Here is a 57,531-nt window from a genome sequence, read left to right on the forward strand (position 1 = left end):
GCTCTCCAGAATTGAAGTGGCTAAACGCGAAGACATGGCGGTGGTTGCATGAATGTTCGTCGGGGCAGTGGTGCTCTTGATTCGCCGGGTCCAGGCCGCGTTGCTCGGCGCCAGGGGCTGGACGTCCGAAGAGCCCTGATAGTTTCGGTTCCTGAACGGAAAAGCCCGCGCCTCACGAGGGAGGGCGCGGGCTGATCGGAGCATCACCCGACCGGCAGCAAATCTTGAGAGGGACCAAGACCATGCTGCACGCCCCGAACTTCCGGCTTGAATCTATGTTCCAGCGAAGGGTCGAGAAAAAGCGGCGAAAGCAGGACCTTGGTTCCGTCTACCGACCCAACGGCAGTTTCGACGCTGAGACAAGTTCGTCCTCGTCAGTGATACCGGCCGAATAATTTGCAAGAATCCGGGACGCGAGAGCCTCACGTAGATGTTCGGAGTCGCCCTCCCTCTTGAGCCGGTCAAACACACGGCCCAGCGTAGCCACTTCGGATGCACTGAAGACGCCAGCTTCTTTAGCTTTTCGATAAATCGGCATACCACCTCTCGGGCTAAAACATTCTGCGCAACTAAATACGATTCAGGACATCTCGGACAACCAAAAAGCCCAGGCGCCTTTCGGCACGGCGGGCGAGACGCCTTAGTCGTTCACCGAGCGGCGATTATAATCTGAACAGACCCGCCTACCGCTTTGCAGCTAGCGACTTTGCTTCCCGGAGCAGAGATGCCCAATGGAACCCGAGGAAGGAGATAAGCTCTCGGGCCTGTTCTTCGGTGATGCCGGTCTCTTTGACCAAGCGTCGAACGACGATTTCAGGGTTGTTCGGCGCTCTATCCTGTTCGTCAGCCATAGGAGAAACTCCTTACGCTATAACTTCGCTATCTGGCGCTTGTTCCCAAGCGCGCGACTAACAAAAGCACCGAGTTAGCCGTAGAGGAATGGAAAACCGGGTAACGCCTTGTTGGAGCCATCCCGTTCTTCGGCCGCGGCCTTACGGCACGTCAATGAAAAGCCCGCGCCTCTGGCCGAGAGCGCGGGCCCGATCGGTGTGGGGCCGATCTGCAGCGGGCAGCGAAGAGCACGCCAACTGGTCACAGACAATTATTAGAATTCTCTAAAATTCTACCCTGACTAAGGACCGTTTACAATCATGGGTGGGACGATTCCCAAACCGGCGGAAAGTTTTCTCTTGGGAAAATCAAGTCTGATTTAGGCCTGCCTATCACTGGCAGGCCTGACAACTCGCGCGGATCCCTGAAAAATTCGCCGTATTCGGCTAGTCTGAGACTGAAAACCCCGGCAACCACCGGGGTTTTCAGCACACTAACTGCTAATAATACCAGTCCCAGACCCAAACACGCCTGCGAAAACACCGTCTGCGCAGACGGCCATATCGCCAGGCACGACGACAGGCCCTTCTCCAAGCCCGCCGCCGGCGCCGCCGCCTGCGGTGCCAGCTCCGATGTCGGACCGGCTCCGCCTGAGTATCCTCATCTTCGAACGGCTCTGTCTCCAGCGCGTCGAGTTCATCGAGGATGCCACTTCTGGCGCTCGGTACGCCGGCCACCGCGTTGATTGGCCGAACTGCGCTCGCAAGGGCTGCTGCCCCAGCAACGCCAAACACTCCTGTCAAAAATAATCGCCGATCCATGGAAACCTCCAATTTCAAAGCCAGCGAGACAAGGTCGCAATTGGGAAATAGCGCGGTGGATACAAAAGCAAAGTCAGATGCGTTTAGAGAGGCTTAACGGTCGGTTCCGCGAACATGTTACGGTCCCCGAAGCGATGACTTCGTCAATTCTCGCCATGCCGCATTGCACAATCACGCTGCGTGCGCAAAATGCGGCATGATCCGGAAATCCCTCACCGTCCTGGTGATCGACGAAAACCACATCCGCGCCTCCATCATCGAGGCGGGATTGCGGGAGGCCGGGCATGAGCAGGTCACGGTCGTTCACGATGTTGCGGGAATAGCGCGGCGCATTGCCGAGATCGAACCGGACGTAATCGTCATCGATCTCGAAAATCCCAACCGCGATATGCTTGAAAACATGTTCCAGCTTTCGCGCGTGGTGAAGCGGCCGATCGCCATGTTCGTGGACCGGTCGGATCAGGCTTCAATCGAAGCTGCGGTGGAAGCGGGGGTCTCCGCCTATGTCGTCGACGGGCTGCGCCAGGAGCGTGTCAAGCCGATCCTCGACATGGCGATCAGCCGCTTCAACGCGTTTTCGCGGATGGCGCGCGAACTTGAGGAAGCCCGCAGTGAATTGGAGGATCGCAAGGTCATCGACCGCGCCAAGGGCATCCTGATGCGATCACGCGGCCTGTCGGAGGACGCGGCCTATACGCTTCTGCGCAAGACCGCCATGAACCAGAACCGCAAGATAAGCGAAATCGCGCAGAGCCTGGTGACGGCGGCAGGCCTTCTGGATCCCGGAGAGAGTTGAGCATGGCGGCCGAACACCAGATCAATGCCGGTTTCATGCCGCTCTTCGACAGCGCCGTCCTTGTCGCAGCGAGGGAGATCGGCTTTGCCGCGCGCGAAGGCGTCGACCTGACGCTTAGTCGCGAAACGTCCTGGGCCAACATCCGCGACCGCATCGCGATCGGACATTTCGACCTGGCGCATATGCTGGGGCCGATGCCGATCGCCTGCAATCTGGGGCTCACCCCACTCGCCTCCGACACGATCGTGCCGTTCTCGCTGGGGCTGGGCGGCAACTGCGTAACGGTTTCGAACACGCTCTGGGCAGGCATGGCCGCGCACGGCGCCTTGCCCGATCTCAATCCGGCGCGGGCCGGCAAGGCCTTGGGAGCGCTGATCCGTGAACGGGCAAATGCCGGTCGCGATCCCCTGCGCTTTGCGGTCGTGCATCCGCACTCCGGACACAATTACGAACTGCGCTACTGGCTCGCCGCCTGCGGCATCGACCCGTCGCGCGAAATAGAAATCGTCATCGTGCCGCCGCCCTTCATGGCCGACGCACTCGCCGCCGGCAGGATCGACGGCTACTGCGCCGGTGAACCCTGGAACAGCGCCTCGGTCGTCGCCGGCACCGGCCATATCGCCACGGTCAAGGCCACCATCTGGAAGACCAGCCCCGAGAAAGTCGTCGGCGTGCGCAAGGCCTGGGCCGAAAAACACCCGGAAGCGCTTTCGGCGCTGCTGCGCGCGCTCCATCACGCCGCGCGCTGGTGCCAGGATCCGGCAAACCGCGGCGAACTGGCCGCCCTGATGGCGCAGCCTTCCTTCCTCGGCCTTTCGCCGGCGCTGCAGATGCCGATCCTGACCGGACATCTTGCGCTGGGCGGCGGCGCGGAACTGGCCGTCGAGGACTTCTTTCTGGCTTTCGGCAAGGCGGCAAATTTTCCGTGGAAAAGCCACGCGCTGTGGTTCTACACGCAGATGGTCCGTTGGGGGCAGGTCAAGCACAGCGTTGCCCACATGGCGCTCGCGCGGGACACCTACCGGCCCGACCTCTATCGCGCAGCGCTGAAGCCGCTCGGCGTCGCACTTCCCGGCGCCAATTCTAAGGTGGAGGGCGCGCTGGCGTCTGCCACACCTGTCGGCTCCGCCGGCGCCAGTCTGGTGCTCGGCCCCGATGGTTTCTTCGATGGCCAGATATTCGATCCCGACGAGGTCGACGCCTACATTGCCGGGCAGAAATTGGCGCGCGCCGAAGCCTGATCATTTTCGCGCCATTCTTGTGCATTGCACAAAAATTATGCGTGCAACTGCGCTAATGAACAATCTTTGGCTTGCTCGCCCAACGGGCCAGCGCGCCGATGATTGTGGCATGCCGTTGATCTCATTGATGTTTGTCATCCATTCCGAAACTGGCACGGTTCCTGCATTGCAATAAGCAGACTCTTTTCGGGTCACGGAACAGGCGTCCAATGGCGGGCGCTACAGGCAAAGCTGCCGCTCAGGTCAACACGCGATCCCGGATGGACGGACGCGCGCGGCCTGGCCGGCGGCTTTTTTTGTTTTGACCGAGCACGGCAATCGACGGCGCTGATCCCAAGCAGTGCCCAACGGGAGACGACGATGACGAAACGCATTAAGACTGAAGCCCCTCTCGAGGGCATGACCCGCCGCAATTTTCTGAGGGCAAGTGCTGCCACCGCGGCAACCCTGGCAGCGGCACGCGCGCTGCTGCCGTCTGGCGCCTATGCGGCGCCCGCGGCACCGGAAGTCACCGGCGCCAAGCTCGGCTTCATCGCGCTGACCGACGCGGCGCCGCTGATGATCGCCAAGGAGAAGGGCCTGTTCGAAAAATTCGGCATGCCCGATGTCGAGGTGCTCAAGCAGGCCTCCTGGGGCGCGACGCGCGACAATCTGATGCTCGGCGGCGAAGCCAACGGCATCGACGGCGCCCATATCCTGACGCCGATGCCTTACCTGATGCATACCGGCAAGGTGACGCAGAACAACCAGCCGATGCCGATGGCGATCGTGGCGCGGCTGAACTACGACTGCCAGGCGATCTCCGTCGCGCAGGAATATGCCGGCACCGGCGTCGGCCTCGATGCCTCCAAGCTGAAGGACGCCTTCGCGGCCAAGAAGGCCGAAGGCAAGGAGGTAAAGGCCGCCATGACCTTCCCGGGCGGCACCCATGATCTCTGGTTGCGCTATTGGCTGGCCGCTGGCGGCATCGATCCCGACAAGGATGTCTCGACCATCGTCGTGCCGCCACCGCAGATGGTCGCCAACATGAAGGTCGGCAACATGGACGTGTTCTGCGTCGGCGAGCCATGGAACGAGCAACTCGTCCATCAGGGCGTCGGCTTTACCGCCGCCACCACGGGCGAGTTGTGGAAAGGCCATCCGGAAAAGGCGCTCGGCCTGCGCGCCGCCTTCATCGACAAGTACCCGAACGCCACCAAGGCGATCCTGATGGCCGTCATGGAAGCCCAGCAATGGTGCGAAGCCATGGAAAACAAGGACGAGATGGCGGCCATCATCGGCAAGCGGCAATGGATGAACGTGCCGACAGCCGACATCATCGGCCGCCTCAAGGGCGACATCAATTACGGCAATGACCGCGTCGTCACCGGCACCGACCTCTACATGAAGTTCTGGAAGGGCGGTGTGTCCTATCCGTTCAAGAGCCACGACAGCTGGTTCCTCGCCGAAAACATCCGCTGGGGCAAATTCGCGGCGACCACCGACATCAAGGCGCTGGTCGATCAAGTCAACCGCGAAGATCTGTGGCGCGCGGCGGCCAAGGATCTTGGCGTTGCTGCGGCCGATATCCCGGCGTCTCCATCGCGCGGCGTCGAGACCTTCTTTGACGGCAAGATTTTCGATCCGGCCAACCCGTCCGCCTATCTCGACAGCCTCAAGATCAAGGCATCGGCCTGACGTCGACGGCAAGCGCCGCCGCTGCGCCGCTTGCCAGTGCTCAAGGAGCTTTTTGCGAAATGTCTATTCAAGCCATCGAGGACACCAAGGTGAAGGCGTTCCCCGCGCCTGCCAAGCCTGCAGAGGTCATAGCTTTCACCGCCAAGGTGAGGCGCCGCTTCGATCCCGCCGCGATCGCCGGCAAGCTGGCGAGCACGCTGGTGCCGCCGGCCGTAGTCATCATCGTCATGCTCGTCGTCTGGCAGGTCGCCTGCTCGTCGCCCAATGCCAGCTTGCCGCCACCCAGCCAGGTATGGAACGAGGCCTACGATCTGATCGCCCATCCGTTCTTCGACTATGGTCCGCAGGATATCGGACTGGCCTGGCGGGTGCTGATCTCGCTGCAGCGGGTCGCCATCGGCTTCGGCCTGGCTGCCATCGTCGGCGTCGCGCTCGGTGCGCTGGTCGGCCAGTCGATCTTGGCGATGCGCGGCCTCGATCCTGTGTTCCAGATTCTGCGCACCGTGCCGCCGCTCGCCTGGCTGCCGCTGTCGCTGGCTGCCTTCCGCGATTCCAGCCCGTCGGCGATCTTCGTCATCTTCATCACCTCGATCTGGCCGGTGATCATCAACACTGCCGTCGGCGTCCGCAACATTCCAGAGGATTATCGAAACGTCTCCCGCATCCTCAGGCTCAACCAGCTCGAATTCTTCGTAAAGATCATGGTGCCGGCCGCGGCACCTTACATCTTCACCGGCCTGCGCATCGGCATCGGCCTGTCCTGGCTCGCCATCGTCGCCGCCGAAATGCTGACAGGCGGCGTCGGCATCGGCTTCTTCATCTGGGACGCCTGGAACTCGTCGCGGCTGCCCGACATCATCGTCGCGCTCGCCTATATCGGCGTCACCGGCTTCTGCCTCGACCGCTTGGTCGCGGCGGTCGGCGCCTTCGTCACCCGCGGCACAACGGCAAAGTGAGGAGAGGGGCGATGACGGCCTACCTGAAACTCGACCATATCGACAAATCCTTTGCCCGCGGCGGCCAGGTCAGCGAGGTGCTGAAAGACATCCAGCTGACCATCGACAAAGGCGAATTCGTCTCCATCATCGGCCATTCCGGCTGCGGCAAGTCGACCTTGCTCAACCTGATCGCCGGGCTGACCAGAGTCTCCGCCGGCGCGGTCCTGCTCGAGGACAAGGAGGTCGACAGCCCCGGACCCGAGCGCGCCGTGGTGTTCCAGAACCACAGCCTTTTGCCGTGGCTCACCGTCTACGAGAACATCAATCTGGCGGTGTCGAAGGTGTTCGGTTCGACCAGGACCAAGGCCGAGCGGCATGACTGGATCATGCGCAATCTCGACCTCGTGCAGATGGCGCATGCCAGGGACAAGCGGCCCGCCGAGATATCGGGCGGCATGAAGCAGCGCGTCGGCATCGCCCGCGCGCTGGCCATGGAGCCGAAGATCCTGCTGCTCGACGAGCCCTTCGGTGCGCTGGACGCTCTGACGCGCGCCCATCTGCAGGATGCGGTGATGGATATCCATTCGAGGCTTGGCTCGACGACGATCATGATCACGCACGATGTCGACGAGGCGGTGCTGTTGTCCGATCGCATCGTGATGATGACCAACGGTCCAGCGGCGACCATCGGCGAGGTGCTTGCGGTGCCGCTGGCCCGGCCGCGCCGGCGCATCGAGCTTTCCTCCGACCGGACCTTCCTGCGCTGCCGCGAGGCGGTGCTGAAGTTCCTCTACGAACGCCACCGCTTCGTGGAAGCCGCGGAGTAAGGCCATGACCGGAAATCGCGTCATCATCCACAATTGGCAATCTGCATCGGCAATGGGCAATCTACCGCATTGCACAAATATTATGCTGCTGTGCAAGGCATTCTGACTAATCTTTGATCCGCTGCCGGGCTTGGTCAAGAATCGCGCGGCTGCGGTTCACATTGATTTCATTTAATAATCTGGAGCGCTGTCGAATTGGCACGCTTCCTGCTTTTCAGATTGTGGGTCCGAAAGGGCCAAGTGACACGGCGTCCAATGGCGGGCGCCACAGGCAAAGCTGCCGCTCAGGTCAATACGCGATCCCGGATGGACGGGCGCGCAAAGACCTGACCGGCGGCTTTTTTGTTTTTACGCGATCGACGGCGCTGGTCCCAAGCGGCGCCCAACCGGAGACGACGATGACGAAACGGATCGGAACTGGCGCGTCCCTCGCGGACTTCACGCGCCGCGATTTTCTGGCCAGCAGCGCGCTGACGGCGGCACTGTTCACCGCCGCGCTCCTGCTGTTTCCCGTCGGCGCCGAGACGGAAAGCAAGGACCTGACCGTGGCGAGCCCGGTCTCGTTGCACGCACCGATGCCGCGCCGCTGATCATTCACCCACAAACATCCGCGGTGCCTCCCACGCCGCAAACCGGAGCCAGACGTTGACCGCAAATCTCCCAGCCGCGCCCAGCCAGGACAATGCTCCCCGCCAGGCGCTTGTGATGTCCACCATCGCCTTCACCGTCTGCTTCGCGGTGTGGACGATATTTTCAATCATCGGCGTGCGCATAAAGCAGGACCTTGGGCTGAACGAGACGGAGTTCGGCCTGCTGGTCGGCACGCCGATCCTCACCGGTTCGCTCGTGCGCATGGTGCTCGGTGTCTGGACCGACCGTTTTGGCGGACGGCTGGTATACACCGCGACCATGCTTGCGGCGGCGGTCGCGACCTTCCTGCTCGCTTTTGCGCAAACCTACGGACAGATGCTGGTCGCCGCGTTAGGCGTTGGGCTCGCCGGTGGTTCCTTCGCCGTCGGTGTCGCCTATGTCTCGCGCTTCTTCCCGGCCGGCAAGCAGGGCACGGCGCTTGGCATTTTCGGTGTCGGCAATGTCGGCGCCGCGGTCACCAAGTTCCTGGCACCATTCGTGCTTCTCTCCTGGGGCTGGCAGTCGGTCGCGCTGATCTGGGCGGCAGCACTCGTGGTCATGGCCGCCGTCTTCTGGTTCACCACCGACGACGATCCGGTCATCCGCGAGCGCCGCGCCGGCAAGGCAGCACCCGCGAGAAGCTTCTTGCAGGAATTCGCGCCGCTCAAGAACCTGCAGGTCTGGCGCTTCGCCTTTTATTATTTCTTCGCCTTCGGTGCATTCGTGGCGCTGTCGCTGTGGTTGCCGCGCTACCTGATCGGCGTCTACGGATTCGGCATCGCGACCGCCGGCATGATCGGCGCGGTCTATTCGATCCCGGCGAGTATCTTTCGCGCCTATGGCGGCGTGCTATCCGACCGGATCGGCGCCCGCACCGTGCTCTACTGGACCTTCGCGGTCAGTGCCGTCGCGACTCTCGTTCTGTCTCTCCCCTCGGCAGACTACGTCGTGCACGGCATCAGCGGGCCGATCGCCTTTCATTTCGAGATCGGCCCGCTCGCCTTCATAGCCGTTGCCTGCGTGCTCGGCTTCTTCATGAGCCTTGGCAAGGCCGCCGTCTACAAGCACATCCCGGTTTACTACCCGCAGAGTGTCGGCGCGGTCGGCGGCGTTGTCGGCATGATTGGCGGGCTCGGCGGCTTTATCCTGCCAATCGCCTTCGGAGCACTCAACGACCTCACCGGCGTCTGGTCGAGCTGCTTCATGCTGCTCTTCGTCATCGTCGCCACCTGCTTTGCCTGGATGCACTTCAGCATCCGGCGGATGGAGCGCGCGGCCGCCGCCGAAGCTTCAGGTCTTTCCTACGCGGCTGAATGAGACAGGAGTGGATCAGGACATGACCGAAAAACTCGTCATCATCGGCAACGGCATGGCCCCCGGGCGCATGCTGGAGCACCTGCTGGAAAAGGCGCCGGACCTCTACCAGGTCACCATCTTCAATGCCGAGCCGCGCGTGAACTACGACCGCATCATGCTGTCGCCGGTTCTGTCAGGCGAAAAGGACTATGAGGAGATCATCATCCATGGCGATGGCTGGTACATCAAGCACGGGATCACCCTCTACAAGGGCCACAAGATCGTCGCCATCGACAGGCAGGCAAAGACCGTCACCTCCGATCATGGCGTGACCGAGCCCTACGACAAGCTCGTCATCGCCACCGGCTCGGTGCCGTTTATCATCCCGGTGCCCGGCCATGATCTGCCGGGCGTCCTGACCTATCGCGATCTCGACGATGTTCGGGCGATGATGCTGGCCGCGCAGTCACGGGCCAAGGCCGTGGTCATCGGCGGCGGCTTGCTCGGGCTGGAGGCGGCAGCGGGCTTGAACGCGCAGGGCATGGACGTCACCGTACTGCATGTCATGCCGACGCTGATGGAGCGTCAGCTCGATCCGGCCGCCGGCTATCTGCTGCAGCGGGCCGTCGAGCAGCGCGGCATCAAGGTCATCACCAAGGCCAACACCCAGGCGATCACAGGCAAGGGTAAGGTCGAGCAGGTGGAGCTCGCCGACGGCACCGTCATCCCGGCGACGCTGGTCGTCATGGCGGTCGGCATCAGGCCGAATGCGACGCTGGCGAAAGACGCCGGCATTGCCGTCAATCGCGGCATCGTCGTCGATGCCGGCATGCGCAGCAACGACCCCGACATCTTCGCGCTCGGCGAATGCGCCGAGGTCAACGGCATGGTCTACGGCCTGGTCGCACCGCTCTATGAGATGGCGCGTGTCGCCGCCAGCCAGTTGGCCGGCGACGAGGCCGCCGCCTTCGCCCATTCGGACACGCCGACCAAGCTCAAGGTCACCGGCATCGAGCTGTTCTCGCTTGGCGACTTTGCCGAGGGCGAGGACCGCCAGGAGATCGTGCTGCGCGATGCCGCGGCCGGCGTCTACAAGCGCCTGGTGCTCAGGGATGACCGCATCATCGGCACCGTGCTTTACGGCGAGACGGCGGACGGCGCCTGGTTCAACGACCTCAAGAAGAAGCAGACCGACATATCGGAAATGCGCGACACGCTTATCTTCGGCCAGTCATACCAGGGAGGCGCCTCCCTGGACCCTATGGCGGCCGTTGCAGCCTTGCCGGATGATGCGGAAATCTGCGGCTGCAACGGCGTTTGCAAGGGAAAGATCACTGGCGCGATCACGGCCAAAAGCCTGACCTCGCTCGACGACGTGCGCGCTCACACCAAGGCGTCCGCCTCCTGCGGCTCCTGCACCGGGCTGGTCGAGAAGCTGATGGTACTTACCATCGGCGACAAATATAATCCGGCGGCGGTGCAGCCGATGTGCGGCTGCACCACGCTCGGCCATGATGAGGTCCGCCGGCTGATCAAGGCCAAGGGCCTGAAGACCATTCCCGCCGTCATGCAGGAACTGGAATGGACCACCTCCTGCGGCTGTGCCAAATGCCGGCCGGCGCTCAATTACTATCTCGTCTGCGACTGGCCGGATGAGTATGCCGACGACTACCAGTCGCGCTTCATCAACGAACGCGTACACGCCAACATCCAGAAGGACGGCACCTATTCGGTGGTGCCGCGCATGTGGGGCGGCGTCACCAATGCCGCCGAACTGCGCGCCATTGCCGACGTCGTCGACAAATTCGAAATTCCAATGGTCAAGGTCACCGGTGGCCAGCGCATCGACATGCTCGGCATCCGCAAGGAGGATCTGCCGGCGGTGTGGGCCGATCTCGGCCAGGCCGGCTTCGTCTCCGGCCACGCCTATGCCAAGGGACTGCGCACCGTAAAGACCTGCGTCGGTTCGGACTGGTGCCGCTTCGGCACGCAGGATTCGACGGGGTTCGGCGTCCGCATCGAGAAATTCATGTGGGGCTCGTGGACGCCGGCCAAGGTCAAGATGGCGGTGTCGGGCTGCCCGCGGAACTGCGCCGAGGCAACCTGCAAGGATGTCGGCGTGATCTGCGTCGATTCAGGCTATGAGATCCATTTCGCCGGGGCAGCCGGCCTCGACATCAAGGGAACCGAGGTGCTCGGCCTGGTCAAGACCGAGGACGAGGCACTGGAGCATATCGTGGCGCTGACGCAGATGTATCGCGAGCAGGGCCGCTATCTCGAGCGCATCTACAAATGGGCCAAGCGCATCGGCATCGCCGAGATCAAGCGCCAGATCATGGACGATGGCGAGAAGCGCAAGGCCTATTTCGACCGCTTCGTCTTTTCGCAGAAATTCGCCCAGGTCGACCCATGGTCGGAACGCGTTTCCGGCAAGGACAAGCACGAATTCCGGCCGATGGCTTCGGTCGGCTTCGCGCAGGCGGCGGAGTGATGATGATGAATTGGATTGCTGTCGGCACGCTCTCAGACATTCCGCGCCGCGGCGCGCGCTGCGTCGCCACGCCTCAAGGCAAGATCGCCGTCTTCCGCACCGCTGACGACCAGGTCTTCGCCATCGAGGACCATTGCCCGCACAAGGGCGGGCCGCTCTCGCAGGGGATCGTCCATGGCGCGGCGGTGACCTGTCCTCTGCACAATTGGGTGATCTCGCTGGAAACCGGCAAGGCGCTCGGCGCCGACGAAGGTGCGGTGCGCACCATTCCGGTGCGGATCGAGGGCGAGCGCCTGTTCATTGCGCTGGAAGCGCTGGCCAGTCGCGCGGCTTGAATTATGAAGATCGACGAAGCGCGCGAGGTGAGGACCACCTGCCCCTATTGCGGGGTGGGCTGCGGCGTGCTGGCGAAGGTCGCCGCGAACGGAGAGGTAACCGTGCGCGGCGACCCTGACCATCCGGCGAATTTCGGCCGGCTCTGTTCCAAGGGCTCGGCGCTGGCCGAGACGATCGACCTAGACGGACGGCTGCTCTATCCGGAGATCCACGGTCGCCGCACGGACTGGGACGAAGCGCTCGACCTCGTCGCCTCGACTTTCTCGCGGACCATCGCCGAGCACGGTCGCGACGCGGTCGCCTTCTACGTCTCCGGTCAGTTGCTGACCGAGGATTATTATGTCGCCAACAAGCTGATGAAAGGCTTCATCGGCTCGGCCAATATCGATACCAATTCGCGCCTGTGCATGGCCTCGTCGGTTGCCGGCCACCGCCGCGCCTTCGGCTCTGACACGGTGCCGGGCAGCTACGAGGATCTGGAACTCGCCGATCTGATCGTGCTGGTCGGCTCCAATCTCGCCTGGTGTCATCCGGTGCTCTACCAGCGCATTGCCGCTGCCCGGGAAAAACGGCCCCACATGAAGGTGGTACTGGTCGACCCGCGCCGCACGATGACATCAGATATTGCCGACATGCATCTGGCGATCGCGCCGGATGGCGACGTCGCGCTGTTCACAGGGCTGCTCGCCTATCTCGGCCAGCACAACGCGCTGGACCGCACCTATATCACGGCGCACACAACCGGCTTCGGGCAAGCCCTTTTTGCCGCTTCCGCGCTCGACCTTGCCAGCATCACCGCTGCCACGGACCTCGGCGAGGACGAGCTTGTCCGCTTCTACAGCCTGTTCGCCGCGACGGCGAATACGGTGACCGTCTACAGCCAGGGCGTTAACCAGTCGTCCTCGGGCACCGACAAGGTCAACGCCATCATCAACTGTCATCTCGCCACCGGCCGCATCGGCAAGCCCGGCGCCGGACCGTTTTCGGTGACCGGCCAGCCCAACGCCATGGGCGGTCGGGAGGTCGGCGGCCTGGCCAACATGCTGGCCGCCCATATGGAGATCGAAAACCCCGAGCACCGCGACCGCGTGCAGCGGTTCTGGAGTGCGCCGACCGTCGCCGAAAAGCCCGGCCTGAAGGCGGTCGAGATGTTTCAGGCGGTAGCCGATGGGCGCATCAAGGCGCTGTGGGTCATGGCTACCAACCCGGTCGACTCGATGCCGGACGCCGATGCCGTCGAGGCGGCGATCAAGGCCTGCCCGTTTGTCGTGGTGTCGGACGTGTTGGCCAAGACCGACACGGTCCGCCACGCCCACGTCCGGCTGCCCGCCGCCGCATGGGGCGAGAAGGACGGCTCGGTCACCAATTCGGAGCGCCGCATCTCGCGCCAGCGCGCCTTTTTGGCCACGCCCGGAGAGGCAAGGGCCGACTGGTGGATCGTCGCCGAAGTCGCCAAGCGGATGGGTTTTGACGAAGCGTTTTCGCATCCGTCGCCAGCCGATATCTTCGCCGAGCACGCCGCGCTGTCGGCGTTCGAGAATGACGGCGCCCGCGATTTCGACATCGGTGCGTATGCCGGGGTCGATGCAGAGACCTATGAGGAGTTGGCGCCATTCCAATGGCCGGCGCCGAGCCAAGGCACCCCCCTCTGGCCGGCCGGCCATCCCGGCAGGCCAGAGGGGGGTGTTCAAGCTGGACATAGCTCAGCCAGCACCCGCTTCTTCGCCAACGGCAACTTCTACACACCCGACGGCAAGGCGCGCTTCATCCCAATCCGTCCAGTTCCGCAAACCCGCACGAACGAAAAATTCCCGCTGGTGCTCAACACCGGGCGGGTTCGCGACCACTGGCACACCATGACGCGGACGGGAAAAAGCCAGCGGCTGTCGCAGCACCTGGCCGAGCCGTTCGCCGAAATCCACCCGGCGGACGCGCAGCACTTCGGTATCGGCGATGCCGACATCGTCCGCGTCTCAACCGATCATGGCGAGGTGCTGCTTCGTGCGCTGGTGACGGCGCGGCAGCGGCCAGGCTCGGTCTTCGTGCCGATGCATTGGACGGACCAGTTTTCCGCGCGGGCTCGTGTCGATGCGCTGGTGGCGCCCATCACCGATCCGATTTCAGGACAGCCGGCCTCGAAGAATGTTGCCGCCAGGGTGGAACGCTTCGCTGCCGTCGCGTTCGGCTTCGCGGTGCTTGCCGAACGGCCAGCCTCGATCGACGCCGACTATTGGAGCTTCGCCCGCTGCGCCGCCGGCTGGCGTCTTGAGCTTGCGCTGGAAGCCGACCGGGACTGGCCGGGTTTCGCGGCCTCGCTTTTCGGGGCGGACGCGCCAGGCGAGACGCTCGCCTATCATGATGTCGCCGGCGGGCACTATCGCTTCGCCCGCTTTGCCGGCAGCCGGCTGACTGGCGCGCTCTATCTTGCGCCCGGGCCGGTCGCGGTGTCGCGCGGCTGGGCGGTCGAGCAGTTGAGCGCGGACCATGCCGATCGGCGCGGGCGACTGGCGATCGTGGCGGGGCGGCCGGGCGGCAACAGCGTCGATCGCGGCGCCATCGTCTGCTCCTGTTTCGGGGTCGGCGCCAATCAGATCGCCGAAGCGGTGCGCGGAGGCTGCGTAAGCGTCGAAGCGATCGGCGCCACCTTGCATGCCGGCACCAATTGCGGCTCCTGCCGCGCCGAGATCAGGACCATCATCGAGGCGCGGCGCCTTCACGCGGCGGAGTGAGTGCGTCCAAAGCGCGTCGCGACGCTTACCAGCAATTTACAAACCGTGGGCTACCAACGTCCTTATCCGATTCGTTCCGAGCAGGACCATTATGAGCAAAGCCCTCACTTCATTCGCATTGGTGGCCATATTGACGGCTTTGCTGATGGCTCTCAGCCTGGCGGTGGCCAGGCATGGCTATCCCTTTGGTGCGATTGGCGCAGAACGCCTGGACGACGTCGCCGATGCCGGGACGTTTATCCCGCTCGCGGGCGTGTACTTCTTCAGCGCGCTGCTGATGATGATCCTGCCGATCAGGGTCGCCGGCATCGTCCTGACACATGCTGCGGATGCGATCTTCTGGACAGTCATCGTGTTGTTCGCGGCCATCATTGGCGGCCTTGCCGCCAGATGGGCTTTCGATCGAAGCAATGTCCTGCCGGCACTGCTGAATTGGCGGTTCCTGTTTGTCGTGGCCGTCGTCGGCTGCCATTTCTTCATGAACGAGCTGCGCCGCAATATCCTGCTGAGAAGCCTGTTCTTTGTCGTCTTCGCCGCAGCGACGCTCGCCTGCCTGTTCTGGTCGTTCACCATCTGAGAAACCTCGCAGCCGCTGGGCCTGACGGCTCAGTTCTTGTCGACCGGCTTCGAGCGCATGCGCGAAACGGTCTCGCGTTCGGCCCGCTTCGAACGCATTGGCGGCAGGCCGCGGTCGATCAGGTCCATGTCTTCCAGCACCATGTCGCCCATGCGCTTGAAAGCGATGTCGAGCGCGCCGGCCCGGTGGGCGGAGCGCAGGAAGCCGGGCAGCGTGCGGACAGGATGGTCCTGCGCCAGCGGCTCTTGCGGAAACACATCGCTGGCGGCGACGATGTGGCCGCTGCGAACTGCATCCATCAGCGCCGGAAAATCGACCACGCCGGCACGGCTGAGCAGGATGAAGGCGGCTCCTTTGCGCATCCTGGCAAAGGCCTCAGTGCCGAGAAAACCCTGGTTTTCGCTGGTCACCGAAGCGACCACGAAGACGAAATCGCTACTCGACAAAACCGTGTCGAGGGAAGCCGGCTCGACGCCGTTCTCGATCAGGATCGAGGGCGGCAGCCACGGATCGAAGACCTTGGTCCGCGTGCGAAAGCCCGACAGCAGCCGGTTGAGCGCACGGCCGAGATCGCCGAAGCCGATGATACCGACATCCGCGCCGGAGAGAAGCCGCGCCGCCCGGTTGCCCTCGCCGCCCCACAGCTCCTTGCCCTGACGAAACGCAAGATCGGCGTCGACGATGTCGCGGGCGAGGTTGAGCGCCATGGCAAGACCGAGCTCGGCCACCGGCTCGGCAAACACCATGCCGGTGGTGACGACATGGATGCCGCGCGAAAACAGCGTTTCATACGGCATGTTGTTGATGAGGTTGCTCTCGATATTGAAGACACAGCGCAGCGCCGTCATCCTTTCCAGCGTCTCCGGCGCGATCGGCGGCTGGCCGACGATGTAGCGCGCTTCGGCGAGCACATCGTGTGGCAGGGCCGCGACGCCTTCTGGCGACGTTTCGACGATACGGTATCTGGCGCGGAATCTCGCCAGTGCCTCGGGCGTGAAAATCAGGTCGAGCGTGCGTGGCTCGGGCGCACTGATCACCAGCGGCAACGCGCTGTCGGACATGGCAGCCTCCTCCTGGCGCGATCCGCGTCGCGCCGCACTAGAATCATGGTTTACCACCTCGACACCCAAGCAGGCTTGCCGGGCTTCGCCTGCCGGGTTTGTGTTTGTCGCAGGTTTTTATCGGAAAACATCGAACACTTTTCCGAAACCTGCTTAGCACATGCCTGTCGAGGAGCAGAACTTTGCCGCTGGCGGCCTTGCGGTGTGGCGGCTGGTGGTCCAGATAGACGGCAATCGAAGGACAAGGAAGACAGCGACATGATCCCGTTTCGAAAGAACCTCATCGATGGCGAGTGGGTGGGCGATGCCGGCTCCCGCAACATCAACCCTTCCAATCTCGACGACGTGGTCGGCGAATATGCGTCGGGCGACGCCGAGCAGGCGCGGCAGGCCATTGCGGCGGCGAAAGCGGCATTTCCTGCGTGGTCCCGATCGGGCTTGCTGGCACGCCATGCGGTGCTGAGGAAGGCGTCGGACGAGATCACCGCGCGGAAAGATGAAATCGGCCGGGCGTTGGCGCGCGAGGAGGGCAAGACGCTGGTCGAGGGAATTGGCGAAACCGTGCGGGCCGCCCAGATCTTCGATTTCTTTGCTGGTGAGACGCTGCGCCTGTCAGGCGAGCTGGTTCCAAGCGTGCGGCCCGGCGTCGGTGTCGAGATCACACGCGAAGCGGTCGGCGTCGTCGGCATCATCACACCGTGGAATTTCCCGATCGCCATCCCGGCGTGGAAGATCGCTCCTGCCCTGGCCTACGGCAACACCATCGTCTTCAAGCCGGCCGAGCTGGTTCCGGAGAGCGCCTGGACCATTGTCGACATATTGCACCGCGCCGGCCTGCCTAAGGGTGTGCTCAATCTCGTCATGGGCAAGGGTTCGGTAGTCGGCCAGGCCATGCTCGACAGCCCTGACCTCAATGCCATCACCTTCACCGGCTCGGTCGGCACCGGCAAGCGCGTGGCTGCCGCCAGCATCGAGCACATGCGCAAGTACCAGCTCGAAATGGGCGGCAAGAACCCGCTCGTCGTGCTCGACGATGCAGACCTTGCCGTCGCCGTCGACTGCGCGATCAATGGCGCATATTTCTCGACCGGCCAGCGCTGTACGGCGTCGTCCCGCCTGGTCGTGACGGACGGCATCCATGACCGCTTCGTCGATGCGATGAAAGATCGCCTCGCCAAGCTGGTCGTCGGCGACGCCCTCGATGCGAAAACCCAGATCGGACCCGTCGTCGACCAGAGCCAGTTGAAACAGGACGAAGACTATATCGCCATCGGCCGCCAGGAAGGCGCCGATCTCGCCTTCGGCGGCGAGCGGCTCGATCGCGAAACCCGCGGCTTCTACCTGCAACCGGCGCTGTTCACGCAAGCCACCAACGCCATGCGCATTTCACGCGAGGAGATTTTTGGTCCGGTCGCCAACGTCATCCGCGTCAAGGACTATGACGAGGCCTTGGCGGTGGCCAACGACACGCCGTTCGGGCTGACGTCGGGCATCTGCACCTCGAGCCTCAAGCACGCCACGCATTTCAAGCGCAACTCGGAGGCCGGTATGGTGATGGTCAATCTGCCGACGGCGGGCGTTGACTTCCACGTGCCTTTCGGCGGACGCAAGGGATCGAGCTACGGCCCGCGCGAGCAAGGCCGCTACGCAGCGGAATTCTACACTACGGTAAAGACCGCCTACACGTTCGCCGGCTAAGTAAATCAAGCCAGACGAAATCGAACGGCCTTCCCAGCGAGCGCGAGTTGCCGGGAAGGCGAACGTCTTCGTGGCCGAAACGACAGCGACCACTGGGCGCTAATGCATGTCGCGCACATGCATGGAACAGCAACCTAAAGCGCGTCGCAGGAGGCCGGTAAAACGCGGCGCGTTTTAGCCGTCATTCAGCAGGGGTCCTTGCGAGGAGGGCTCGCCGGCTGCGACAGCCAGCCGCCGGAGAACCCGGCCTTGCACAGGCCGCGACGGATATGCGGGCTCGACCGCATCAGCTCCCAGATCAGCCGCGAGCGGTGGTTTTCAATCATCAGCACGACGATGCCTTGGTCCAGTCCATAGTGCGCATCCGATATCCAGCCGCTCGGCCCGAACTTCCGCCGGTTCGCCAGCGTCGGGTTGAAGCCGCTCGGCATCCTGAAACCGTCGACCACCTCAGGGTGGCGTTCTCTGAGGTGGCGCAGCGCAGGCAGGCAGATTTCCGGCGCGAAGGGCAGCGATGCGAGATACGACCACGGCGCAATCGTTCCGTCATCGGGGCCGAACGGTGCGCCACGCGCTGCATAGCCGGAAAATTTGCGCGGCCGCCGCTCGATCCGCGCGCGGAATTTGCCGGGTCCGTCACCCGCCGAAAGGCCCCAAAGTGCTTCGCCGTAGCCGTCATAGCCAGAGGGGTTGTGCCGCGCATAGTCGCGGTGAAGGTAGGTCGCGCGGCGGCTATTTTCGAAATAGTCCGAGTTCTTGTCCCGCATGAACGCATCCCGGATGCCATCGAAGTCAATCCAGGCATGCGAGAATTGGTGCATGAACAGCGGGCCGCCATAGAGCACGTCGTAGCCGTAGATGTTTTCCCACTGATATGTCGCCGTCCAGCCGGCATAGCTGTCGTCCGAGGCGGGTTTGTCGGGGGCGGCCATTGCCAGGACGTAAAGGATCGTCGCTTCGTTGTAGCCTTCCCAGCCATAACGCAGAAAACCGCTCTTCGGCTTCCAGCCCTGTCGCAAGATCGGTCTGCTGCCTTGAATCCATCGCCAATCGACGCGTCGGTAGAGCATTTCCGCCAGCTCGCGGATTTCGGTTTCGTCGTCAGTGTCGCCTGTGAAATAGGCGCAAGCCGTGAGCACGCCGGCCATCAGCAGCGCCGTGTCAACCACCGACAACTCGCATCGCCAGGCGCGCAGGCCGGTCCGCATGTCGAGGAAATGGTAGTAAAAGCCTTTGTGGCCGGTGACGTCGTCGCCATCGCCTTGCCGGCTGTTCCAGAAAAAGCGCAGTGCGGCAAGCGTCAGCTTCGCGGCTGTGTCTCGCGTCATCCAGCCGCGCTCGATCCCGACCGGATAGCAGGACAGGGCGAAGCCGACGACTGCGATGCTTGCCGGCCAATTTGGCCGCGACGTGTCGGCAACCAGTCCGTTTTCCGCATTCACGGTTTCCAGAAAATAGCCGAAGGCGGCGCGCTGGAAGCGGTCGAGCAGTTCTTCGTCGGACTGTGGAGGTTCGAACCTAAGCAAACGACGTAAACTCCAGTCCGGCGTCCCAGGTTGCAAATCGTTCCAGTTGCTTCAATAGGTCGCCCGGCCGCCGGAAACGTCGAAAACGGCAGCCGTCGTAAAGGAACATTCCTCGGAAGCGATCCACGAGATCAGCGCCGCCACCTCCTCGACCTCGCCAAACCGCGCCATTGGTATTTTCGACAGCATGAAATCGATGTGCTGCTGGCTCATCTGCTGGAAGATCGCGGTGCGCACCGCTGCCGGCGTGACGCAGTTCACCGTCACCTTGGTCTTCGCCAGTTCCTTGCCCAGCGACTTGGTCAGGCCGATCACCGCCGCCTTGGAGGTGCTGTAGGCAGAGGCATTCGGGTTTCCCTCCTTGCCGGCGATCGAAGCGATGTTGACGATCCTGCCGTAATTGCGCTCGAGCATGTGCGGAACCAGCGCCTTGTTGCAGTAGAAGACGCCGTTGATGTTGATGTCGATGACCCGGTGCCAATCCTCCACCGAATAGTCCCAGGTCGTCATGTTCGGTCCGGTGATGGCCGCGCTGGTGACCAGGATATCGACCGCGCCAAGGGCTTCGATCGTCTGCCGGGCGGCCTGTGCGACCGCTACAGGATCGGCGACGTCGACGGTCACGCCGTGCAAGTCGGCGATGACAGCCTTGGCCTGCTCGATCTGGGTGGAGTTGCGATCCCAGACGCAAACGCGCCCGCCCTCTTCAACGATTCGTTGCGCGACGGCCAGGCCGATGCCTGAGGCGCCACCGGTGACCACGGCCGATCGTCCGGCAAACCGTCCCGCAAAACTCATTGGCATATGGTCTCCCTCATTTGCCCGCCCCGACGGGCGCTGGCGACACCGCCGGCGGCGAATGTGAAGTCAACAGCGGAGAAGTTCAAGCCGGGGACTGGAGCCTCGAACAGGTTCATGGCGGGCCAGGAGCAGGCGGTTGAGAGCCGCTCTTGGCTGTTTCCTCTCCATAAGATACTGAGCTGCGGTCGCGGCGATGCGCCGGGCCCGTCCGAGCGACTCCCATGGGCGCCGTTCAAACGTTCTTGATCGACTTCCAATGGCTCAGCCGCTCCGTGATCAACTCCACTCGTCGCTGGTTGTCGCGCCCGTCCAGGATGCTCAAGTCCTCCGGTTCGGCGCGCAAGTAGAAGCCTGAGGTGCGCGCGTTCAGTTTTGGCTGCGTGTCGGCGCGTGTGGTAAAGTACCCGGACGCGCGATCGGCGGACTCCAGCCGGATCTCCCCCGTCCCGTACAACTGCGACGCGTTCGCATCCAAGGGCCGTTCTCCATTCCAAAAGTAGAAGATGCCGGCAGGCTCCTTTCTCTCCTTTACCGCCTCGCTCCAGTATCTGGCTGACAGACTGCCATTCTCTTGCCATGAGCGGCCGGCCAACTCCAGCGCGCCATCGCGGTCTCGCGCGATACGCAGGAGGCTCACGGCGGACGGTTCCTTTGCGGTCCGCTCCGACAGGGAAAATTGCCACCAAAGGCCCTCTATTCGGGCGACGCGGCCTTCATTTTCAACAGCTTTTCGCAGCTTTTGGTTGACCGCTCTCATCTCCGCGGCGGTCGTCGCTTCGCCATACCTCACGGACGTCAGGCCCAGGAGATCGCTTGGAAGCTTGGAACCGTTGGCATGAAGGATAAACGTTCGGCGCATTCCAAGGACTCCGCCGAAAAGGCCGGCTTCGAAGACGACATTGTCTCGCGGAGAAGCTTGAGCGGATACAGGAGCAGATGATGCTGGCAGGCTTCCACTCGTCCAGTCGTCCTGGGCGAAGACGAAAGCGGCGAAGTCGACTTCCCGCGTAAGCTCGAGCAGGCGCCCCAGTGTGGTTGTCCCCGGATTGAAGGACGTCGTCCAGGGTTCCACATGCGCGATGTCTTCAAGACCGCGTGCCAGCGCCTGCAGCAGTTTTTTCTGCTTCCCCGACGAGCCCAGGAAGATTCGAGGTTTGTCCATCCGTTTGCTCCAACCCAACAGATCGGGACGACCAGCGTCTGCCAATTGTTGGTGTGGCCATCGTCTGGTTGTCCCCGAGATAGCGTACGCGGAGGGCCTCATTCATTGCAACGGATGCAACGAATGCCGGCTGCTATTTTTCGGTCCGGTGCTGAAAACAACTGCAAAAACAGTTCCGCGCGGCGGTTATGCCGACCGTCTCGTTAAATGCGGCGGCGATGGCTTTTGACGGCGCCGAGAGCGATGCCCCAGCCCTGCGCCGGGATGCTCGGGTTCTTGCCGCACGGCCTGTCGTGGCCTTTTACCGCCGCACGGGGCGCCTTATGGCTGTTTTTGCCTCATTTGGGTGACAGGCTGTGGGGGATGGGTTATATTGCACTGCACAATGAGAGCGTTCGCGCATGGCGCGGCGGCGAATCGGCATTGAACTGCATGGACGGGAATTCGCTACCGAGATGAAGATTCCAAAATCTCTGTTGGTCGACCCGGAGAAGAGCACCGTCTACGGCGCATTTGCTGTTGCCATCTCCATTTGGGCGTTCTCCTACTCCTCGGTTTTCGGGCCGATCCTGATCCTGGCCTATTATGCGGTCTGGCTTCCCCTGATTCTGGTAGACTACCGGCGGCTGTTGCGGCATGCCTCCAGCGCGTGGCTGCCGCTGGCGTTTGCATTCTATGTCTGCCTCTCGGTGTTCTGGTCGGATGCCCCCGGCATCACGTTGAGGACGTCAATCCAGTATTGCTCCCATATCGCCTGCGCCTACATCGCCGCGCGCACCGTCAGCGTCCGGACGTTGACGATAGGCTCACTGATCGGGATTTTTGTCGTCCTGCTCTATTCGCTCAAGGTCGGGGGTTATTCCTATGATATGCTCGACGGGACGTACAATTTCGTCGGCGCATTCAGCTCCAAGAACCAGATCGGCTTTGTCGCCTCCCTTGGCATCTATTTTTGCATTGTCTTCCTGGTTTTTCTCAGGCGCGGCCGGATAAGCTTCATCCTGACGGCGCCCATCCTCGTCCTATCGGCCTATCTTCTGATCATGGCGCATTCCGCCACCTCGACGGCTTCGATACCGGCAGTTCTCGCTCTGGTGGCTCTGCTTGCCATGGCCAAAAAGCTTCCACTCCGCTACCGACGGGTGATTTTCGTGGTCGGCGCATGCGGGCTGGTCGTGGTCACCGCAGTTGCCTTTGCAGGACTTCTGGATTTCGTCCTTGGCGCCTTCGGAAAGGATTCCACGCTCACCGGACGGACCTATCTTTGGGAGCAGGGCTGGGAAGCGGCGCAGCAGGCGCCAGTCCTCGGCGTCGGCTACGCGGCCTATTGGGTGCAGGGGTTCGCCGAGGCCGAGCGGCTCTGGAACGAATTCTACATCACAACCCGAAGCGGCTTCCACTTCCACAACACCTATATCGAAGCCCTCGTCGAGCTCGGTTATGTCGGGGCGACGCTGATTTCGCTGATCATCCTGCGCACGCTATGGGGCCATATATCGGCCCTGATATTCAGGGCATGGCAAGCCGAGTCGGTGATTCTTGCCGGCGTGATGGTGCTTTTGTTCATTCGGTCCTTCGTTGAGATCGACACCTTCAACCCCTACATCACGGGCTCCTTCCTCCTGTATTACAGCTACTTCAAGCTGGTCAGGGTGCATGTCGCCCGTCCCCGATGGACCGCAGCGGACCTCGCGGAACCAGAAACCGCAGGGCGCTAAGCAAGGGCTAAAATATTACCTTGATTTTGGTGGCGCGCACAAAAACGCCGCCTGACAGCGCCAAGGCCAAGCAATCATCTCATCTCACAGGCAGCAGGCGAGCCTCGCCCGAGTTGGGTTTGCTGCCTGTTGATCAGGCCCTGAGGGTCAGGAGCGCGTACCATGCGAACCGCTTCACAAAGGGAAGCGTCAAAACCACTGAATCGACAGCTTTGCCAACCGTGTAGACGGTCTCCGAGATGGTTCGCGGCATCAGCGCGCTTCCTACGGAGCACAGGCCGAAATAGTCCACCTGGACATCGCTGAAATAGCGGCGGGCCAAAGCGAAGTCCGAAATCAGCAAGGGATGTTCATCAGCGGTGCGGATGAGGGGCGTCCGCTTTCTGTAGGCATTCAGCAGCGGATTGTGTCCCATCGGCTCGTAGAAGGACGCCACGCCGTTCGGCTTCAGGACACGGACCACATCGGAAAAACACCGGTCCAGGTCCAGGTGATGGATGATCCCGCGTCCATACACCAGGTCGAACTTGTTGTCCTCGAACGACATGGCTTCCGCATTCATCGCCAGGAATGTAGCGTTCGTGCTTCCAAGCGCGCTCGCCCGTTCGTTCGCCTTGTTTACTGCTACATCCGAAATATCGATCCCCGTCAGAGATCGGCAAAGATCGGGCAGGTGCAGGGAATGCAGGGACCACCCGCCATTGGAGCAACCGTACTCGAGCACGTCTGCATTTTTCGAAAGCCGTTTTATCTGCTCGTCTTGACGTTCAGCGCCATGTCGAATCGTTCGATACCACTTGTCCAGGCTTCCTCTTGGATCCTCCTCCTGACTAAACCTGAGATTGTGAAATTCTCTTTCTCGACTGACGATTTCGTCCCTTGCACTGTGCATGACGAAGTCCTCCTCGGATTTGAGTTGCAGCTAAAGCACAACATCTCCTTGCGCTGTAATTACTCACGTCCCGAGTTGGCGGCAGGCTGGCTTGTCGGGCAGCGAGCACAGTGTCGACGAGTTCATGGTCGAACTCGTCCGGGTCGAACTCTTTGCCGATCGAATCTTGTTCGGCTTGATCGGATCCGCCGATCGCTCGAAGGCTTACTGGCTTGCCATTGGCACCAGCTTCACCTTGATCACGTCCCCAGGCAGCACGGGTGTATCTTCGCTGGCGGCGATTTCGCTGGTCTTGCCGTCGACCATCCGGACCAGGCCAAACGACATCGTTGGCTCTTCGCCGTCGCGATAGCCTTGTAGCGCCGGGTTCCCCGACATGGCTTCGGCCATCAGGCCGGTGTGCATGTTCATCTTGAGCATTGTTTCGGCGAGATCGGCTTCTGCCTGTTGCCGGCCAGTGGCGAGGTCGGCATTCTGGGTGTTCTCCAGGTCGATGGCGTCCTGGTTGGCCTTGCTGATCGACTGCCTGGCGGTGAGGATAGCCGTTTCGTAATCCAGGATCTGTCCTTCCAGGTCGGCGATCGTTTGCTGCGAGCCCAGAACCCGAGTGTTGACCACAAGGCCCTTTTGCGCCAGCGAACCGATGCCGCTGAGCTGTTCCTTTGCCAGGTCGACCTGCCGCTGCTGGTTGACGATCTTTTTCTGCAGCGAATCGATCTCGCTCTGCAGCAGCTTCTTCAAATCGTCGAGCGCCTGAAGGCGCAGTTTGAGATTCTTTTGATCGGCCGTCAGGATCGCCATCTCGTCGGCAACGATGCTTGCCAGCTTCGGATCCTCGGCCAGCTCTTTCGGCACGTCGAATGTCGGCTTGTCGGCGATCTGTGCTTCGATGCGCGCGCGCCGAACGATCAGTCGGACCCGTTGGTCCTGGAGAACGTCAAACTCGCCCTTGGCGTTGATCATGTCGCGGTCGTACCGCTGTCCTTCGGGGGCCCGCCGGACACCGCCAGCGATGCTCATCGCCCTCAGGACGGTCAGGTCGGGCACGTAGGGATACTGGCCCGGCGTCTGCACCTCCCCGGAAATGTAGAACGGCCTGTACTGCGCCATTTCGACGGAGGCTTCCGGCCGGTCCGCCAGAGCGAGCTTGCGCTGGAGCGCCTGGCTGATCGCTGCCGCGATCTCGGATGTGGTCTTGCCGGATGCCGGCATTTCGCCGACGAACGGCACCGACAATGTTCCAGACGGGCCGACCGTGTATTCTCCGTTGACGGCCGTCCAGTCGCGGAACGTGCCTTCAACGGTCTGCCATTCGGCCACGCGGATGGTCAGCTTGTCCTGGGATCCAAGCCGGTACTCGTCGGCCGCGGCAAGTTGCGGAACGGCGAGCGCCAGCGCCAGGCAACAAGTGGTCATAAGCCGCATGCGTCGCATGCGGTTGCTAACCGTGCCGGCCCGGGAGATTTCGAAGATGTCTGTTTTCAACTGTATGTTTTCCGATTCGCTTTGGGCCGGTCCGATGAAGCTTGCTGCAGAATGCCTGGCGTCTGGACAGTCACTCCGCGCACAACCGGCTGCCGGCCGGTCAATAGCAGCCCCGCGACATCCAGACGGCAGGCACGGTCTTGATGATGATGCGAATGTCCTCGAACAGCGACCAGTTTTCGACATAGTGGCGATCGAACGCGACACGGCTGTCATAGGAAACGTCATTGCGGCCGCTGACCTGCCAGAGCCCGGTCAGGCCAGGGCGCGATTTCAGGTAATAGACGGCCGAACTGCCGTAGATTTCGAGTTCGTCGCGCACCACCGGGCGAGGACCGACAAGGCTCATGTCACCCTGAAGGATGTTGATAATCTGCGGCAGTTCATCGAGGCTGAGCTTCCTCAGCACGGCCCCGACACGCGTGACGCGCGGATCGTTCTTGAGCTTGCGGGTAGCTATCCATTCGGCCTTGGCGTCCGGGTTGGCGGCAAGGTATGCCGCCAGCACCTGTTCGCCATTCTGCACCATGGTGCGAAACTTGAGGCACGGGAAAATCCGTCCGCCCCGCCCGATCCGCCTGTGACCGTAGAAAATCGGCCCGCCGTCGGAAAACTTGACAAGCAGCGCGACCATCACAAACAGCGGACTGAGAGCAACCAGCCCAATCAGTGAACCGGCGATATCGAAGCTGCGTTTGAGCAGGCCGCCGATTGGTGGAAAGTCGATACCGGCCTGTGGAAAATCCGCGTCGGCCGGCTTGGCTACGTCCCTCATGCATAAACTCCATACGTTGAACGGATGGTTTGCCGCACGATATCAAAAAAATGCTGCATCGCAACACACAATTCCTTGAGCGCCTGAAATAATCGCGTCATGCATTGATTAAATAATAAACCGATCCTGCGCAAATTTTGGCCTTTTATGGCGCGTTCGTGACAAATTATGGGCAACCTTGAAAAAGTTAGTGCCTTTTTGAGGCTGATTTTGGGCGTATCGCTCTTTGTGCCGCGTGGTTGAGAATTATCGTGCTGTAGCTTTTTAAAATATAAAGCGCTCCTAAAGTAAAATACTGATTAATATTGCGGCTCTTACTGACGTGAGTCCATACCGGGTGATTGGTTGTGATGCCGGGGTGTGCGTCGCAACATGGCAGAGTCGATCCCCCGAACTTATGCAAAATAATTTGCGGCTGGCCTTGCCCGCTATTGCACACCTTAATAGAGTTGCAAATTGTTTCTGTCAGAGTATGGACAGCGTGGGAAGGCCGGAAGCAACCGGCCAAAAAGCGGGTGGCCTCAACAAGCTCGCATGGCGAAGGGAGGCTCGGGGTGGTCAATCATCGATTTTTGCCCGAGCAGGTTCACGGGCTGTCGGGTATGTCGCTACCAAAATTCATTATTGGCATGATTTTCGCGCTGGCGATCGTGGTCGCCTGGTCTTATCTCGACGGCGCTTCGCTAGGCACAACGCTTTTTCGCGCCATAGCCTGCGCCATTGTCATTCAACTGGGCTACTTTGTGCTCGTTTTCGCCATGGTTGCCAGAAATACCCCGACGTCGGCTGACAAGATTCGCGACGTCGAACGAAAGCTGAGTTCGACCGAAGCGGCCGATGGCGAGAAGTTCAGTGCCAGGAGAAGCCTCCACTGACCTGACGGCAGGTAGCGTCGGCCGGGTCCCTGGCGGACTGCTCGCCCGACAGCATCCTGGGCAACCGACTTGCGGACTTCCCCTTCAGCCTAAGATCCTCTGAATCAGCCACCCTGCCTAAGCTCTGTCGATCGACTTGGTGATCAGCCATTCGAGTGCGCCGACGCCCCATCCAGAATGGGCAGGGACGGTGTGCGAAGCGGCCCGCCTATCCGCTGGCATTTCACCGCCCGTCGATTTGCGCCATGACGACCCCGAAAGGAAGGACTGGACGGAGCGAGTGATTTTAACGATGCTTCGCACTCGCAGCATAAGTGCCGGCTGATGTTTCGTACAGCCGGGCAGTCAGTGAGAACGAGAGCTGCATTGGGGGAGAAATTCGGAGCTACCTGTGCAGTCGAGAGGCGAATTGATGACAGAACCGGAAGTCTGCGTGATCATTGCCGCTCGCAACGCGGCGCGGACAATTGCGGTTGCCATCGCATCGGCCTTGCGCGAGCCGGAGGTGGCCGAAGTCGTCGTCGTCGATGACGCGTCCACTGACGATACCGCGAAAGTCGTTCGGGCGGCCGACGATGGCAGCGGCAGGCTTTCTGTCATCCGGCTCGACGTCAACGGCGGTCCTTCCTTGGCCCGCAACGCCGCGATCGCCAGCTCCAAATCGCCATTCATCAGCATTCTGGACGCCGACGATTTTTTTCTCGAGGGCAGATTTCGCGAGTTGTTCGCCAGCGCCGATTGGGATTTCGCTGCCGACAACATCATGATGATCAGGGACGATGCGGCGACCGACGTTTCGAAAATCACCGCTCCGCGGTTTGCGGCCGATCCGGAATTTCTCGATTTCGAGCGCTTCATCGAAGGCAACATCTCCAGTCGTCGTGTGCAGAGAGGTGAGTTGGGTTTCCTCAAGCCAGTGATCAGCCGCGCTTTTCTGGACCGGCATGGGCTGCGCTATGACGAAAACCTGCGGCTGGGCGAAGACTATGAACTCTACGCGCGCGCAGTTGCTTGCGGGGCGCGCTTCAAGGTCATCAGGTCCTGCGGCTACGGAGCGATCGTTCGCGCGGATTCGCTGAGCGGCCAGCACAAGACGCAGGATCTCAAGCGTCTGGCCGACGCGGATCTGGCGCTGCTGGCGATCGACAGTTTGCCGGAAGGCTCCAAGGCCGTGCTCAGAAAGCACGAACGGCAGGTACGCGACAAATATCGGTTGCGAAACTTCCTTGACGTGAAGAACGAGAGAGGGCTGACAGCGGCTGCGGCCTACGCCCTGGCCAGCCAATCCAATCTCATTCCCATCGTTCGCGGCGTGGCCGCCGACAAGCTGGATGCGCTGTTTCGCCGCGCCGGCTTTGGCTCGAAACAGCCTGTGCCGTCGCGGCGCTTTCTCATGGCCGCAACCAGCCCGGTCGGCGAGGCTTGAGCTGGTCCGCCGGCGCGCCACACCGATCATGTCAACAGGTCCTTACCCTGCCTCAAAGCGATGCGAATTTCCGATTCGCCGCACTAGGTGGTTGCCTACTCGCGTTGGGAATGGCATGTATGTTGCGGTGCAGCAATTCTGATTGGCTGTTTGAATCGGCCGAAAATGTCCGCCTGTCAGAGGAGCTGGACGATGCGACAAGAACTTTTTTGGCCCGGCCGGGCACAAGGGACAGCTTAGGCCGGCTATGACAGGAAACTGAGCGCATGGCCTCGATATTTGGCTTCAGATCAAGGGATCCGGCTCGAGACAGGCAGACCGATATCTCGCGCCTTGACCGCCTGGCAAAGCTGCTTGACCAGATCGCAGCCGAGATCGAGGCGGAGAAAAACGGGCTTGAGAATCGCTACCGGACAAAGGCCACCAACGCCGCCTTCCTGGTCGAGGCGATGGAAAATGGCGCGGCCTCCTCCAGCAGATCCTCCGAGGTCAGCGAACTGACGAAGTCGATCCTGAATTATGAGCGGCGCATCGCGGCGCTCGCCCGCCAGAACGAATTGATGAAGGGTCTCCGGCATTCGCTGGATGCTATCTTCGACGAAAGCGCCCAACCTGGCTCGACCACCAAGGCCGATTTCGCCAACCCGGCCGCCGGCGCGGGGTGAAATTTCAAAGAGCCTGGGTGGCGCCACTGGGCAAGAAGCAGGCAACCGGGGAGCTACCGGCAGAAGGTCAAGATCAGCTCGTTTCGTCATGGTTTTGAACATCGACTTGGGTTGGGGGGCGCACAGCACAAGGTGAGTTTGGTATGAACGCGGATTCGAAAAGCACGTCCACCCCAGCAACCGGCGACCGGCCGTTCACGCACATCATGAGGCAAGGGAAACTGAGGCAGCTATGTTCGGGCGGAGCGTTTCTGCTGGTCGCACTCGGCAGCCTGGTTGCGGGCTCGACCCCCTCCCGTTCGCAGGACATCCCGACTGCGCCATCGTTCGTCGATGATTTCACCAGCTTCGACCGGGCGCGTTGGTACATTGCCGACGGCTGGGCGAACGGCAAGTATCAGAACTGCATCTGGTCCAAAAGACAGGTCAAGCTTTCCAATGGCATGCTGACGCTCGGTTTCGAAAAGCAGAAGGTGAAGGATCGCGACTTTGCCTGCGGCGAGGTCCAATCCAAGCAGCGCTTCGGCTATGGCACCTATGAGGCGCGGATGAAAACCGATTCGGGCTCTGGCATCAATGCCTCCTTCTTCACCTACATCGGCCCAACCGACAAGCAGCCGTGGGATGAAATCGACTTCGAGGTGCTGACCAAGGACACCTCCAAAGTGCAGGTCAACGCCTACATCGCCGGCAAGGGCAATAACGAGAAAGTGGTCGATGTAGCTGGCGGCACCGACAAGGCTTTTAACGACTACGCCTTCGTCTGGGAGAAGGACCGGCTGCGCTGGTACGTCAACGGCGAGTTGGTGAACACAATCACCGATCCGGCAAAGCTGCCCAGCCATGCGCAAAAGATATTTTTTAGCCTCTGGGGCAGCGACACGATGAAGGAATGGCTGGGGCCGTTTTCGGATCCGGGTCGCAAGCTTACCTTGCAAGTGGATCGCATCGCATTCACGGCGCTCGGCCAGCCATGCCAGTTTCCGGAATCGCTGGCATGCAGCATTAAGTAAAGACCAATCTGAACCGGCCGGGCCGAAAGCGCTCCGAAGTCTTGAACAGGAATGAAATCAAATGAATTTAACGGTCTTTGGAATCGGCTATGTCGGTCTGGTGCAGGCGGCGGTGCTTGCCGAAGTCGGCCATCAGGTACTATGCGTCGACATCGACGTGAAAAAGGTGGAGCGGCTCAATCAGGGCCTCATTCCGATTTTCGAGCCCGGGCTCGAAAACCTCGTCAAGGAGAACCATGCGGCCGGCCGCATCAAGTTCACCACCGACGCCGCGGCCGCCGTCAAGCATGGCCAGATCCAGATGATCGCTGTCGGCACGCCTCCGGGCGAGGATGGTTCGGCCGACCTCAAATATGTGCTGGCCGTTGCCGAGGCCATCGGCCGGGAGATGGATGCGCCCAAGATCGTCGTCGGCAAGTCGACCGTGCCTGTCGGCACCTGCGAAAAGATTAAGGCAAGGATCGCCGTGACGCTGAAGGCGCGGGGCCGCGAGGATCTTACTTTCGACGTCGCCTCCAATCCGGAATTCCTCAAGGAAGGCTCCGCGGTGGCCGACTGCATGAAGCCCGACCGCATTATCGTCGGCACCGGCAGCGAGGACACCGAGGCGGTGATGCGTGAGCTTTACGCCCCATTCAACCGCAACCACGAGAAGATGATCGTGATGGATGTGCGCAGCGCCGAGTTCACCAAATACGCGGCCAATTGCATGCTGGCGACCAAGATCAGCTTCATGAACGAAATGGCCAACCTGGCCGAGGAACTCGGCGCCGACATCGAGGAGGTCCGCAAGGGCATCGGCAGCGATCCGCGCATTGGCTACCACTTCATCTATCCGGGCCTCGGTTATGGCGGCTCGTGCTTCCCCAAGGATGTGCGCGCCCTGATCAAGACCGCCGAAGGCGTCAAATTCGATGCCAAGCTGCTGCGCGCCGTCGAGGAACGCAACAACGAACAGAAATCGGTCCTGTTCGATAAGGTGAACCGCTCTTTCAACGGCAATCTGAAGGGCAAGACTTTTGCGCTGTGGGGCCTGGCGTTCAAGCCCAATACCGACGACATGCGTGAGGCGCCGGCTCGGGTCTTGATGGAAGCGCTCTGGAAGGCCGGCGCCAAAGTGCAGGCTTACGATCCCGAGGCGATGCAGGAATGCCAGGCCGTCTACGGACTGCGCGAGGATCTGCTCTTGTGCGGGACCAAGGAGGCAGCGCTGCGTGGCGCCGATGCGCTCATGATCGCCACCGAGTGGAAGAATTTTAAGGCACCGTCGTTCGACGCGATCAAGGATGCGCTGTCCACGCCGATCATCTTCGACGGTCGAAACCTCTACGACCCCAAGGTCATCGCTCGCTACGGCATCGAATATCACTCGATCGGCAGGATGGCGGCGTGAGATCAGGCGGGACAGGCCGGTGGCTAGGACATCAAGGACGATCGCGAAGGCTTCGATGAACGCGCTCGTGTCAACAAGGGGTCTTCTCTGATGGTGCTGGGCATCAGGCCGGAACAGATCGCCAACGAGCATTTCGATCTTGTCGCAGTCGGTTCCGGTTTCGGTTCGGCCTTCTTCCTGCATGCGTTCGCCAAGCAGCGAAAGGCACGCATTCTGGTTCTGGAATGGGGCGGGCACAACACGCATGAATGGCAGCTCGAGCAGAACGTCAACACCGACATCGAGGACAAGACCACCTACAAGACCAACTCTGACAAGCCGTGGAATTACACCATCGGATTGGGTGGCGGAACGAATTGCTGGTTCGCCCAGACGCCGCGCTTTCACCCGAACGACTTCAGGCTGAAAAGCCTCTACGGCGTCGGTAACGACTGGCCAATCAGCTATGACGAGCTCGAGCCGTTTTACTGCGATGCAGAGGACGTCATGTCGATTTCAGGCGACCCCGACATGGCGGCGATGATGCCGCGTTCCAGGCCATTTCCCCAGCCACCGCATCACATGTCGACGCCGGACCGGATGATGAAAGCGGCGCAGCCGGACCAGCATTTTGTCATGCCGACAGCCCGCGCGCGCGTGCCGACCGCGCAACGGTCTTCTTGCTGCGCCAACTTGCGGTGCGGATTATGCCCGGTCGATGCCAAATTCACCGCCAACAATGGCCTGATGCACGTCTTCGAGCATCCCGACGTTTCGGTCTGCCTTGGCGCTGAAGTGCGCCGGCTCGACCATATCGGCGGTTCGGTCCGTTCGGTCGCATTCGTGCATGAGGGCAAGGAATATTCGGTCAGCGGCGATCTTTTCATACTGGGCGCCAATGCCATCCAGAGCCCGGCGATCATGTTGCGGTCCGGCCTGTCGGGCGAATTCGTCGGGCGCGGCCTGCACGAATCCTACGGATGGAATTTCGAAGCCTATCTCGACGGTGTCGATAATTTCGACGGAAGCACCATCACCACCGGCTTGAATTTCGGCCTTTATGACGGCGCTCACAGATCGGACCATGCGGCGGCGCTGGTCTATTTCGAAAACCGCTGGCAGCACGGGATGCGCCCTGAAAAGGGACGTGTCCGTCAGACGCTTCCCATCATCATTGTTACCGAAGACCTGCTCGACCCGGAAAATCTCGTGGTTCTCGACGAGGATGAAAACGCCTTCGTCAGTTTCGCGGGAGCATCCGACTATGCGGTCAAGGGCATGGGGCGGGCAAAGCAGAATTTGGCGGCGCTTCTGGCGCCGCTGCCGGTCGAAGAGATCTTCGATCGCGGCATCCGGCGCACCGAGTCGCATGTCCAGGGCACGTTGCGGATGGGCTCGAGCCCGGCGGATTCGGTGGTCGATCGGGACATGATCCACCATCAGCTCAGGAACCTGGTTGTCGTCGGCTCAAGCACATATCCAAGCTGTTCCTGCGCCAACCCGAGCCTGACGGCGGCAGCCCTCTCCCTGCGGGCGGCGAGCCGGATAGCAGGAAAGGAAATGGCCGGATGACCAAGGTTTCGCGACGCGCGGCACTGGCCATCATGGCTGGCGGAGTTGCTTCGACCGGCATCGCCTACGCCACCGTTTCCTCGCTTTCGGACGAAGACCTGGTGCGCGTCACGCTCGAAAGATATTTCGGCAGGCTGAACATGCGCATCGAACATTTGCAGCAGTTCGTCCTGGAATTCCAGAAGCGGAACCCCTGGATATTTCCAAACACAAAGCTGGGCGATGCTGTCACTGTGCTTGAGGCGCTGAAATTGGGCGCCGCACGCCGGTTTCTGCCCGAACAGAAAAAAGAGGACCTGAGGCATTTCGACCGCTGGGTCATTGCCGAGTTCCATATGCTGACCGACTACGCCCGGCGCAGTTCGCCAGCCGACCCGGTCCGGTTCACCGGATGGCAGCCGTGTACCAATCCGTTCGCCAATTTGGAGACGCAGCAGGATGCTTGAAGCGGGTCGCAAGCCAGCACCCGTAAATAAGCCGTGCGTCATTGCCCGTAAACTTGAGAATGCGACAAGGAGCCGAAACCATGAAAGTGCTTTTTGCAGGCGGTAACGGTTACACGCCCCAGTTCAGCGGCGGTGTCCAGTCCAGCACCCATCACCTTGCCGAACAGTTGCGCGAGCACGGGCATGAGGCTTCGGTGCTCGCCGCCCTGTTCGGCCAGGGCGTCTTCGGCTACAAGGCGCGCGCCAAGATGAAACTTTTGAGGCAGCGCGCTGTCATCGACAGCTTTCCGGGCTATCCGGTCGTGCGCGCCTGGTTTCCCTGGGAGGCGGCGGGTTTCGCCGTCGAAAAGCTGAGGCCGGATGTCGCCGTGGTCCAGTGCCACAAGTCGGTTCCGATCGGCAAGGCGCTGCAAACCGAAGGCGTGCCGCTGGTCGTCTATCTCAGGAATGTCGAGTTCCACGAGTTGGGCGGCGATCTGCGCGAGCTGCATTCGGCGCTCTACATAGCCAATTCCGAGTTCACGGCGCGCACCTACAAGGCAAAATTCGATATCGATTCGACGGTTATACCGCCGACCATCAATCCCGCGCTCTACCGCACGCCGACGACAGGCGATTTTGTCACGCTGATCAACCCCTATGAGGAAAAAGGTTTCGAGCTTGCGGTGCGCATCGCCGCCGCCTGCTCTGAAATCCCGTTCCTGTTCGTCGAAAGCTGGAAGCTTGACGATGATCATCGGGCCCGGATCGAGCAGACGATCGCGCCGCTCGGCAACGTCACCCTGGAGAGCCGGACCAACGACATGAAGACGGTCTACGGCCGCACGAAAATCCTGCTGGCTCCCAGCAAATGGGAAGAGGCCTGGGGTCGGGTGGCGTCGGAAGCCCATTGCAGCGGCATTCCAGTCGTCGGCTCGCGTCGTGGCGGCCTGCCCGAAGCGATCGGCTCCGGTGGCGTGGTGCTGGATTACGATGCCCCACTCGCCGACTGGGTGGCAGTGGTCAGGCGTCTGTGGACCGACAGCCTGGAATATGGGCGGCTTTCAGCGGCGGCGCGTGCATTCTCCGAGCGCCCGGAACTCGATCCGGCGGGTCAATTCGCGACCTTCTTCTCGATGCTGGAGAGGGCGACACAACAGCCTTCGCGGCAAGCCGCCTAACCCATGTCGCGCAAAAGCATTCCCTCGGGCCTGACCCTGGGCTTGACCAGAGGGTGCGTAGCGGTTTTGCGATAACGACTGCATAAAACAAAACAAAGCGCGCGTCGCGTGACGCGCTTTAAGTCCCGAAACCAGGTTCAAGCCGGTCGTTTGACCCGGCTTTTGAGCGTCTCGTAACCGCGTTCGCCAAGCAGCGTGCGCGCGACGGTCTTGATTGCCGTCTTGCGCCCGTCAGGCGAACTGATCTGCCTTAACCTGCCCGGAAGGTTGCGCGCCGCCTGTCCAAGTGCCGGAAGTGACAGCGTGTCAGGATAAATTACCAGATGCGTTTCAACGCACAGCACCGGCTTGCCGGAAAGCTCGGCGATCTTGAGGGCCTGCTGGTGCTCGCTTTCGATGAACAGGATGGCATCGGATTTGCGGTAGAAATCGGCTTTGAAACTGCCATGCACGCCAAGCCGTTGCCGTTCAGCCTTGCTCGGCAGGTCAAGCATGATCAGCTTGTCGTATTCTATGCCGTGCTTTGCCAGCCATGCTTCGGTAAGCGTACGGTATTTCTCGAGCCGGCTGGTGACGAGCCAGCCGATCTTGCGGGTCGGGCCAAACAGAGGCAGCGCTGCGCCCAGGAATTTCTCATAGGCGGGGCCGTCGTCATTCTCTGCTTCGGTCGGGTCCAGGCAAAGCACGCCATCAATGTCGACGCAGCTTTGCGCGAGGAATTTGTGGTGCATGAAGTTCCATTGGAACATCCTTGGATGCGGCACGACCTCGAGGACGATGTCGGTTTCCTCGTGTTGGGGCAGCAGGCCGAACACCGCGGCAAAGGTGAAGTCCGCCTTGATGCCGGCGGCCTCTACCCGGCTGCGCGCCTCTCTCATGGCAGCGCCGCCGCTGACGCTGTCGTCGATCACCAGGACCTTGCGCATATCGGTCGCCTGGCGGTCGAGCGCGGCGCGCCGTTTGGTGACGCCCGAAGTATAGATCTTACCGGCCAGGAAACTATCCAGGTCGGTCATCGGAATGTTCGCCGTCAGGCTGAGCAGGGTGGCGGCGAGAATGCCGCTTCGCGGGACCCCGACCACCAGGTCGATGTCGCGCGGCAACCGGTGAAGGTTTCTGACAATCGCATCATTCATGTCGGAGATCGATCGGTAGTGCATGGGATCAGACCTGGTCCTCGTATGGATGTCCGTGCAAGTTACTTCGCCTCGCTTGGTGCGGCCTTAGGCGCCCGCGCCGGCAGCAGTTTTAGGGCCTCCCGCAACGCCTCGCGGCCGGAAGCAAACGCCAGCGCGGTCATGACCGTGATCATGTAGGACAGCGCCACCGCGCTCGCCATCGCGAAGATGTGCTGTTGCGGCAGCAACGGCTTGGCGAACCAGATCGCGGCAAGCGCCAGATGCGCGCCAAGCACGAAGGGCGTTGCCGCGCGAAGCATATGGCTTGCCCGCAGCGGCCCGGTCTTTCCGATATACAGCCACAGAAAAGGCGTTCTGAGATACTCGCTGACCGCATAGGCGATCGCCACGCCCAGCGCGCCATAGGGCAGGCCGATCAGGAAGGCCAGCACCGACGTCAAGGCTGTTATGATGCCCCAGCGCATGAAATCGCCCGAGCGGCCCTGGCTGATGAAAAGCCATCCCGCCGGGTTGTTGAGCGGCTGCAGCAGACCGGCAAAACCGAGCGCCAGGAAGATGCTGGAACTCTGCCGCCACTGCTCGCCGAGCACGAACGGTATCAGCACGTCGGCCATGGCGATGGCGAAGGCGACACCCGGAAGTGCGACCAGCAATATCAGCGGCATGACGCGAAGATAAGCGCTGCGGTAGCGATCCGGCTCGTCCTTCAGCCTGGAAAGAGCCGGCACCATGACCTTCGACAGCGGATTGGTGATCTGGCTCAACGGAAACAGAAGCAGCTTGTAGGCGCGGTCATAGAGTCCAAGCTGCGCTTCGCCCCAGTATTTTCCGATCAGCACATTGTCGAGATTTCGGGCAAAGAAGTTGGCGAAGTTGAACCCGGTGATGCCGGCGCCGAAATTGATCAGCTCGCCAATGCCGTTGACCTTGCGCGGCAGGCTGGGGCGCCATCGCGAGTTTGCCCAGTAGCAAAGCGTGGGCAGTACGGCTGCTGTCAGGGTGCCGGCAAAAAGCGCCCAGTAGGAACGGTCGATGAAAGTCCAGGCGATCGATACGGCAAGGCCGGCAATGGCACTTGCGACGTCGATGACGGCCAAGCGAGCGAACTGCATTCGGCGTGTCAACAGCGCCAGATGCTGGGCGCCCAGCCCATAGGCTATGATCTGCAGCCCGAGTGCTGCCACCAGACCAGACACCCGCGGTTCGCCATAGAAGGCGGCGACCAGAGGCGCCGCGCCGGCAAGCACGCAGGCGAGCAATGCGCTAACCGCGACATTGACCCAGAAGAGGTAATTGACCTCTTCATGCTTGATTCCGCTTTTCTGAACCGTCGCCTGGGTCAGGCCGAAATCCTGGAACAGCGCGATGAACGCCAGCACAGGCGCGCACATCGCCACGACGCCGAAGTCCTGCGGCGAGAGCAGGCGCGACAGCACGATGACGGAGACGATCTGCGTCGCAACCCGCACCGATTGCGCCAAAGCCGTAATGATAGCGCCGCGTCCGACCGATCTGCGGAGAGAGCCCTCTGGCGGGTCGAATGCATTGGCTTGCAAATTCAGGGTCCCTGATTTTCGTGCCGGTCCCGGAGTCCCGGCCCATGCCCGATGCCACCATCAAACTACGGCAATAATATTGCAGCGCAACAAAAAACATTGATTTTTGCTACGCTGCACCAAAAATGTTGCGATGCAGCACGAGCTGTACTAGGATTCTTTCGGGCGGGCCAACAGCGGTCGAGTTTTTCATGCTGCATGTCTTGTACTTGGTGCACGACGTCTCCGATCCGGCAGTGCGCCGGCGGATCATAATGCTCAAGGCAGGCGGCGCCCAGGTCACACTGGCAGGCTTTCGCCGGTCAGCAAGCCCGATCGCCGAGGTCGAGGGCTTGCATCCGATCGATCTTGGCGCAACGCGCGATGGGCGATTCGCCCAGCGGCTGGCAGCGGTCACCAAGGCGGCGGTTTCGATCGGGTCGAAACTCGGTTCGATGCCCAGACCCGACCTCATCATCGCGCGCAATCTGGAAATGCTGGCGCTTGCCCGGCGTGCCAAATCGGCATTCCAGGCAACCGTGCCGATCGTCTATGAGTGTCTCGACATCCATCGCCTGATGCTTCGCGACGATTTTCTGGGCAAGGCGATGCGCGGCGCGGAGCGCTATCTGGCCAGGGATGTAAAGCTGCTGGTCACCAGTTCGCCGGCCTTCATCGCAAACTATTTCAAGCCGTTCGGGCAGATTGCCGCGCCGGTCGAACTGCTCGAAAACAAATATTTCGAGCCTGCCGCGGTTTCGCTGAATGATCGCGCGGCGGCGGAGCCCTTCGCTCCGCCTTGGCGGATCGGCTGGTTCGGCGCGCTCCGATGCCGCCGCTCCCTGGAACTGCTGGCCGAATTTTCCCGACGACTTGAGGGCCGCTTCGAAATCGTCCTCAGGGGCCGTCCGGCGCTTTCCGAATTTCCGGATTTCCACGGTTTCGTCGAATCCGAGCCTTGGCTCTCGTTTGGCGGACCCTATCGGAATCCCGAAGATATGGCGACGATCTACCGTGAGGTTCATTTTTCCTGGGCCATCGATTTTTTCGAGCAGGGGCTGAATTCTGAATGGCTGCTGCCCAACCGCCTCTACGAGGGCTGCCGCTTCGGCGCCGTGCCGATCTCGATGGGCCACACCGAAACCGGACGGTTCCTCGACCAGCAGGGAATCGGTGTTCTCTTGCCTCAAGCCACTCCCGAGGCACTCGAGGCTGCCTTGGGCGAGTTGGAGGAGCATCGTTTCGGGAAATTGCGGGCGAGTGTTCTTGCCCGCAATCCTCGAACCTGGAGCCACGATCGCAGCGATTGCCGGGCGCTCGTCGAGAAGCTTCGCGGATTGACGGTCGCGCCCGGTTCATATGCTGCCGAGGCACTGGCTTAGGATGGCTAGGGAAGGACATGGGCCGATGATGCAGACCGAAATGCCGTCCAACCTGATCGTGATTCCGTGCCTGAACGAAGCGGCTCACATCGGTGCGCTTGTTCACGAGCTTCGACCGGCCGCCGAAAGGCTCGGCGCCCGGATCATCGTTGCCGATGGCGGTAGCACGGACGGCACCAGGGCGATCGTCGAGGAGATCGCCAGGAAGGATCCGAGGGTCATCCTTCTTGACAATGAAAAGCGCCTCCAGAGCGCGGCGATCAATCTCGCCATCGCCAGGTACGGCGATGGGGCTGAATATTTCATTCGCATCGACGCGCATGGCGGCTACCCTCCGGATTATTGCGACCGGCTGATCGAAGAGGCGCTGGCCACCGGCGCCGATTCGGTCGTCGTCTCGATGCTGACCAGCGGCAGCGGCACAGTGCAGAACGCGGTTGCGGCTGCACAGAATTCCAAGCTCGGCACGGGCGGCTCCAAGCACCGGCATCTCTCGGCGGGAGAGTGGGTCGACCACGGTCACCATGCGCTGATGCGGATTTCGGCGTTCAAGGCGGTGGGCGGCTATGACGAGACGTTCAGCCACAACGAGGATGCGGAGCTCGACTACCGGCTGCGCAAGGCCGGCTACCGGATCTGGATGAGCGGCAAGACGCAAATGATCTATTACCCGCGCTCGTCGCTCGCCGGCCTCTATTTCCAGTATCTCGGCTATGGCCGCGGCCGGGCAAAGAACGTTCTCAAGCACCGCATGATACCGAAGGTCCGGCAGATGGTGCCGCTCCTGGTGTTCCCTGTCGTCCTTCTCTCTGCCTTTTTCTTCGTGCATTGGCTGGCAGTCATGCCGATTCTGGTGTGGGCGTCGGTTTGTCTCGGCTATGGCGTGTGGATTGCGATCAGCCAGCGCAATCCGGACAGCGCCCTTGCCGGGATTTCGGCAATGGTCATGCATTTCGGCTGGTCCGTCGGTTTCTGGCTGCAACTGCTTGGACCGCGATTGCAACGTAGAAGGGTGGCGTGATGGGTGTGGCCGAAAAAAACCGCAGCGTCGACGTCTGCGTCTGCACGTTTCGGCGGCCCGAGCTTGCCGACACGCTTCGCTCGGTAGCCGCCCTGGACGTGCCTTCGGGATTCGACATCCGCGTCATCGTCGCCGACAATGATGACGGTGCGACGGCCGAACTGCTGGTGGCGACGCTGGCGGAGACGCTGAAGCTGCCGATCAGCTATCGTCATTGCCCGGCACGCAACATCTCAATCGCCCGCAATGCCTGCCTCGACGCCAGCACGGCGGATTTCGTCGCCTTCCTCGATGATGACGAAACGGCATCCTCGAGATGGCTTGTCGAACTGGTTGCGACGGCGGACTTGAGTGGCGCTGCCGCCGTGCTCGGGCCAGTGCGGGCGCGCTATCGGCCGGATGCGCCCAACTGGATGCGCCGCGGCGATTTTCACTCCACCTTGCCCGTCTGGGTGGGCGGCGAGATCCGCACCGGCTACACCTGCAACGTCCTGCTCAGGATGGGCGCCGACAGCCTCCGCGGCCGGCGATTCAGCCTGGCGCGTGGTCAGACCGGTGGCGAGGACACCGAATTCTTCGACCATATGGTCAAGGCCGGCGGTCGCATCGCCTTTTCGCCGCAGGCCTGGGTCGATGAAGTGGTGCCCCGCGCCAGGGCGGCTTTCGACTGGCTCCGTCGCCGCCGGTTCCGCGTCGGGCAGACGCATGGGCACCTGTTGGGGCGCGACGCGCATGGCCTCGCGTTGGTCAGGCAAGTCGGCCTCGCCTCGGCAAAGGCGGTTTTTTGTTTCGCATCGGCAATCCCGGTCGCGATCAGTCCCGTGCGCAGGAACCGCAGCGTGCTTCGCGGCATCATGCATGTCGGTGTCGTGAGCGGTCTTGTCGGCGTGCGTGAAATCCGCCAATACGGCCTGCCCTCGCCGCAGGAAGGGGGCAAGCGTGCAGCCTGACGTCACCTTTGTCATTGCCGCCTACAATTCGGAGCTGACCATCGAGCGGGCGATCGCCAGCGCCATCGCCCAGCGCGATGTGAGCGTGGAGGTGATCGTTGTCGACGACCAGTCGCGCGACCGGACGCTCGATCTGGCGCGATCCTACCCCGAAGGCATCGTCCGCGTCGTCGCACTTGAGCAAAACCGCGGTCCAGGCGGCGCCAGGAATGTCGGCCTTGAGCTTGCCCGCGGCAGGTGGGTGGCGGTCCTCGATTCCGACGACGCGGTCTATCCCGGGCGGATCTGCACCATGATTGACCGCGCCGAGAAAGCGGGCGCCGCGATCGCAGTCGACAATCTCCAGGTGGTTCGCGAGGACGGTGTTGCCGAAGAGACGATGTTCCCGGCCGACTATCTCGAGGGTTTGAGTGAAATCTCGCTGGCGGACTATATTGCCGGCAATGTGGTCTTCGAATCCAGGTTCAATCTCGGCTATCTCAAACCGATCTTCCAGCGCCGGTTTCTGAACGAAAACGGGCTTCGCTATGACGAAAGCCTGATCATCGGCGAGGACTACATCCTGCTGGCCAGTGCTCTGGCCAAGGGCGGCAAGTGCGTGGTCGAGCCGACGACCGGCTATGTCTACCATATCCGGACCGGCTCAATTTCCCGCGTGCTCGAACCTCATCACGTCGAGGCGATGCGTAAGGCCGACCTCGTTTTCGCCAGAGCCCATTCGATGGACGCAAAGGCCGCAGCCGCTTTCGCAAGGCGCACGCGCAGCCTGCGCAAGGCGGCGTCGTTCCTTTCTCTGGTCCAGCACATCAAGGCGCGATCCCCACTCAAGGCGGTGTGGACGGCGCTCAGCGATCCGGCGGCGGTTTGGCATATGGGCATGCCGATCGCCGTTCGGCTGCGAAGGTTGGCGGCGCAATTTGCCGTGGGTGCGGGGGAGGTGAAGGGTGCAGGCAGCTGAAAAATAGTTTTCGCGGCCTGCGACAGGTTGAAGTCGATCTCCTCAGAAGGAATATGCAATGAAGAAAGTCAGGAAGGCAGTCATACCGGTAGCGGGGCTTGGAACGCGATTCCTGCCGGCGACCAAGTCGATGCCGAAGGAAATGCTGCCGGTCGTCGACAGGCCTGTCGTGCAATATGCGGTGGACGAGGCGTTCGAAGCCGGCATCGAGCACATTGTCTTCGTGACAGGCCGAAACAAGGCGGTCATCGAGGATTATTTCGACCTGCATCCAGAATTGATCGGAACTTTGGAGCAGACCGGCAAGACGGCGCAGCTTCAGGCGCTGGAAAGCCTGCTTCCCGTGGCTGGTGCGACGAGCTTCATCCGGCAGCAGTCACCGCAAGGTCTCGGCCATGCGGTATGGTGCGCCCGGGAAGTCATCGGCGATGAACCCTTCGCATTGCTGTTACCGGACATGGTGTCCTTCGGCGGTCGCGGATGTCTCGCTGAAATTGCGGACCTCTATGCGCAGACCGGCGGAAACGTCATCGCCGTCGAGCGCTGCGACCCGACCGAGACCAGCAAATACGGCATCGTCGGCTGCGGCGCCGATGTCGGCTCGGGCTTCGAGGTCACCGCCATGGTCGAAAAGCCGGCTCCGGCGAATGCGCCGTCGAACTACTACATCAACGGCCGCTATATCCTGCAGCCTGAAATATTCGGGCTGCTCGGCAATCAGCAGCGCGGCGCCGGCAATGAGATCCAACTGACCGACGCCATGGTCCGCCTTGCGCAAAGCCAGGCTTTCTTCGCGCAGCCCTTCAACGGCCGGATGTTCGATTGTGGCTCGAAGGAAGGGTTCATCCAGGCCAATGTCGCCTTCGCGCTGGCGCGCGACGACATGAAGGGACCGATCTTCGAGATGCTTCAGGAGTTCGTCCGGTTGCATGAGCGCCGGGTGGAAGCCGCATAAAGCCCATTTTTTGGGAGCAAGCATATGAATGGTGACGCAAGACATGCCGATATGTTTGACTGCCCAGGTCTCGCGGTGGCTGGCATGAAGCTTGCGTAGGGCATATGCTGATGCTCCCGCTCTAGCGCCTGAAAACGAGAGCAGCGGATCCGAGTGGAGACAGGGTTTGGGATCCGAGGCTCAAACAAAAATAGAGCGGCGGCGCGTTCGACTTGAGAGACCGCCGCTCTAGATGCAAACTTGAATTGGACCGAAGATGAATTATGCCAATTTTCCTCTCGACAAGAGGAAACCATTGCCGAGTTCGGACCCAGTCAGCGCCGACGATTTCATCGATGTCGAGCGCCTGCTCGGCATGGCAGCAAGGCAGGCAAAGGTGGTTGCGGCATGCGCTGCCATCGGACTTTTTCTGGGCGTGCTCTATTTGCAGACCACGCCTCCCACCTACATGGCGACGAGCCGTGTGCTGATCGACGAAGGATTGAACAAGGTCGTTGACGAGGTCTCGGCGGCGTCGGTCAGCATGCAGACCGACTCCGCCATTCTGAGCCAGATCGAAATACTCCACTCGGCGAGACTGGCGGCGGTGGTCGTCGACAAGCAGAAGCTCGATCAGAACGACGCTTTCATGAACCCTCCGACGTCGGCCGTGTCGAAGGCTGCCGGTTTTGTGCGCGGCGTGGTCCGGTATTTCCGTCCCAATCCCGCCGTGGGTACGGCCGACGTTACTCAGCTTGACCCGGCGACGCGTGACGCGATGATTGCCTCGTCGCGGCGCGATTACGCAATCCTCAAACTGCAGGACGAGGTGCAAGCCGAGCGCATCGGTCGCAGCTATGTGATCTCCATCGCCTACCAGGCCACGGACCCCGCACTTGCGACCGCGGTTACCAAAGCCTATGCCGACGCCTATCTCGCCGATCAGCTCGATGCGAGCTTCGATGCGACCGAGCGGGCGGCGGTCTGGCTGCAAGGTCGGCTGACGGAGCTTCGCGAAAGCTCCCAGGCAGCGGCGCTCGCCGTCGAGAAGTTCAGGGCCGAACATGGGCTGGCCGTCGATGACGGCCAGTTGATCAGTGACAAGCAACTGTCGGACCTCAATGGCCAGCTCATTGAGGCGCAGGCCGACACCGCCCGCGCCAGCGCCCGCTACCAGCAATACAAGTCGATCGTCGAAAGCGGTTCGGACAACGCATTCAGGGACGCCGCGATATCCGCCGACCAGCCGAGCAACTCGATCATTTCAACGCTCAAGACCCGCTATCTCACTGTCGCCAAGCGGCAGCAGGATATCGAAGCCAATTTCGGGGCTGAGCATCCCCAGGCGGTCGCACTTGCCAAGGAAAGGGCCGACATATCGGCGCAGATATTCGGCGAGCTGAAGCAATTGACCGAAAGCTACCGCAACGAATACGAAGTCGCTCTCGCGCGCGAGACGGCGCTCCGTGCAAATGTCGCGTTAGCGGCTGGCAAGAGTTCCATCGACAACCAGTCGCAGGTCAAGCTGCGCGAACTGGAGCAGAAGGCAACGGCGCTCTCGACGCTCTATCAAACGTTCCTTGGCCGCTACGAGGAAGCCTCCCAGCAGCAATCCTTCCCGGTCGGCAAGATCCGCGTCATCTCGGACGCGACGCTGCCGAAGTCCGCGGCAACCCCGCGCACGTCCATAGTGCTGGGACTTTCGCTCGTGCTTGGCGTGATGTTGGGAGCCGGGGTTGGTGGCCTGAATGAGTTCAGGGAGCGGTTCTTCAGGACCGGCGAAGACGTTCGCGATCGCGTCGGCCTCAAATTCCTCGGCTACCTGCCGATCATTGGCAGCAAGGTCGCCAAGGACGATAAGCGCGATGACGGTCAGGCGGATATCAAAACCGCCCCATCACCATCGGCGGCTGAAAGACGAGCGCGCATGCGGGTGAGCATCGACGCCCCGGCATCGATGTTTTCCGAGACGCTGCGCAGCGCCAAGATAGCCTTCGACGTGGTGATGGAAGGGCAAGGCAGCCGGGTCATTGGCGTGATCTCGGTCCTTCCCGGCGAGGGCAAGTCGACCGTGGCGGCGAATCTGGCCGGATTGCTTGCCGCCAACGGGTCGAAAACGCTGCTGGTGGACGGCGACCTGCGTAACCCCGGCCTCAGCCGCAGTCTTGGCATGGAGGCCGAGCAAGGCCTGATGGAAGCGGTGGTGAGCGGGCAGACCTGGCAGTCCGTCGGCAAGATCGACCGGCAGACCAAGCTGGCGATCGTCCCCGCCGTGCCGCGCGGTCATTTCTCGCACACAAGCGAGCTTCTGTCGTCGGCCGGGATGCGGCGTTTCATCGACAATGCCAAGGAGACCTTCCAGTACATCGTCGTCGATCTGCCGCCGCTCGGCCCCGTGGTCGATGCCAAGGCCTTTGCGCCGCTTGCCGACGGCTTCGTGCTCGTGACCGAGTGGGGGCGCACGCCGCGTGCGATGGTGCAATCCATATTGAGTTCGGAATCCTATATCGCCAACAAGATCGTCGGCGTCGTCCTCAACAAGGTCGATTTGAAGAAGCTGGCGAAGTATGGATCGATCGGCGGCTCGGAAAAATTCTTCGACAGATATTCGTCATACTATCTGGAGAAGTCGGAAGCGCGGACGAAGGTGAACAGCTGAGGCCGGTCTGTAGGACCGGCAGATCGTCGTCTTCCGCCGTCGGGCCGATACCGGGCCGAGGCCGTCGTGAGCGAAGACGTATGCCTCTCGAACAGACCATGACCGGCAGCCTGTGCACGAGCCGGTAGGGTCGATGGCGAATGACGTTCCTTAAGGTGCCGGTCGATTTCGTCGCTTGATCAGGTCGCCGAGCCGCGACGGGTCGCGCAAAAGCGTCCGCACCCTGCTTTGTGCCGGACATTCCACCGTAGGACGTTTGCAGCCAGGAACCGGCGTGACAACGCTGGCGCGTTACGCCGCCTTGAGACGGTAGCGGAAGATGGTGTGGTCGAGCAGAAGCCGGATGCGCGGTTCGGCCTCGATCGCAATCAGCCAGCTCGCGGCGATCATGGTCGCCCCGACGATGACCACCGAAAGCAGGTATGGCACTCCCGCACGCATCAAGGCGCCGAGAATGGCTGCGCCGACGACATTATGGATCAGATAGAGAGGGTAGGTCATCAGGCCGATCCGGCGCCAGCCGCGCCAGGACAGGTCGAGCCGTAACGACCACGCCATCAGCGCCATGGCAGCGAGGAACAGGACGATCGGTGGCCCGTAGGGCATCGCGGCTTCGACCTTGATGCTGCGGACGTCGACAGCACTTATGATCTGCAGCACGCTGCCGGCCAGGAACAAGGCGCAGAAGACAAGGCGGACGGGCGTCACTGCCTTGAAACGCATCAGCCAGAACAGCACACCTGTCGCGAAAAAACATCCGTGATGCACCAGGAGCAGGTCGAGCCAGCGCGCCTCGGCAAGGTCCGTCCAGTCGAATGGATAGTACAGGCACCAGAAAAGCGTGCTGATCGCGCCGAGCGCAACTGCCACCGCTTCCATCAGGTCGAAGCGGCCGAGCCGCAGCAGGATCCAGACGATGGCATAAAAGGCGATCTCGATGCCGAGCGTCCAGTAGACGCTGTCGACCCAGGGGTTGAACGGAACGAACAGGGCGGTGCGTATGAGCGTGGTGACAGCGTCCGTCGGCCAACTGAGATCGACCAGAAGCAGCACCATCGCGGTGACTGGTGCGCAGATCCAGACGGCCGGCGCCAATCGTTTCACCCTTGCCTCGAAAAACCGCAGCGGTGTCGAATGCTCGGCGCTGAAGGCGATCACGAAGCCGCTGATGACGAAGAATATCTGGACGCCGACCCATCCGAATTGGACCAGTCCGCCTATTTCCGGATGCGGCGGGATGCCGCCCGTCGCACGCGCCGAAACGCCCTCGGGGAACGCCCACACCCAGAAGCCGTAGTGGTAGACCATCACGAGGACAGCGGCGACAAAACGCAGGATGTCGACGCCGCCGAATGTTGTTTTTTGCTGAGCCATGCCGTGCCTTCGGAATGGCCCCCCACGCAAAGGTTTAAGGGCTATTGCTGCATTGCACAACAGACGATTGCAGTGCAGGATGAATTCGTATTCGTCCGAAGCCGCGATCCGCCTGCGCGCTCCGAAAGCAGCTAAAGCCCGATTCCGCGTCGCTTCAGCGCCGCGGTGATTTCGTCGAGAATGACCGGATCGTCGATAGTCGCCGGCATTGTCCAGACTTCCTTGTCGGCAATCTTCTGCATGGTGCCGCGCAGGATTTTGCCGGAGCGCGTCTTGGGCAGGCGCTTGATCGTGACCACCGTCTTGAAGGCGGCGACCGGGCCGATCCGCTCGCGCACCAGCGTGACCACCTCGGTCTCAATAGTGGCGCTGTCACGCGTGACACCGGCATTCAGCACGACGAAGCCGAGCGGGACCTGGCCCTTCATTGCATCTGCCACGCCGACGACAGCGCACTCGGCAACGTCCGGATGCGCGGCCAGCACCTCCTCCATGGCGCCGGTCGACAGCCGGTGGCCGGCGACATTGATGATGTCGTCGGTGCGGGCCATCACGAACAAATAGCCGTCCTCGTCCATCATGCCGGCATCCGCCGTCTTGTAGAAGCCGGGGAATTCCTCGAGATAGGCTTGGCGAAACCGGTCATCGGCATTCCATAGCGTCGGCAGGCAGCCGGCCGGCAGCGGCAGCTTGACCACGACATTGCCCAACGTACCGCGCGGCACTTCGTGGCCGGCATCGTCGAGTACACGGATGTCGTAGCCGGGCATCGGCACCCCGGGCGAGCCGTATTTCACCGGCAGTAGCCCTAATCCGGCTGGGTTGATCGTCATCGGCGAGCCCGTCTCGGTCTGCCACCAATGGTCGATTACCGGCACGTTCAATTTCTGCTCCGCCCATTTGATGGTTTCCGGATCGGCGCGCTCGCCGGCGAGGAACAGCGTGCGGAATTTCGACAGGTCGTATTTCGGGACGAATTCGCCTTTGGGGTCCTGTCCCTTGATGGCGCGGAATGCGGTCGGCGCGGTGAACAGCGCGACCACGCCATGCTCTGATATCACCCGCCAGTAGGTTCCGGCGTCGGGCGTGCCGACCGGCTTGCCCTCGAACAGGACGGTCGTGCAGCCATGCAGCAGCGGGCCGTAGACGATGTAGGAATGGCCGACCACCCAGCCGACGTCGGAAGCCGCCCAGAACACCTCGCCCGGTTTGACGCCGAACTCGTTCTCCATCGACCATTTCAGCGCAACCATGTGGCCGCCATTGTCGCGCACGATGCCCTTGGGCTGGCCGGTCGTTCCGGACGTGTAGATGATGTAGAGCGGATCGGTGGCGAGCACCGGAACGCAGTCGACATTGGCGCCCGCGGCCCGCTCGCGGGCGACGGCGTCGGCATAGTCGATGTCGTGATTCTCCTTTAGCTCGCAGCGCAGCTGATCGCGCTGCAGGATGAGGCAGGCTTCGGGCTTGTGCCGCGACATCTCGATCGCCTTGTCGAGCAGCGGCTTGTAGGCGACGACGCGCCCGGGCTCCAGGCCGCAAGAGGCGGAAATGATCAGCTTCGGCCTGGCGTCGTCGATACGCGTGGCGAGCTCGTGCGAAGCAAAGCCGCCGAAGACGACCGAATGCACGGCGCCGATACGGGCGCAGGCAAGCATGGCAAACGCAGCTTCCGCCACCATCGGCATGTAGATGATGACCCGATCGCCTTTTTGGACGCCGCGGTTCTTCAGCACCGACGTCAGCGTGACCACCTCGCGTTTCAATTCGGCATAGGTGAATTTCCTGACCGTGCCGGAAATCGCGCTGTCATGGATCAGCGCGATCTGATCGGCACGGCCACCCGCCACATGGCGGTCGACGGCGTTGAAGCAGGTGTTGCAGGAGGCGCCGCCAAACCAGCGCCCATAGACGCCGGCATTCGGATCGAAGACCGTGTCGAACGGCGAGAACCAGTCGATGGCCTTGGCCGCATCCGCCCAGAATTTTTCCGGATCGCGTTTCCAGCCGTCATAGACCTCGTGGTAGCGTGACGCCATCCAGCTTTCTCCCAGGAATGTTTCTGTCCTTGGAAATAGCGTATGCTGTTTTTGCAAGCAGGTGCAAATTCGTCTTGGCGACCTCGCTTTGGTCGAAATGGACGTGACCGCCGCTTTATCGCCGCAACCGGCCAGGTCGTAGAAAGCGCCTGCTTGCTTAATACTGTTCCTATAGCCGTGGCGCGGTGTTGGCCGTGCTACATCCCCCGGCGCAGCGCAGCCGTATGCACCGGTGCGTCCCACAATGCGGTCGTCTCGTCGTCGAGCATGGTCAGCGTGATCGAGCAGCCGGCCATGTCGAGCGATGTCACATAGGACCCGACCAGCGAACGGGCGACCGTCATGCCGTTTTTCTCGAAGATTTTCCGGGCGCTGTTGTACATCAAGTAGAGCTCCATCAGCGGCGTGCCGCCGAAGCCGTTGACGAAAAGCAGCGCCGGGCCTTTTGCCCTGTCACCGAGATCGCCAGATATCGCCGCGCAGATCTCCTCGGCGATGGCGTCGGCGCCCTTCAACGCGTCGCGGCGGCGCCCGGGTTCGCCATGGATGCCGACGCCGAATTCCATCTCGCCGTCGCCGATATCGAAGGTCGGCCTGCCGGCGGCCGGTACGGTGCAACTGGTCAGCGCAACGCCCATCGAGCGCGTCGCGCCATTGATGCGTTCGCCAAGCGCCTTCAACGGCTTCAGCGCCATGCCATGCTCGGCCGCGGCGCCGAGGATCTTCTCGACCACCAGCGTGCCGGCAACGCCGCGTCGGCCAGTGGTGTAGGAGGAGTTCTCGACCGCGACGTCGTCATTGGTCACCACTTGCATCACACCCTCCGACATTTCAGCGGCCATGTCGAAATTCATCACGTCGCCCTCGTAGTTCTTGACGATGAACAGGCAGCCGGCACCGGTGTTGACCGCCTCCGCGGCCGCCATCATCTGGTCCGGCGTCGGCGAGGTGAACACCTGGCCGGGGCAGGCGGCATCCAGCATGCCATGCCCGACCAGCCCGCCATGCAGCGGCTCGTGGCCAGAGCCGCCCCCGGAAATCAGCGCTACCTTACCGGGCTTGAGTGTCCTGCGGCGCACGAATTTATGCTCGTCGCCAAGCACAAGGATGTCGGCATGGGCGGCAACGAAGCCGTCGAGGCTTTCGGTCAGCACCGTGTCCACAGAATTCAGAAACTTCTTCATGGCCGTCTCTCCCGAAATAGCTGAACGTGGCGCGACTATGTCCCGCCCTTGCCGGCGATGCTGGTAATCTTCTGGATGAAATCGTTGACCGCCCTGTCGAGCGCCGCGTTCTGTTTGTCGTCGCCGAAATCGGGAACGATGAGCGAAACATGCCGCGTCTTGCGCATGCCGGATGCCAGCGACATTTTTCCCGGATGCGCCTGATGGTAGGCGGCAAGAAAATGGTCGCGTTCGGCCGGGCTGAAATGGCAGACAGCGAAAATAGCCGGCAAATGTTTTGACGGGATCGGGATCGAGTAGGCCGGACTGGAAATCTGGGTGACGAAGCTGCGATGCTTGCCCAACGCGTCGGCGAGGCGCTGGCGCATGCCGGACGGGCGCTGGTCGAGGACCTGCGACAGGATCGTCTTGTAGGCGCGGATCGCCTCTTCGGAGCCGGCTTCAGGCGTCTTCTTGGTTTCGGCCATGCCGGTGCCTAGATCGAGACGTCCGCAATGGCCGCCTTGGCCATTGCGAGCTGGGCGGGAACCACGGAAAGATCGCGCAGGCCGGCCTCGATTAGCGCCGGGATCGCCGCCGGATCGCCGCCGGCGTCGCCGCACAGGCTGACCGGAATCTTTTGCGCGCGGCCGAACGCTGCAACCGAGGCGATCAGCCGAAGCACGCCCGGATGCCTGATCGAATTGAGATGCGCGACCGACGCGTTGTCGCGCGCCGCCGCCATCACATACTGGGTCAGGTCGTTCGAGCCGATCGAGAAGAAGGCGACCTCGGCAAACGCCTCAGGAGCGATCGCCACCGACGGCACCTCGACCATGATGCCGAGCAGCGGCATTTTTTGCGCGACGCCGCGCGCGGCAAGCGCGGCCTGCTCTTCGGCGAAGAGCGCAGCTGCTCGCTGATACTCGTCCCACACTGCGATCATCGGGAACATCACCTTGAGATTGCCATGCAAGGCGGCACGCAGCAGCGCCCTGATCTGCACCCGAAAAACCTCCGGTCTCGCCAGCGATAGCCTGATGCCGCGCAGGCCGAGAAACGGATTGCCCTCTTCGACGGTGAAGCCCGGCACCGGCTTGTCGCCGCCGGCGTCGACGGTGCGAATGGTCACCGGTTTGTCTTCAGCCCATTCGAGCACCTTGCGGTAGGCGCGATACTGCGTTTCCTCGTCCGGCAGCGTCTTGCCGAACAGGAACTCGGTCCGCATCAGCCCGACGCCATCGCAGGTCGAGACATCGATACCGTCGACATCGGACGGATCGGCGATGTTGACCTGCACCCGCACCTTAGTGCCGGCTTTCGTCACCGCTGGCCGAGCCAAAAAAGTTTCCGCCCTGTCGCGACGTGCCGCGAAAGACGACGACGATTGCCGGAACGCCTCGACCTCTGCCCTTGTTGGCCTCAACACGATGCCGCCGTGCTCGGCATCGAGCAGGGCGACGCCGGCAAGATCAGCCGGCGAAGCACCGAGCCCCACGATCATAGGCACGCCGCGCGAGCGCGCCAGCATCGCGACGTGGCTGGCGGTACTGCCCGCCTTCAGCGCAATGCCGCCGCCGGCGCTCCAGTCGGTTTCGAGAAAGCGCGTCGGCGCGATGTCCTCGCCGTAGAAGATGGCGCCTGTCGGCGCGGCAGCCGCGCTGTCCGCGGTCAGCGCGCGAAGCACTTGGTCTCTGATGTCGCGCATGTCGGCGGCGCGTGCCCGGAAATAATCCTGATCCGACGTTTCGTAGCCGACAATTTCGGCGTCAAGCGCCTGCCGCCATGCCGCATCGGCCGGCTGGCCGGCGGCAATCGCGGCATAGGCCGGGCCGGTCAGCGCATCGTCCTCCAGCATGGCGAGCTGGAATTCGAGAATGTCGGCGGCATCGCCCTCGGTTGCCTGGATCAGCTTGGCAAGCCGGCCTGTCGCTGTGCCGATTGCCGTTTCGAGCGCGAGCCTCTCGTCAGCGGCGGTCGCTTTACTTCTATAGCGCGCGACGACCGGGTCGAGGTTGAACAGCGGCCCTTCGGCATAGCCGGCCGAAGCCGGGATCCCCTTCAGCTTAAGCGGTTCGGGCATGGTCCACGCCCTCGTCGAAGTCGCGCCGCACCAGCTCGACGAGCGCGCCGACCGCCTCGCCGGCACCGTCGCCCTTGGCTCTGATATGCAGCACCGTGCCTTTCGGCGCCTTGGCCGCCATCACCTTGACGATGCTCTTGGCGTCGAACCAAGGACCGTTGGCGGCGAGCGCCACTTCGACTTCGGCCGAAAACGTCTTGGCGAGCTTGGTGAATTTCACCGAAGGGCGCGCATGCAGGCCGACCTCATGGGTGATCAGAACGGTGGCTTCAGCCGATGCGGACATTGAGTCAAAATTCCTGTTCATTCACGATGGCGACAATTCGTGTGCCGTCGCAACCACTTCCCTGAGCGAGGCGCCGCCGGACGCCTCCGTCGCCGCCATCACCGCTCCCTCGACGATCGGCGCGTTGCAGACGATGATCTTGTGCGCGCGCGGCTCGCCGATCATCTCGACCGCCATCTCGCTGTTGGTTTCGGCGCCGCCAAGATCGACAAGTATAGCGACACCTGCCTCCGACCAGGCCTTGTCGATCGCGCCCATGATCGCCTCGACATTGGTTCCCAGCCCGCCATGGCCGTTTCCGCCGCACCATGCAAGCGGCACTTCGTCGCCGACCATCTGGCGCACCATGTCGGCCGTGCCCTCGGCGACCAGCGGTGAATGCGATACGATGACGATGCCGACATTGCTCATGCTTGCCCCTCGATGGTCTCGGCGACAGCCCGCACCAGAAGCGCGGTCGAGCGTGCCCCGGCATCCATATGGCCGATAGAGCGGTCGCCGAGAAACGAGGCGCGCCCGCGCAAGGCCTTCATCGGCACGGTGGCATCGGCAGCACTGTCCGCGACATCGGCGATTTCCGGTCCGGTCTTTCCCTGCAGCAGGGCGTCATGCACCGGCTGCAGCACGTCGAGCATGGTCTTCTGCCCGACCTGCGACTTACCCCTGGCTGCCACCGCCTCGATTGCCTTGCCGAACGCTGCCATCAGATTGGCCCGATCCGGCTCTGCGGAAATTTCCTTGCCGAGTGCCATGAACAGGGTCCCGAACAAGGGGCCCGAGGCGCCGCCGACTGTCATCACCAGCTTGGTGCCGATCGCTTTCAGAGCGTCCGGCAGCGGCTTTGTCGCGAACGTGTCGGCCTCGGCGCGCACCGCCTCGAAGCCGCGCTTCATGTTGAGCCCATGGTCGCCGTCGCCAATCGCCTGGTCGAGCCTGGTCAGCTCTTCGGCGTGAGCGGCAATCGTGTCGGCGGTGACGGATATCAGCGTCTTCAGGTCAAGCTTGTCCATCGTCCCGCTCTTTTCCAGTGTCCCGTTCTTTTCCAATGTCTCGGGGCTCATCGGTTTGCAATCCTGTTTCCGGCCTGGTCGAAGAACAGCGGCGCCCGGTAGCGGATAATCACCCTGTCGCCTTTTTCCAATTGGATGTCGGGGTCGGTCAGCGTCACCAGCTTTCTGCTTCCCACCGTCACATGCAGGTGGTTCTGGTCGCCCAGATGCTCGACCCAGTTAACAACGCCGTCGGCGGGGCCATTCGATGCCTTGCCGATCGACAGATGTTCTGTACGCGCGCCGATCGTTTTGGTTCCCGCCGGCATGTCGCCATCCGGCAGCAGGCCGGTCGGCAACAGATTGATCGCCGGCTGGCCGAGCCTTGCGGCGACATGAACGTTTGCCGGCTCCGAGTAGATGGTGCGTGGCGTGCCGATCTGCGCCAGCACGCCGTCGGCAAGAATGCCGATGCGATCGGCCATCGTCATCGCTTCGATCTGGTCGTGCGTGACATAAAGCATGGTGGCGCCGACCTCGGCCTGGATGCGCTTCAGTTCGAGCCGGAGATCGGCGCGCAGCTTGGCATCGAGCGACGACAACGGCTCGTCCATCAGATAGATCGAGGGCTTGCGCACCAAAGCGCGCCCGATGGCGACGCGCTGCATCTCGCCGCCGGAAAGCTTGGTGGAGCGGCTGGAGAGCTTGTGATGGATGCGCACCATCTTGGCCACATCCTCGACGCGGCGGCGCACCGCGTCCTCGCTCAGCCGCCGCGCCGGCGAGCGCAGCGGAAAGGCCAGATTGTCGAAGACCGACAGATGCGGATAGAGCGAATATTGCTGGAAGACGAAGGCGGTGTCGCGCTCGGCCGGCGACAGCATTGTCGCATCGCGGCCGCCGATATGGATCGAGCCGGTATCCGGCCGTTCCAATCCGGCGATAAGTCTGAGCGTCGTCGTCTTGCCGGCGCCGGTCGGGCCGAGCAGCACGACGAATTCGCCGTCGGCGACGTGCAGATCGAGAGTGTCCACCGCGACATGTTCGCCGAAGCTCTTGGTCACGCCTTTGATCTGCACGTCAGCCACGATGCGCTCTTCCCTGGGAAGCCCCGTCATGGATTGCGGTTCGCACCGCGCGGCCGGAGACCTTCTCGAACAGCGACAGCCGTGCGCTGCTCAGCGCCAGGCCGACATGGTCGCCCGCATTGAGCCGGATTTCGGCCGGCACCCGCGCCTTGATGATGCCGCCGGATGTCTCCACCGCAACGATCTGCGTGGTGCCGAGATACTCGGTGCCATAGATGGCGCCGCGCAGCTTCGAAGCGTCGTCGAAGCGGATGTGTTCCGGTCGGATGCCGAGCGCCATGTCGGCCGGCGCGATGTCCTCGCGCACCTCCGGCACCGCCACCTTGGCGCCTTGCACCAAAATCTCCCTGGCGCCCTTTGAAAGCCCGCCGCCAAAGCCGAGAAAATTCATCGGCGGCGAGCCGATGAAATCGGCGACGAACATGGTCGCCGGCCGGTCATAGATTTCGCGCGGCGTGCCGAACTGTTCGATGACGCCGTGGTTCATAACCGCGATCTTGTCTGCCATCGACATCGCTTCCATCTGGTCATGCGTGACGTAGACCGTGGTGGCGTGGATGCGGTTGTGCAGTTCGCGCAGCTCATGCACCATGAGATCGCGGAATTCGGTGTCGAGCGTGCCGAGCGGCTCGTCCATCAGGAAGCATTTTGGCCGCCGCACGATGGCGCGGCCGAGCGCCACGCGCTGGCGATCGCCGCCGGCAAGACCGGAGACCGACTTGTTGAGCAGATGGTCGATGCGCAACAGCTTCGCCGTCTCTTCGACGCGCCGGCGGATTTCGATGCCTGGCGTGCCTTGCGCCAGCAGCGGGAAGCCGATGTTCTTGCGCACATTCATATGCGGATAGAGCGCGAACAGCTGGAAGACAAAGGCGATGTCGCGCTCGCGGGCACGCCGCATGGTAACGTCCTCGCCACCGAGCAGGATCTTGCCGCCGGTCGGCAACTCCAGGCCGGCGATCATGCGCAGCGTCGTCGTCTTGCCGCAACCCGACGGCCCCAGCATGACGAAGAACTCTCCATCTCTAACGACGAAGTTGGAATCCTGCACGGCGACGAAATCGCCGAATGCCTTCCTCAGATGCTCGACCCTGATCTCCGCCATCGTCTACTCCGGAAACTTCGAGACGATGATGAACATCGCCGTGCCGGCCAGCATGGTGATGAAGGAATAGGTGTAGAGCGGCAGCGCGAAGGGCTGGAACAGCATCAGGAAGCCAATGGCAATGATCGCTGTGGCGACGTTCTCCATCAGGCCGCGCCGGAACGCACGCGGCCAGCGCGACTTGCGTTTTGCGGGTTGGGTCAGGCTCATTTGCGCACCGCGCCGAAGGTGATGCCACGCAGCAACTGCTTGCGGAGCAGGATGGTGAACACCAGGATCGGCACCAGGAAGATCGTCGTGCCTGCGGCGACCGCCGGCCAGTCCTGGCCGCCTTCGCCGATGATGGTCGGGATGAAGGGCGGTGCGGTCTGCGCCGTGCCCGAGGTCAGCAGTGCGGCGAAGGCATATTCGTTCCAGGCGAAGATCAGGCAGAAGATGGCGGTCGCGGCAATGCCGGTGGTCGCCTGCGGCAGCACGGTGCGCCAGAAGGCCTGCAGCCGCGTATATCCGTCGATCATAGCCGCTTCTTCGTACTCGCGCGGGATCTCGTCGATGAAGCCCTTCAGCAGCCACACGGCGAGCGACACATTGACCGCCGTATAGAGCAGGATCATGCCGAGCGCGGTGTCCGACAGGCCAATCTCGCGATACATCAGGTAGATGGGAATAGCGACCGCGATCGGCGGCATCATGCGCGTCGACAGGATGAAGAACAGCAGGTCGTCGGCCAGCGGCACCTTGAACCGCGAGAAGCCATAGGCCGACAATGTGCCGAGGAACACCGCGCAAAAGGTCGAGCCGAAGGCTATGATCAGCGAATTGACGAAGCGCGGCATGAAATTGGACGGGCCGGCGATCACCATGTTGCGCTTGCGCACTGTCTCATCGCAGATGCCCGTCGCCGGTCCCAGCGCGTTGATGTATTCCGGTGTCTGCCGGGTGCGGGTCGAGAAGAGATTGCAGTAGCCCTCGAGGCTCGGCTGGAACAGGATTTTTGGCGGATAGGCGATCGAGTCCGGCGGCGTCTTGAAGCTGGTGGCGAAGATCCACAACAACGGCACGATCGAGATCAGCGCGTAAAGCACGATAATTGTGCCGGCGACGCGCTTCGAAATCGCGGAGGGTGCGACAACAGAATGGGCTGACGTCAGGCTCATCTCTGCTTCACCTTGTTGAGCGCCTTGACATAGATGTTGGCCAGCCCGAACACCGCAACGAACAGGATTATGGCGAAGGCCGAGGAATAGCCGGTCCGCCAGCTTTCGAAGGCCTGCCGCTTCAGCGTGATCGAGGCGACCTCGGTGGTCGATCCCGGTCCGCCGCCGGTCAGGAGGTTGACCATGTCGAACATCTTGAAGTTCTCGATGCCGCGGAACAGTACCGCCAGCATGATGAAGGGCAGCGCCATCGGCAGCGTGATCGACCAGAACTGCCGCCAGTTGGAGGCGCGGTCGACCTCGGCAGCCTCATAGATGTATTCGGGGATCGAGCGCAGGCCGGCGAGACAGATCAGCATCACGTAGGGCGTCCACATCCAAGTGTCGACGATGACGATCGACCACGGCGCCAGCGACACGTTGGAGAGCATGCCGATCTGCGTTGCCGGAATGCCGGTGACGAACGAGATGGCATAGGCGAACAGGCCGATCTGCGGCTCGTAGAGGAAGCGCCAGAAATTGCCGACCACTGCCGGCGACAGCATCATCGGCACCAGAATGATGGTCGTCCAGAAGGCGTGGCCGCGAAACTTCCGATCGATCAGCCAGGCCAGGGTAAAACCGATCAGCGTTTGCAGCAGGATGGTCCAGAATACGAAATGCGCCGTCGTCTGCATGGCGATCCAGATGTCCTGGTCGCCGAGGATGCGCTTGTAGTTGGCAAGGCCGACGTTCCTGACCACCTCGTTGGGACGGTTGGCGCGGTAATTGGTGAAGGACAGATAGATCGCCCAGAACAGCGGGAAGATGTTGACGGCGAGCAGCAACAGGA

At 62.0% G+C, this 57,531-nt stretch carries 50 protein-coding genes (1 of these 50 only partly in view); 27 read left to right on the forward strand and 23 right to left on the reverse strand.

What is annotated here, in order from left to right:
- Positions 1–683: 683 nt before the first annotated feature.
- On the reverse strand, positions 684–851 hold the full coding sequence (locus AC0L2V_RS28315; RefSeq protein WP_287055084.1) for a hypothetical protein: 168 nt from the start codon (positions 849–851) through the stop codon (positions 684–686).
- 997 nt (positions 852–1,848) lie between these two features.
- On the opposite strand from AC0L2V_RS28315, the gene AC0L2V_RS28320 reads away from it, so the two are divergent.
- From AC0L2V_RS28320 to AC0L2V_RS28370, 11 genes are all read left to right on the forward strand, one after another.
- Positions 1,849–2,448: an ANTAR domain-containing response regulator gene (locus AC0L2V_RS28320; RefSeq protein ID WP_023796771.1), complete on the forward strand. Its 600-nt coding sequence runs from the start codon at positions 1,849–1,851 to the stop codon at positions 2,446–2,448.
- Positions 2,449–2,450: 2 nt separating this feature from the next.
- Positions 2,451–3,689, forward strand: a complete 1,239-nt coding sequence (locus AC0L2V_RS28325; protein ID WP_473521804.1) for a CmpA/NrtA family ABC transporter substrate-binding protein — start codon at positions 2,451–2,453, stop codon at positions 3,687–3,689.
- A gap of 360 nt (positions 3,690–4,049) precedes the next feature.
- Complete coding sequence (locus AC0L2V_RS28330) at positions 4,050–5,366, forward strand: CmpA/NrtA family ABC transporter substrate-binding protein (protein WP_473521805.1); 1,317 nt, start codon at positions 4,050–4,052, stop codon at positions 5,364–5,366.
- Between the two features lie 59 nt (positions 5,367–5,425).
- Positions 5,426–6,322, forward strand: coding sequence for a nitrate ABC transporter permease (ntrB, locus tag AC0L2V_RS28335; protein WP_473521806.1), 897 nt, complete (start codon positions 5,426–5,428; stop codon positions 6,320–6,322).
- Between the two features lie 11 nt (positions 6,323–6,333).
- The gene (locus tag AC0L2V_RS28340) at positions 6,334–7,131 is read left to right on the forward strand and encodes an ABC transporter ATP-binding protein (protein ID WP_473521807.1); all 798 of its coding nucleotides are present in this window, start codon (positions 6,334–6,336) and stop codon (positions 7,129–7,131) included.
- Between the two features lie 398 nt (positions 7,132–7,529).
- The gene (locus AC0L2V_RS28345; RefSeq protein WP_473521808.1) at positions 7,530–7,721 is read left to right on the forward strand and encodes a twin-arginine translocation signal domain-containing protein; all 192 of its coding nucleotides are present in this window, start codon (positions 7,530–7,532) and stop codon (positions 7,719–7,721) included.
- A gap of 115 nt (positions 7,722–7,836) precedes the next feature.
- A complete protein-coding gene (locus AC0L2V_RS28350) occupies positions 7,837–9,078 on the forward strand; it encodes an MFS transporter (RefSeq protein WP_473521825.1) in 1,242 nt (413 codons plus the stop codon).
- A 19-nt stretch (positions 9,079–9,097) separates the two neighbouring features.
- Entirely contained in the window at positions 9,098–11,548 is a 2,451-nt protein-coding gene (gene nirB, locus AC0L2V_RS28355; RefSeq protein ID WP_473521809.1) for a nitrite reductase large subunit NirB, read from the forward strand.
- On the forward strand, positions 11,548–11,883 hold the full coding sequence (gene nirD, locus AC0L2V_RS28360; RefSeq protein ID WP_208602492.1) for a nitrite reductase small subunit NirD: 336 nt from the start codon (positions 11,548–11,550) through the stop codon (positions 11,881–11,883). The genes nirB and nirD overlap by 1 nt, the downstream gene beginning before the upstream one ends.
- A 3-nt stretch (positions 11,884–11,886) precedes the next feature.
- Positions 11,887–14,613 carry a nitrate reductase gene (locus tag AC0L2V_RS28365; protein ID WP_473521810.1) on the forward strand — a complete coding sequence of 909 codons (2,727 nt, stop codon included), beginning with the start codon at positions 11,887–11,889 and terminating at the stop codon, positions 14,611–14,613.
- A 91-nt stretch (positions 14,614–14,704) separates the two neighbouring features.
- Complete coding sequence (locus tag AC0L2V_RS28370) at positions 14,705–15,190, forward strand: hypothetical protein (RefSeq protein WP_473521811.1); 486 nt, start codon at positions 14,705–14,707, stop codon at positions 15,188–15,190.
- A gap of 29 nt (positions 15,191–15,219) precedes the next feature.
- Here AC0L2V_RS28370 and AC0L2V_RS28375 read toward each other — a convergent pair whose 3' ends face one another.
- Positions 15,220–16,251, reverse strand: coding sequence for a hydroxyacid dehydrogenase (locus AC0L2V_RS28375; RefSeq protein WP_473521812.1), 1,032 nt, complete (start codon positions 16,249–16,251; stop codon positions 15,220–15,222).
- Positions 16,252–16,512: 261 nt separating this feature from the next.
- Between AC0L2V_RS28375 and AC0L2V_RS28380 the strand changes: the two genes are divergently transcribed.
- Positions 16,513–17,949, forward strand: coding sequence for an aldehyde dehydrogenase family protein (locus tag AC0L2V_RS28380; protein ID WP_473508058.1), 1,437 nt, complete (start codon positions 16,513–16,515; stop codon positions 17,947–17,949).
- Positions 17,950–18,134: 185 nt separating this feature from the next.
- Here the strand turns inward: AC0L2V_RS28380 and AC0L2V_RS28385 are convergent, their stop codons facing one another.
- The 3 genes from AC0L2V_RS28385 to AC0L2V_RS28395 all read right to left on the reverse strand — a co-directional run bounded on the left by AC0L2V_RS28385 (position 18,135) and on the right by AC0L2V_RS28395 (position 21,438).
- The gene (locus tag AC0L2V_RS28385; RefSeq protein WP_473521813.1) at positions 18,135–19,475 is read right to left on the reverse strand and encodes a glucoamylase family protein; all 1,341 of its coding nucleotides are present in this window, start codon (positions 19,473–19,475) and stop codon (positions 18,135–18,137) included.
- Positions 19,476–19,526: 51 nt separating this feature from the next.
- Complete coding sequence (locus AC0L2V_RS28390; protein ID WP_091592787.1) at positions 19,527–20,279, reverse strand: SDR family NAD(P)-dependent oxidoreductase; 753 nt, start codon at positions 20,277–20,279, stop codon at positions 19,527–19,529.
- A 229-nt stretch (positions 20,280–20,508) separates the two neighbouring features.
- Complete coding sequence (locus AC0L2V_RS28395; protein WP_473521814.1) at positions 20,509–21,438, reverse strand: TIR domain-containing protein; 930 nt, start codon at positions 21,436–21,438, stop codon at positions 20,509–20,511.
- A gap of 455 nt (positions 21,439–21,893) precedes the next feature.
- Here AC0L2V_RS28395 and AC0L2V_RS28400 point away from each other — a divergent pair, with 455 nt between their 5' ends.
- Positions 21,894–23,156 (forward strand): O-antigen ligase family protein, encoded by a 1,263-nt coding sequence (locus AC0L2V_RS28400; RefSeq protein WP_091593000.1) that lies wholly within the window; start codon positions 21,894–21,896, stop codon positions 23,154–23,156.
- Between the two features lie 133 nt (positions 23,157–23,289).
- On the opposite strand, the gene AC0L2V_RS28405 is transcribed toward AC0L2V_RS28400, so the two are convergent.
- From AC0L2V_RS28405 to AC0L2V_RS28415, 3 genes are all read right to left on the reverse strand, one after another.
- A complete protein-coding gene (locus tag AC0L2V_RS28405; RefSeq protein ID WP_091592793.1) occupies positions 23,290–24,048 on the reverse strand; it encodes a class I SAM-dependent methyltransferase in 759 nt (252 codons plus the stop codon).
- Between the two features lie 204 nt (positions 24,049–24,252).
- Complete coding sequence (locus tag AC0L2V_RS28410) at positions 24,253–25,473, reverse strand: polysaccharide biosynthesis/export family protein (protein WP_473521826.1); 1,221 nt, start codon at positions 25,471–25,473, stop codon at positions 24,253–24,255.
- Between the two features lie 160 nt (positions 25,474–25,633).
- On the reverse strand, positions 25,634–26,308 hold the full coding sequence (locus tag AC0L2V_RS28415; protein WP_091592795.1) for a sugar transferase: 675 nt from the start codon (positions 26,306–26,308) through the stop codon (positions 25,634–25,636).
- Between the two features lie 554 nt (positions 26,309–26,862).
- On the opposite strand from AC0L2V_RS28415, the gene AC0L2V_RS28420 reads away from it, so the two are divergent.
- The 8 genes from AC0L2V_RS28420 (at position 26,863) to AC0L2V_RS28455 (ending at position 34,837) form a co-directional block, all read left to right on the forward strand.
- Positions 26,863–27,183: an exopolysaccharide production repressor exox gene (locus AC0L2V_RS28420; RefSeq protein WP_473521815.1), complete on the forward strand. Its 321-nt coding sequence runs from the start codon at positions 26,863–26,865 to the stop codon at positions 27,181–27,183.
- A gap of 412 nt (positions 27,184–27,595) precedes the next feature.
- On the forward strand, positions 27,596–28,609 hold the full coding sequence (locus AC0L2V_RS28425; protein ID WP_287171382.1) for a glycosyltransferase family 2 protein: 1,014 nt from the start codon (positions 27,596–27,598) through the stop codon (positions 28,607–28,609).
- A gap of 266 nt (positions 28,610–28,875) precedes the next feature.
- Positions 28,876–29,274, forward strand: a complete 399-nt coding sequence (locus tag AC0L2V_RS28430) for a hypothetical protein (protein WP_473521816.1) — start codon at positions 28,876–28,878, stop codon at positions 29,272–29,274.
- Between the two features lie 143 nt (positions 29,275–29,417).
- Complete coding sequence (gene exoK, locus AC0L2V_RS28435; RefSeq protein WP_473521817.1) at positions 29,418–30,287, forward strand: endo-1,3-1,4-beta-glycanase ExoK; 870 nt, start codon at positions 29,418–29,420, stop codon at positions 30,285–30,287.
- A gap of 61 nt (positions 30,288–30,348) precedes the next feature.
- Complete coding sequence (locus AC0L2V_RS28440; RefSeq protein WP_027151552.1) at positions 30,349–31,680, forward strand: UDP-glucose dehydrogenase family protein; 1,332 nt, start codon at positions 30,349–30,351, stop codon at positions 31,678–31,680.
- 90 nt (positions 31,681–31,770) lie between these two features.
- A complete protein-coding gene (locus AC0L2V_RS28445; RefSeq protein WP_473521818.1) occupies positions 31,771–33,231 on the forward strand; it encodes a GMC oxidoreductase in 1,461 nt (486 codons plus the stop codon).
- Positions 33,228–33,677, forward strand: a complete 450-nt coding sequence (locus AC0L2V_RS28450; RefSeq protein WP_091592804.1) for a hypothetical protein — start codon at positions 33,228–33,230, stop codon at positions 33,675–33,677. The genes AC0L2V_RS28445 and AC0L2V_RS28450 overlap by 4 nt, the downstream gene beginning before the upstream one ends.
- 80 nt (positions 33,678–33,757) lie before the next feature.
- On the forward strand, positions 33,758–34,837 hold the full coding sequence (locus AC0L2V_RS28455) for a glycosyltransferase (protein WP_473521819.1): 1,080 nt from the start codon (positions 33,758–33,760) through the stop codon (positions 34,835–34,837).
- A gap of 137 nt (positions 34,838–34,974) precedes the next feature.
- Here AC0L2V_RS28455 and AC0L2V_RS28460 read toward each other — a convergent pair whose 3' ends face one another.
- Together AC0L2V_RS28460 and AC0L2V_RS28465 are read right to left on the reverse strand one after the other, a co-directional pair.
- The gene (locus AC0L2V_RS28460; RefSeq protein WP_473521820.1) at positions 34,975–35,997 is read right to left on the reverse strand and encodes a phosphoribosyltransferase; all 1,023 of its coding nucleotides are present in this window, start codon (positions 35,995–35,997) and stop codon (positions 34,975–34,977) included.
- Between the two features lie 38 nt (positions 35,998–36,035).
- Positions 36,036–37,532, reverse strand: coding sequence for a lipopolysaccharide biosynthesis protein (locus tag AC0L2V_RS28465; RefSeq protein WP_473521821.1), 1,497 nt, complete (start codon positions 37,530–37,532; stop codon positions 36,036–36,038).
- Positions 37,533–37,723: 191 nt separating this feature from the next.
- Here AC0L2V_RS28465 and AC0L2V_RS28470 point away from each other — a divergent pair, with 191 nt between their 5' ends.
- The 6 genes from AC0L2V_RS28470 to AC0L2V_RS28495 all read left to right on the forward strand — a co-directional run bounded on the left by AC0L2V_RS28470 (position 37,724) and on the right by AC0L2V_RS28495 (position 45,415).
- Positions 37,724–38,893 (forward strand): glycosyltransferase family protein, encoded by a 1,170-nt coding sequence (locus tag AC0L2V_RS28470; RefSeq protein ID WP_473521822.1) that lies wholly within the window; start codon positions 37,724–37,726, stop codon positions 38,891–38,893.
- A 28-nt stretch (positions 38,894–38,921) separates the two neighbouring features.
- Complete coding sequence (locus AC0L2V_RS28475; protein WP_473521827.1) at positions 38,922–39,914, forward strand: glycosyltransferase family 2 protein; 993 nt, start codon at positions 38,922–38,924, stop codon at positions 39,912–39,914.
- Positions 39,914–40,864, forward strand: a complete 951-nt coding sequence (locus tag AC0L2V_RS28480; protein ID WP_473521823.1) for a glycosyltransferase family 2 protein — start codon at positions 39,914–39,916, stop codon at positions 40,862–40,864. The genes AC0L2V_RS28475 and AC0L2V_RS28480 overlap by 1 nt, the downstream gene beginning before the upstream one ends.
- Positions 40,854–41,822, forward strand: coding sequence for a glycosyltransferase family 2 protein (locus AC0L2V_RS28485; protein WP_473507755.1), 969 nt, complete (start codon positions 40,854–40,856; stop codon positions 41,820–41,822). The genes AC0L2V_RS28480 and AC0L2V_RS28485 overlap by 11 nt, the downstream gene beginning before the upstream one ends.
- A 58-nt stretch (positions 41,823–41,880) precedes the next feature.
- A complete protein-coding gene (locus AC0L2V_RS28490) occupies positions 41,881–42,777 on the forward strand; it encodes a UTP--glucose-1-phosphate uridylyltransferase (RefSeq protein ID WP_023796734.1) in 897 nt (298 codons plus the stop codon).
- 256 nt (positions 42,778–43,033) lie between these two features.
- A complete protein-coding gene (locus AC0L2V_RS28495) occupies positions 43,034–45,415 on the forward strand; it encodes a polysaccharide biosynthesis tyrosine autokinase (RefSeq protein WP_473507754.1) in 2,382 nt (793 codons plus the stop codon).
- 291 nt (positions 45,416–45,706) lie between these two features.
- On the opposite strand, the gene AC0L2V_RS28500 is transcribed toward AC0L2V_RS28495, so the two are convergent.
- The 13 genes from AC0L2V_RS28500 to AC0L2V_RS28560 form a co-directional block, all read right to left on the reverse strand.
- Positions 45,707–46,789 carry an acyltransferase family protein gene (locus AC0L2V_RS28500; protein WP_473507753.1) on the reverse strand — a complete coding sequence of 361 codons (1,083 nt, stop codon included), beginning with the start codon at positions 46,787–46,789 and terminating at the stop codon, positions 45,707–45,709.
- Positions 46,790–46,920: 131 nt separating this feature from the next.
- Complete coding sequence (locus AC0L2V_RS28505) at positions 46,921–48,828, reverse strand: propionyl-CoA synthetase (protein ID WP_473507752.1); 1,908 nt, start codon at positions 48,826–48,828, stop codon at positions 46,921–46,923.
- 197 nt (positions 48,829–49,025) lie between these two features.
- Positions 49,026–50,012, reverse strand: coding sequence for a dihydroxyacetone kinase subunit DhaK (gene dhaK, locus AC0L2V_RS28510; protein WP_473507751.1), 987 nt, complete (start codon positions 50,010–50,012; stop codon positions 49,026–49,028).
- Between the two features lie 35 nt (positions 50,013–50,047).
- Positions 50,048–50,479, reverse strand: coding sequence for a hypothetical protein (locus AC0L2V_RS28515; protein WP_023796729.1), 432 nt, complete (start codon positions 50,477–50,479; stop codon positions 50,048–50,050).
- Between the two features lie 8 nt (positions 50,480–50,487).
- A complete protein-coding gene (gene ptsP, locus AC0L2V_RS28520; RefSeq protein ID WP_473507750.1) occupies positions 50,488–52,074 on the reverse strand; it encodes a phosphoenolpyruvate--protein phosphotransferase in 1,587 nt (528 codons plus the stop codon).
- Positions 52,058–52,360, reverse strand: a complete 303-nt coding sequence (locus AC0L2V_RS28525; protein ID WP_023796727.1) for an HPr family phosphocarrier protein — start codon at positions 52,358–52,360, stop codon at positions 52,058–52,060. Before AC0L2V_RS28525 ends, ptsP begins: the two co-directional genes overlap by 17 nt.
- A gap of 21 nt (positions 52,361–52,381) precedes the next feature.
- Positions 52,382–52,771: a dihydroxyacetone kinase phosphoryl donor subunit DhaM gene (gene dhaM / locus AC0L2V_RS28530; RefSeq protein ID WP_027151568.1), complete on the reverse strand. Its 390-nt coding sequence runs from the start codon at positions 52,769–52,771 to the stop codon at positions 52,382–52,384.
- Entirely contained in the window at positions 52,768–53,370 is a 603-nt protein-coding gene (gene dhaL, locus AC0L2V_RS28535; RefSeq protein WP_473508055.1) for a dihydroxyacetone kinase subunit DhaL, read from the reverse strand. The genes dhaM and dhaL overlap by 4 nt, the downstream gene beginning before the upstream one ends.
- A gap of 47 nt (positions 53,371–53,417) precedes the next feature.
- Positions 53,418–54,437, reverse strand: a complete 1,020-nt coding sequence (locus AC0L2V_RS28540) for an ABC transporter ATP-binding protein (RefSeq protein WP_473507749.1) — start codon at positions 54,435–54,437, stop codon at positions 53,418–53,420.
- Positions 54,430–55,542 carry an ABC transporter ATP-binding protein gene (locus AC0L2V_RS28545; protein ID WP_473507748.1) on the reverse strand — a complete coding sequence of 371 codons (1,113 nt, stop codon included), beginning with the start codon at positions 55,540–55,542 and terminating at the stop codon, positions 54,430–54,432. The genes AC0L2V_RS28540 and AC0L2V_RS28545 overlap by 8 nt, the downstream gene beginning before the upstream one ends.
- A 3-nt stretch (positions 55,543–55,545) precedes the next feature.
- Positions 55,546–55,752: a hypothetical protein gene (locus AC0L2V_RS28550; protein ID WP_091592832.1), complete on the reverse strand. Its 207-nt coding sequence runs from the start codon at positions 55,750–55,752 to the stop codon at positions 55,546–55,548.
- Entirely contained in the window at positions 55,749–56,699 is a 951-nt protein-coding gene (locus AC0L2V_RS28555; RefSeq protein WP_128183364.1) for a carbohydrate ABC transporter permease, read from the reverse strand. Before AC0L2V_RS28555 ends, AC0L2V_RS28550 begins: the two co-directional genes overlap by 4 nt.
- Positions 56,696–57,531, reverse strand: partial view of a carbohydrate ABC transporter permease gene (locus AC0L2V_RS28560; protein ID WP_128183436.1) — the 3' portion only. The gene runs 112 nt beyond the window's last position; 836 of the gene's 948 nt are visible here — the last part of the coding sequence; the start codon falls outside the window, past its right edge — the gene reads right to left on this strand; it ends in the stop codon at positions 56,696–56,698. The genes AC0L2V_RS28555 and AC0L2V_RS28560 overlap by 4 nt, the downstream gene beginning before the upstream one ends.

It is taken from the genome of Mesorhizobium sp. WSM4814 (genome assembly GCF_055811595.1).

Excerpts from the sequence above, each read along its gene's own strand:
- AC0L2V_RS28315 (WP_287055084.1), bottom strand. The coding sequence starts at position 851 with ATGGCTGACGAACAGGATAGAGCGCCGAACAACCCTGAAATCGTCGTT.
- AC0L2V_RS28320 (WP_023796771.1), top strand. The coding sequence starts at position 1,849 with ATGATCCGGAAATCCCTCACCGTCCTGGTGATCGACGAAAACCACATC.
- AC0L2V_RS28325 (WP_473521804.1), top strand. The coding sequence starts at position 2,451 with ATGGCGGCCGAACACCAGATCAATGCCGGTTTCATGCCGCTCTTCGAC.
- AC0L2V_RS28330 (WP_473521805.1), top strand. The coding sequence starts at position 4,050 with ATGACGAAACGCATTAAGACTGAAGCCCCTCTCGAGGGCATGACCCGC.
- ntrB (WP_473521806.1), top strand. The coding sequence starts at position 5,426 with ATGTCTATTCAAGCCATCGAGGACACCAAGGTGAAGGCGTTCCCCGCG.
- AC0L2V_RS28340 (WP_473521807.1), top strand. The coding sequence starts at position 6,334 with ATGACGGCCTACCTGAAACTCGACCATATCGACAAATCCTTTGCCCGC.
- AC0L2V_RS28345 (WP_473521808.1), top strand. The coding sequence starts at position 7,530 with ATGACGAAACGGATCGGAACTGGCGCGTCCCTCGCGGACTTCACGCGC.
- AC0L2V_RS28350 (WP_473521825.1), top strand. The coding sequence starts at position 7,837 with ATGTCCACCATCGCCTTCACCGTCTGCTTCGCGGTGTGGACGATATTT.
- nirB (WP_473521809.1), top strand. The coding sequence starts at position 9,098 with ATGACCGAAAAACTCGTCATCATCGGCAACGGCATGGCCCCCGGGCGC.
- nirD (WP_208602492.1), top strand. The coding sequence starts at position 11,548 with ATGATGATGAATTGGATTGCTGTCGGCACGCTCTCAGACATTCCGCGC.
- AC0L2V_RS28365 (WP_473521810.1), top strand. The coding sequence starts at position 11,887 with ATGAAGATCGACGAAGCGCGCGAGGTGAGGACCACCTGCCCCTATTGC.
- AC0L2V_RS28370 (WP_473521811.1), top strand. The coding sequence starts at position 14,705 with ATGAGCAAAGCCCTCACTTCATTCGCATTGGTGGCCATATTGACGGCT.
- AC0L2V_RS28375 (WP_473521812.1), bottom strand. The coding sequence starts at position 16,251 with ATGTCCGACAGCGCGTTGCCGCTGGTGATCAGTGCGCCCGAGCCACGC.
- AC0L2V_RS28390 (WP_091592787.1), bottom strand. The coding sequence starts at position 20,279 with ATGCCAATGAGTTTTGCGGGACGGTTTGCCGGACGATCGGCCGTGGTC.
- AC0L2V_RS28395 (WP_473521814.1), bottom strand. The coding sequence starts at position 21,438 with ATGGACAAACCTCGAATCTTCCTGGGCTCGTCGGGGAAGCAGAAAAAA.
- AC0L2V_RS28400 (WP_091593000.1), top strand. The coding sequence starts at position 21,894 with ATGAAGATTCCAAAATCTCTGTTGGTCGACCCGGAGAAGAGCACCGTC.
- AC0L2V_RS28405 (WP_091592793.1), bottom strand. The coding sequence starts at position 24,048 with ATGCACAGTGCAAGGGACGAAATCGTCAGTCGAGAAAGAGAATTTCAC.
- AC0L2V_RS28410 (WP_473521826.1), bottom strand. The coding sequence starts at position 25,473 with ATGCGGCTTATGACCACTTGTTGCCTGGCGCTGGCGCTCGCCGTTCCG.
- AC0L2V_RS28415 (WP_091592795.1), bottom strand. The coding sequence starts at position 26,308 with ATGAGGGACGTAGCCAAGCCGGCCGACGCGGATTTTCCACAGGCCGGT.
- AC0L2V_RS28425 (WP_287171382.1), top strand. The coding sequence starts at position 27,596 with ATGACAGAACCGGAAGTCTGCGTGATCATTGCCGCTCGCAACGCGGCG.
- AC0L2V_RS28430 (WP_473521816.1), top strand. The coding sequence starts at position 28,876 with ATGGCCTCGATATTTGGCTTCAGATCAAGGGATCCGGCTCGAGACAGG.
- exoK (WP_473521817.1), top strand. The coding sequence starts at position 29,418 with ATGAACGCGGATTCGAAAAGCACGTCCACCCCAGCAACCGGCGACCGG.
- AC0L2V_RS28440 (WP_027151552.1), top strand. The coding sequence starts at position 30,349 with ATGAATTTAACGGTCTTTGGAATCGGCTATGTCGGTCTGGTGCAGGCG.
- AC0L2V_RS28445 (WP_473521818.1), top strand. The coding sequence starts at position 31,771 with ATGGTGCTGGGCATCAGGCCGGAACAGATCGCCAACGAGCATTTCGAT.
- AC0L2V_RS28450 (WP_091592804.1), top strand. The coding sequence starts at position 33,228 with ATGACCAAGGTTTCGCGACGCGCGGCACTGGCCATCATGGCTGGCGGA.
- AC0L2V_RS28455 (WP_473521819.1), top strand. The coding sequence starts at position 33,758 with ATGAAAGTGCTTTTTGCAGGCGGTAACGGTTACACGCCCCAGTTCAGC.
- AC0L2V_RS28460 (WP_473521820.1), bottom strand. The coding sequence starts at position 35,997 with ATGCACTACCGATCGATCTCCGACATGAATGATGCGATTGTCAGAAAC.
- AC0L2V_RS28470 (WP_473521822.1), top strand. The coding sequence starts at position 37,724 with ATGCTGCATGTCTTGTACTTGGTGCACGACGTCTCCGATCCGGCAGTG.
- AC0L2V_RS28475 (WP_473521827.1), top strand. The coding sequence starts at position 38,922 with ATGCAGACCGAAATGCCGTCCAACCTGATCGTGATTCCGTGCCTGAAC.
- AC0L2V_RS28480 (WP_473521823.1), top strand. The coding sequence starts at position 39,914 with ATGGGTGTGGCCGAAAAAAACCGCAGCGTCGACGTCTGCGTCTGCACG.
- AC0L2V_RS28490 (WP_023796734.1), top strand. The coding sequence starts at position 41,881 with ATGAAGAAAGTCAGGAAGGCAGTCATACCGGTAGCGGGGCTTGGAACG.
- AC0L2V_RS28495 (WP_473507754.1), top strand. The coding sequence starts at position 43,034 with ATGAATTATGCCAATTTTCCTCTCGACAAGAGGAAACCATTGCCGAGT.
- AC0L2V_RS28500 (WP_473507753.1), bottom strand. The coding sequence starts at position 46,789 with ATGGCTCAGCAAAAAACAACATTCGGCGGCGTCGACATCCTGCGTTTT.
- AC0L2V_RS28505 (WP_473507752.1), bottom strand. The coding sequence starts at position 48,828 with ATGGCGTCACGCTACCACGAGGTCTATGACGGCTGGAAACGCGATCCG.
- dhaK (WP_473507751.1), bottom strand. The coding sequence starts at position 50,012 with ATGAAGAAGTTTCTGAATTCTGTGGACACGGTGCTGACCGAAAGCCTC.
- AC0L2V_RS28515 (WP_023796729.1), bottom strand. The coding sequence starts at position 50,479 with ATGGCCGAAACCAAGAAGACGCCTGAAGCCGGCTCCGAAGAGGCGATC.
- ptsP (WP_473507750.1), bottom strand. The coding sequence starts at position 52,074 with ATGCCCGAACCGCTTAAGCTGAAGGGGATCCCGGCTTCGGCCGGCTAT.
- AC0L2V_RS28525 (WP_023796727.1), bottom strand. The coding sequence starts at position 52,360 with ATGTCCGCATCGGCTGAAGCCACCGTTCTGATCACCCATGAGGTCGGC.
- dhaM (WP_027151568.1), bottom strand. The coding sequence starts at position 52,771 with ATGAGCAATGTCGGCATCGTCATCGTATCGCATTCACCGCTGGTCGCC.
- dhaL (WP_473508055.1), bottom strand. The coding sequence starts at position 53,370 with ATGGACAAGCTTGACCTGAAGACGCTGATATCCGTCACCGCCGACACG.
- AC0L2V_RS28545 (WP_473507748.1), bottom strand. The coding sequence starts at position 55,542 with ATGGCGGAGATCAGGGTCGAGCATCTGAGGAAGGCATTCGGCGATTTC.
- AC0L2V_RS28550 (WP_091592832.1), bottom strand. The coding sequence starts at position 55,752 with ATGAGCCTGACCCAACCCGCAAAACGCAAGTCGCGCTGGCCGCGTGCG.
- AC0L2V_RS28555 (WP_128183364.1), bottom strand. The coding sequence starts at position 56,699 with ATGAGCCTGACGTCAGCCCATTCTGTTGTCGCACCCTCCGCGATTTCG.